Origin of the sequence: Streptomyces sp. NPDC032198, from assembly GCF_040636975.1 — a bacterium.
GTDB lineage: Bacteria > Actinomycetota > Actinomycetes > Streptomycetales > Streptomycetaceae > Streptomyces.
The window spans coordinates 322,084-378,397 of record NZ_JBEZVL010000010.1 but is presented as its reverse complement, the minus strand read 5'-3'; the positions used below and the strand labels follow the sequence as shown (position 1 = coordinate 378,397).

The following is a 56,314-nucleotide window of genomic DNA, read 5'->3' as shown; positions in this document are numbered from 1 at the left end:
GCGTCCGGGGCCATCGCGACGGACGTACTCATCGTGGGCGCGGGCCCCACCGGTCTGACCCTGGCCTGCGACCTCGCCCGGCGCGGTGTGCGCGCCCTGCTCGTCGAGCGGGCCGACGCCCTCTTCCCCGGCTCCCGCGGCAAGGGCCTCCAGCCCCGCACCCAGGAGGTCTTCGACGACCTCGGGATCATCGAGGCGGCCGAGGCGGCGGGCGGCACCTACCCGGTCGGCATGATCTGGCGCGACGGCGAGCGGCAGGGCGAGCACCGGATGACCGACGAGACGGAGCCGACGGAGGACGCCCCGTACGACCGGCCGCTCATGCTCCCCCAGTGGCGCACGCAGGAGATCCTCTACGCCCGCCTGCGCGAACTCGGCGGCGGTGAGATCGAGTTCGGCGCCGCGCTGACCGGCCTCACGCAGGACGGTGAGGGCGTCACCGCCCGGCTCTCGGACGGCCGGACCGTCCGCGCCGCGTACGCCGTGGCGGCCGACGGCGGGCGTTCGGCGGTGCGCGCGGCGCTCGGCATCGGCATGACGGGCGGGTGGGGCCTCCCCGGCTCGAGCGAAGCCGAGAGCTCGGGGATCGTCGACCCGAACCCGGTCCTGGTCGCCGACGTTCGCATCCCCACCCTGGACCGGGACAACTGGCACATGTTCGCGCCCACCGCCGAGGGTGCGGGCTTCCTGGCCATCTGCCCGCTGGCGGGCACGCCGGACTTCCAGCTCACGGCCCAGTTCACGGACGGGACCGCCCCCGACACCTCGCTCGAAGGCGTACGCGAGGTCGTCGCCGCCCGCACGCACCTCACCGCCGACGAGGTGACCGAGGTGCGCTGGGCCTCCGACTTCCGGCCGCGCGCGGCGATGGCGGACCGGTTCCGCGAGGGCCGCGTGTTCCTCGCCGGGGACGCGGCGCACGTGCACTCACCGGCGGGCGGGCAGGGCCTGAACACCAGCGTGCAGGACGCCTACAACCTGGGCTGGAAGCTGGGCGCGGTCCTGCGGGGCGGCGCGCCCGCGGAACTCCTCGACACGTACGAGGCGGAGCGCCTGCCCGTCGCCGCGCAGATGCTCGGCCTGTCCACCCGCATCCACCGGGGCGAGGAGCGGCGCGGGGCAGCCACCCGCCAACTGGGCCTGGGCTACCGGGACAGCTCCCTGGCGGTGGAGACCCGGGACGGCCTCCCGGAGGAGGCGCTGCGGGCGGGCGATCGCGCGCCGGACGGTCCGTGCGGCACGGGGCGGCTCTTCGACGCGTTCAGGGGCCCGCACTGGACGCTCCTCGCCGTCGGCACGGACGCGGAACTCCCGCTCCTGGACGCGGAGTTGGTGCACGTACATCACATCGACGGCTACGCGCCCTACGGCAAGGGGCTCTTCCTGGTGCGGCCCGACGGGTACGTCGGCTGGGCGGGGGAGGATGCGACGGGGCTGATGGAGTACACCAAGACAGTTGACCTCAATCAAACTTGAGGTTCTACCTTCTGGGCATGGACACTTTCACGTACAGCCACAGCGACGAAGACCTCATCACCCAGCCCATCGGCTACTGGGCATCGGCGGCGGGCGAAGCCGTCGTCCACCACATCCGCACCGGGCTTGCCCAGGCCGGTCTCACCCAGCCCCAGTGGTGGATCCTGAACCAGGTACTCGCCGAGGACGGCCGCGAGAAGGCGGCCGTGGTGGGCACCCTGCGCGGCTACCTGAACGTGGGTGACGGCTCCCTGCACCACGACATCCGCGCCCTGCGCGACTGCGGCCTGCTCACCGAGGACGCCGATGGCCGCCTCCGCATCACCGACGAGGGCCGCGCGCTCAGGGACGACACCGGCGTGCTCCAGCGGAAGCTTCGCGCGGAGATTCACGACGGCATCCCGGAGGAGGAGTACATCCGCACCCTCAAGGTGCTCCAGCGCATGATCCACAACGCCGGAGGGGCGGCCTGGCACCACTGAGGCACCTGCGCCGTTGAGGCGCCTTCGCAGTACTACGCCCGGCACCCGTACTCAGCCGCTGGCGAGCGAGAGCTTCGCCGCGAACCCGAGGAACAGCGCACCCGCCGCCGAAGTGGCTCCCGCCGAGAGCCGCTTGCGGCGGCGGAAGGCGGCCGACAGCTTGGTGCCGCTGAATATCAGGGCGGTGAGATAGAGGACGCTCGCCACCTGGGCGAGGGCACCCAGCACGAGGAAGGAGAGCGCGGGATAGGCGTATCCCGGGTCGACGAACTGCACGAAGAAGGCGATGAAGAAGAGGATCGCCTTCGGGTTGAGCAGGCTGATCACCAGGGCCCTGCGGAACGGCCGCTCCGCCGCGGCACCTTCCCGCGGCTCCGCGCCGGCCTCGGCCACCGGCTGCCGCCGCTCACGCCACAGCGCCAGGGCCGCCCGCAGCATCCCGATCGCGAGCCAGGTCAGGTACCCGGCACCGGCGTACTTCACGATTCCGAACAGCACGGCGTTGGCCTGCAGCAGGGAGGCCACACCGGCCGCCGACAGCGTCATCAGGACGGTGTCACCGCACCAGACACCCGCGGCTGCCGTATAGCCGGTGCGTACGCCGCGGCGCGCGGCGACGGAGAGCACGTACAGCGAGTTCGGCCCCGGCAGCAGAATGATCAGGGCGAGGCCCGCGAGATAGGTCGGAAGATCGGTGACACCCAGCATGGGCGGGAGTCTCGCACGCGCGTACGACATGAGGAATCAGGTGTCCGCACATCGGACACCTGGCCACGTCAGGAACGACGAAGCGCGTCAGAACACGTCCGTCGGCTCGTACGCCCCCCACACCTCCCGCAGCGCGTCGCACACCTCGCCCACCGTTGCCCGCGCCCGCAGCGCGTCCTTCATCGGGTGGAGAACGTTGGCCTCCCCCTTCGCCGCCTCCTGGAGCTCCGCGAGCGCCGCGTCCACCGCGGCCTGGTCCCGCTCCGCCCGCAGCTTCGCGAGGCGGGCCGCCTGCTGGGCCTCGATGGCGGGGTCGACGCGGAGGGGTTCGTAGGGCTCCTCCGCGTCCAGCTGGTAGCGGTTGACGCCGACCACGACGCGTTCGCCGGAGTCGGTCTCCTGGGCGATGCGGTAGGCGCTGCGCTCGATCTCGCCCTTCTGGAAGCCGTTCTCGATGGCGGCGACCGCGCCGCCCATGTCCTCGACGCGCTCCATGAGCCCGAGGATCGCGGCCTCGATGTCGTCCGTCATCTTCTCGACGACGTACGACCCGGCGAACGGGTCGACCGTGGCGGTCACGTCCGTCTCGTACGCGAGGACCTGCTGCGTGCGCAGGGCCAGGCGCGCGCTCTTGTCGGTCGGCAGCGCGATCGCCTCGTCGAAGGAGTTCGTGTGCAGCGACTGGGTGCCGCCGAGCACCGCGCCGAGGCCCTGGACCGCGACCCGGACGAGGTTCACCTCGGGCTGCTGGGCGGTCAGTTGGACCCCGGCCGTCTGCGTGTGGAAACGCAGCATCAGCGACTTGGGGTTCTTCGCGCCGAACTCCTCGCGCATCACGCGGGCCCAGATCCTGCGCGCGGCACGGAACTTGGCGACCTCCTCCAGGAGCGTCGTACGCGCCACGAAGAAGAAGGAAAGGCGGGGCGCGAAGTCGTCCACGTCCATGCCCGCGGCGACCGCCGTGCGGACGTACTCGATGCCGTCGGCCAGGGTGAAGGCGATCTCCTGCGCGGGCGTCGCACCCGCCTCGGCCATGTGATAGCCGGAGATGGAGATGGTGTTCCACCTGGGGATCTCGGCCCGGCAGTACTTGAAGATGTCGGCGATCAGCCGCAGCGACGGCTTGGGCGGGAAGATGTACGTGCCGCGCGCGATGTACTCCTTCAGCACGTCGTTCTGGATCGTGCCCGTCAGCTGTCCCGCGTCGACTCCCTGTTCCTCGCCGACCAGTTGGTACATCAGGAGCAGCAGCGCGGCCGGCGCGTTGATCGTCATCGACGTCGAGACCTTGTCCAGCGGGATGCCGCCGAACAGGATCCGCATGTCGTCGATCGAGTCGATCGCGACGCCCACCTTGCCGACCTCGCCGGAGGCGATCGGGGCGTCCGAGTCGTGGCCCATCTGCGTGGGCAGGTCGAAGGCGACCGAGAGGCCCGTCGTGCCGTTCGCGATCAGCTGCTTGTAGCGGGCGTTCGACTCGACGGCCGTACCGAAGCCCGCGTACTGGCGCATCGTCCAGGGGCGGCCGGTGTACATCGACGGGTAGACGCCGCGTGTGAAGGGGTACGCGCCGGGGGCGCCCAGCTTCGTCGCGGGATCCCAGCCGTCGAGCGACTCGGGGCCGTACACGGGCTCGAAGGGCAGTCCGGATTCCGACTCACGCGCCATCGCTCTGTGCCTCCTGCCAGAGATCCTTCGTTACTTCTCCGGTATAGCGGTGCTCCTCCAGCATGGGGCAACGTTCAGGGGTGGTCACTCGCGGGGAACACTTCCGGCGAGTCTGTCGAGCGGTCGAGGGATGACAGGGGGCATTGTGCGCACAGGTGCGATAGCCGTGGGTGCCGTGGTCGCGGTCGCCCTGGTGGGCGGATGCAAGGCCCAGGCCGATGGCTCGGACGGGAAGGCGCATCCGGTCCGGATCTCCCCGACGAAGACGGATTCGGGCGGCTCGGGCGGCTCGGGCGGCTCGGGGGATTCGCGCGGCCCGGATGATCCGTCCGGGGCGCCGGCGGGGACCTCGACCCCGAAGCCGGTCCCCACGCCGGCCCCCAAGACCCTGCTCGCCCCGGGACAGCGCGGCGACCAGGTGCGCGAGATGCAGGCCAGACTCCGGCAGATCGCCTGGTTCTTCGAGAACCCCTCGGGCACGTACGGCTCGTCCACGACCTCCGCGGTCAAGGGGTTCCAGGCCAAGCGCGGACTGCCCCGCACGGGCACGACGGACACGGTGACCTGGCAGAAGCTGGTCGGCATGACCCGCAAGCCCACGAAGTACGAGCTCTACTCCGGGGGCGGCATTCCGGCGTCGAAGCCCGACAAGCGCTGCCTGACCGGCCGGGTCATGTGCATCAGCAAGGAGAGCCGGACGCTGACCTGGATGATCGACGGCAGGACCGTCTCGACGATGGACGTGCGCTTCGGCTCGCAGTACACGCCCACCCGCGACGGCACGTTCACCGTCTACTGGAAGTCCCGGCACCACGTCTCGACGCTCTTCGACACCGCCATGCCGTACGCGATGTTCTTCAGCGGCGGCCAGGCCGTGCACTACTCGTCGGACTTCGCGGCGACCGGCTACAACGGCGCGTCGCACGGCTGTGTGAACGTGCGGGACGAGAAGAAGATCGCGAGCCTGTTCGCGCAGGTCAAGAAGGGCGACAAGGTCGTCGTCTACAAGTGACGCGGGAGATCGATCCACGGGAGATTAATCAGCGTGGGCGGGATCGGGGGAACGTATCCCGCCCACGCTGGTGGCACTGAGCCAAAGGTACGGGGGGAACCCCTGGCTCGTGCGCGGGCCGATGACCAGTCGGCTCACTTCTTACTGCGTCACTGCTTCAAAAAACGTCACACCCGCAGCGAGCGGGGTTTCTCAGCAGGTCAGGAGCAGGGCAGAAGCCTGGCGGGCGCAGGTCAGGAGCCGGGCAGTACGGGCTGGGCGCTGTACGAGGCGGAGACGGCGGGCGTGGGCGCCGGGTGCGGGTTCTGCGGGTGCGAGGGCGCCACGATCGGCGGGACGGGGCTGCTGCCGCCGTTGCCCCAGTGGTCGTTGCCGCCGCCGGATGATCCGTCGCCGTTGCCGTTGCCGTCGTCGCCGCCCTTGTCGCCGTCGTCGTCACCGCCGCCGTTGCCACCGTTGCCACCACCGCCGTTGTGCTCGCGGTCGCTGCCCGATCCGTCCAGGACGCGACCGCAGAACTCGGTCACCCGCTGGGGTCCCTTGGCGGCCTCCTCCAGGCGGCGCCTCTTCTCGCCCTGGAGTTCTCCGCTGCGGTAGTCGCGGCAGGCGGAGACCACCTTGCGGTACCAGTTCTTCGCCTCGTCCTTGCGCTGCGGATCGCCGGATCCGGGCTCGGTGGTGCCCGCGGTGCCCTTGGACGCGCCGTCGGAGCCACCGGTCCGCCGCGGCGGCGGCGCGCTGGTGCCGGGGTCGTGCGCAGGGTCCTCCGGGGTGGTGGTCACGTCGTCGGGCTCGACGTCCGGGGTGTTGCTCGCGCCGCCCGACGGGGACACGAGCGGCTCGGGCGAGGTGACGGACGACGCGGAGGCCGCGGGGCCCGGCTGCTCCCGGTCACCGAACGGCGAGGGCAGCACGCCCGTACCGGCCGCGACGGCGACCCCGCCGATCATGCACCCGGCGAGCACGGCGGCGAGTCCGTAGCGCAGAGGGCCGGCCCAGCGCACGGGGCGCGCGGGCTCGGCCGAGCGCCCGATACGTACGGTTTCGCCCGCTCCCACGCGCGTAGAAGCCGCTCGGGCCTTGGGGCCGCGGGCCTCCCGGAACGCCGCGAGCGCGGCTGCCTCACCAGGGAGTTCGGAGGAGATGTCGGCGGGTACGACGGAGCCGGCGCGGTCGTCCGCAGCCAGCGAGGCCAGGGCCTTGGCCAGCTGCGCGGCCCGTTCCCGTGCGTGATCGTCGGTGCCGTCGACGGGCTCACCGCTCAGCAAACGCTCCGCCGCTTCGCGGTCCAGCCACCTGTAGTCCTCGTCGGCCATCACATGTCCTTCTGCGCCCGCGAACGCGAATGCGTCACACCGGCGGATGTCACCGCGCGCCCGCGCCGCTCCCTCTGAGGCGGTACGGCGTCCAGTGCGCCCTCGTTCAGCGGGCCGTCCGCGCCGAGGAGTTCCGCGAGCCGTTTCAGGCCACGGTGCGCGGCGGTGCGGACCGCGCCGGGGCGCTTGCCGAGGGTCTGGGCCGCGCTCTTGGCGTCGAGGCCGACGACGACCCGGAGCACGACCGCTTCCGCCTGGTCCTGCGGGAGCTGGGCTATCAGGGCGAGGGCGTCGCCGGTGGCGAGGGACTCCATCGCCTCGTCGGCGGTGTCCGCGTCGCCGGGCTTTCCGGTGAGCTCGGTCTCGTCGCCGCCTATCGCGGGGCGGCGGCCGCGCATGCGTATGTGGTCCAGGGCGCGGTTGCGCGCTATGCGCGCGGCCCAGCCGCGGAACCGGTCGGCGTCGCCGCTGAACCGGTCGAGGTCACGGGCTATCTGCAGCCAGGCCTCGGACGCGACGTCCTCCGCGTCCGGGTCTCCGACCAGCGTGCGCACGTAGCCCAGCAGCCGCGGGTGCACGGCGCGGTACACAGTCCGGAACGCGGTCTCGTCCCCGTCCTGCGCCGCAAGCACCGCGGCGGTCAGTTCCGCGTCGTCCCCCAGCACAACTTCTCCCTATGCGCCTACACCGATTGCGGTCCTGACCCCGCAGCCTGGCGCGAAGCAGCACGCTACGGGCTTAAGTGGGCCCGCGTCCATGTTTGGTACAACGTGCAACTAGCGCGTGACAGAACGCGGTGTGACAGAAAACGCACCCACGGCGCTGAAGGGAGTACGGGCCGCGTGCGGTCCGTCCGCGTGACGGCCGGGGTCTCTCCTGTGGGGGGTGGCGACCCCGGCCGCTCACCTTGGCGGGGCCCGACACTTCCACTCCGCGGCCACGCCCACCCCGGGGCTCTGATCCCCGGCCCCTTGCCTTCGGCACCGTCGCGCAGTTCCCCGCGCCCCTGACGGGGCGCCCCCTCAGGCACGCCAATCGTCGTGGGGGCGAGTAGGCGGAGAAGGTTCAACCCTGGTGCGGGCGAGACGGAACGCCGCGACCGCGTGGCGCTGCGCATCCGCGTCGACCCGCTCGGCACGGATCGCCTGCGCGAGGATCGTGGCGAGGGGCTTCGCGGCCGCCCCCGGCCACCGCCCCCTCATCGCGAACCGCCCAACTGCCGGGCAAGCCGCCGAAGCCCCCGGTACGCGGCGGTCCGCACCGCCCCGGGCCGCTTCCCCAGCACCCGCGCAGCCGTGGACGCGTCCAGGCCGACGACGACCCGCAGCAGCACCGCCTCCGCCTGATCCCGCGGCAGCCCGGCGATCAGCGCGAGCGCCTCCCCCGTGGAGATCGACTCCAGCGCCTGCTCCGGCGTGCTGTGCGGCCCGGGCAGATCGAGCATGTCCTGTTCGAGGGCGGACGGACGCGGCCTGACCTTCTGGCGCCGCAGATGGTCGAGGGCCCGGTGGCGCGCGATGGTCGCCGTCCAGCCACGGAAGCCCGCGCCGTCACCGCGGAACCGCCCCAGATCGCGGGCGATCTCCAGCCAGGCCTCGGCCGCGATGTCCTCCGCGACCTCGCCGTCATGGCCGACCAGACCCCGCAGATAGCCGACGAGCCCCGGCTGCACCAGGCGGTACGCGACCGCGAAGGCCGTCTCGTCGCCCTCCTGCGCCCGCGCGACCGCGACGCCGAGCTCCTCGTCCCGCGCCCGTACGCGACGGGGTTCCCCTCCTCGACCCACGCTTTCCCATCCGAACCGACGCGACACAGCTCACCGTGTCCGTGCCCCCACGCTGAGCTGCGCCAGGGCCCGCGGAAATGTCACAGGTACGGATCACAGGTACGGATCACGGGTATGGACGGGAGTCAGACCTCGAACAGCGAGCCCCCGCCGACATCCATGCCGAGCGCCTCCAGGTCGAGGACGAGGGACGGGTCAGGAGCGTGCGCGGTGACCGGCTTGTCGTAGTCGGACATCCGCATCTCCATCTGCTCGTCGCCCCGCGTCTGCGCCATGCCGACCATGTACGGCTTGTCGCCCGTCGCCACATAGGCCGTCATGTCGTGCCCGCCGTCCGTCCCGGCGAGCGGGGTGACCTTCTCCCCGTGCCACCGCATCTCCGGCAGGGCGCGGGCGCCTTTCATGTCGGTGTCGGCGCCGTTGCCCAGCCGGCCGAACACCTTGTCGAGGTCGCACATCTTCGCCGGGGACGCGGCGACCGAAGTCCCGGCCCCCTTCGGCATCTTCATGTACTTGCCGCGCGCGAGCGCCGTCCGTTCCCTCGCCCTGGCCGCGATCTGCGGGCCCCGCGCCACGGCGGCATCGCGGATCGCGTCCAGCGACGCGTCCGAGAACCGGACGTAGACCGAGCCGCCGCCGACCATGACCAACTCGCCCTGCTGCATGGGCCCCGAGTCGAACGTGCCCGTGCAGTTGCTCCTGCGGTCCATGTGCACCGAGACCTCCTGGTGCCCCTTGGGTGAGTTCATCTCGACCCCGATGCGCACGGATTCGGCGTTCTTGAGCAGCTCCACGGCCTCCCGCCCGAGCCGCTCGCCGCGCACCTCGTCGGCCGGGGCCGGCGATTCCGTCGGCGTCCGCTCGACCAGCCCCTCGAACACCCTCCCCTTGCCCTCCGCACCGCAGGACACGAGCGCCCCCAGCACGAGACAGCAGGCGACTCCCCGCCCCCACCGGCGTCTCTCCTTCACCACTGAACCCATCGCCCCCACAGTCCCCACCCGCACTTTTCGTTCACAGCTGTCAGTTGACCCAGCGCAATCTTCTGTCCACGCGTCACACCCCGCGAGTGCGGGATACGTCACGTCACATTTCGCCCACCCCCGTACAACCGTTTGAGCCGTCGGACAGTCGTAAGCACTCGCTTTGGTCAACCGGTTCAACCAGCAATTCCGCTAAGGGGTGGGGCATTTGAGCCCGCGCAAACCGCGCGAAGCAGCGCGAAGCACGCACGCGTACAGGCCACTGAGTCTCAAGCGCAGGGCGTGGCTGACGATCGGGGCCGTCGTACTGGGGGGCGCGGGGGCCGTCACGTACGCGATGGCCGATCCCTCGGACGGGAAGCAGGCCGGCGACGTCTCGCGCGACAAGCGCCCGGTGAGCGTGCACGACATCGCGCTCAAGGCCGACGGCGCCAAGGAGAGGGAGCTGCCGCGCACGTCGACCGAGCAGTTCTCGCTGCTCGGTGTCTCGTGGACCGGCGTGACGAAGGAGCTCGAAGGCACGGCCCAGGTCCGCACCCGCTCCATCGAGAGCGACAAGTGGACCGGCTGGCAGAACCTGGACCTGGAGCTGCATCTGCCCGAGAAGGCCGAGGCGGGCATGCGGGCCGCTTCCGAGCCGCTGTGGGTCGGCCCCTCGGACGGCGTGGAGGTCCGCGTGCTCGCGGCGGACGGCAGCACGAGCGCCGCCCTGCCGAAGGGCCTCGAGGTCAACCTCGTGGACCCGGGTGTGACGTCCAAGGAGGCGAACAACCCGGCGCTCGACGGCTCGGCGATGGCCCCGGCGGCCTTCGCGGCCGACGCAGCCGATGCGGCTGACACGGTGGGCGCGGCTGACGCGGTGGGCGCGGCTGACGCGGCTGACGCCACCGAGACGCCCTCGCCCTCGGAGGCCCCCGCCTCGCCGGAGCCGACGTCGCCCGAGCCCACCGCATCGGACCCCGCATCGGACCCCAGCGCCTCGGACCCCGGCACCGAGCCGCCCACGTCCCCCGCCCCCACGGGCTCGCCGTCCCCCGACCCGGAGCCTTCGGTCCCGACGGCTCCGCCGTCGACCGTCACCAAGCCGCCCGTGATCAGCAGGGCCGCCTGGGGCGCCGACGAGTCCCTCGTCAAGGACCCGCCGGAGTACATAGAGAAGGTCAAGGCGGTCTTCGTCCACCACACGGTCGGCACGAACGACTACAGCTGCGCCCAGTCGGCGTCCCTGGTCCGCGGCATCATGACGTACCACGTGAAGACCGAGGGCTGGAACGACCTCGGCTACAACTTCCTCGTGGACAAGTGCGGCCAGGTCTTCGAGGGCCGCGGCGGCGGCACCGATCTGCCGGTGCGCGGCGCGCACACGTACGGCTTCAACGGCGAGTCCGCGGGCATCGCGGTCCTCGGTGACTTCGAGGGCGACCCCGCCACGAACAAGCCCGCGGGCAAGCCGACCCGCGCCGCGCTGGAGTCGGTCTCCCGCGTCGCGGCCTGGAAGCTGGGCCAGTACGAGGGCGACCCGTCGGGCAAGGTCACGCTGACGGCAGCCGACGACACCGGCGTGTGGAAGAAGGGCGACACGCCCTCGCTCAACACGATCTCGGGCCACCGCGACGGCTTCGCGACCGCCTGCCCCGGCAAGAACCTGTACTCCAAGCTCGGCGAGATCCGCCGCTACGCGACCAGCGCCGGCCGCAACTCGGCCATCCCGACCTCGGACTTCAACCGCGACGGGATCACGGACCTGGTGGCGGGCACGCCCAAGGCGTCGGGCGGCGTCGGCAGCCTGACGATCGTCCCCGGCGGCCTCGACGGCCCGGTGGCCGGTTCCAAGAAGACCCTCACCCAGTCGAGCCCCGGCGTCCCCGGCGCCTCCGAGGCGGGCGACAACTGGGCCGCGGCCACGGCGTGGGGTGACATCAACGGCGACGGCTACGCGGACCTGGCGATCGGCGCACCCGGCGAGGACGACGCCACGAACAAGGACCGTGGCGCGGTCACGATCCTCTACGGGCCCGCCTTCGACTCCGGCACGGACATGCAGCTGGCGGACGACTTCCACTACCCGGGCGCCAAGTTCGGCTCGGCCGTGGCGGTCGGCGACTTCAACGCCGACGGCAAGGCGGACGTCTTCTCGGCGTCCACCGGCACCGGCGGCACGTGGGCGGCACGCTTCAAGGCGGGCACCGAGGTGGGCGGCACCCTGACGTCGGGCGACACGGCCATCTCGTACGCCGACGCCGCGTCCGGCGACTTCAACCGCGACGGCTACGCGGACGTGGCCCTCAACTACCGCGACCAGGCCGGAATCGGCAAGGTCCAGTGGTTCAAGGGCACCGAGTCGGGCCTGAGCCGGGTGGGTTCCCTCTCGGTCAAGGGCGGCCGCTCGGTCGCCGTCGGCGACGTGAACGGCAACGGCTACGACGACCTGGTCATCGGCCAGCCGTACACGGCGGAGTCGGGCGCCTTCGCGGGCGGCCAGGTGACGGTCGTCCCCGGCACGTCAACAGGCTTCACGACCACAGGCCTCAAGACGGTCCACCAGGACACGTCCGGGGTCCCTGGCGCCGCCGAATCGGGCGACGCGATGGGCTGGTCGGTCTCGGCGGGCGACTTCAACCAGGACGGTTACGCGGACGTCCTGGCGGGCGCCCCGAACGAGGACATCACGCGGGACGGTGCGGCCAAGAAGGACGCGGGCACGTCGCTCCTCCTGAAGGGCACGTCGTCGGGCCTGACCGGCACGGGCGCGCAGGCCTTCTCCCAGGACACGGAAGGCATCACGGGCTCCACGGAGTCCGCGGACCGCCTGGGTTCGTCGGTGCTCCTGGCGGACCTGTCGGGCTACGGCCGCGCGGACCTCGCCATCGGCGTGGACGGCGAGGACGAGGGCAACGGCACGATCCTCCAGCTGGACAGCGGCGCGTCGGGCGTCTCGACGACGAGCGGCGTGTACTACGGCCGTACGCAGCTGGGCACTCCGGCGGCGGCCCACTTGGGCGAGACGCTGACGCCGTAACACTCGGCGCTAGGCGCTAGGCAGAGGGAAGGGCGGGGCGGCCGTGGCCGTCCCGCCCTTCCCTCTGCCACCACCCGGCGGGAGCTGCAGGAAAGTCCCGGTCCCGCGCGCGATCCGCCCAGTTGGGCGCGGAGGCCGGCGGGAAATTCTCGCAACAGCCAGACCCCAGAGACGATGCGCCGCCCCCTCCTACACCCGCCCCCGCTCCCTCCGCGAAACGACCGCCCGCAGCACCCGGCGTCCCTCGGTGGACACATCCAGTGCCTGCCGCAGTCCGCCCGCGCCCGTGCTCCGGTCGGCGAGGAGCTCCAGGATCCGGATCTGCCTCCGCAGTTCGGCCGCGACCAGCGGTGAGATGTCCTCCGTGCGTCCCGCGCGCCGTGCCCGCAGGGACGCCGAGCGGGGGCCGCCGTCCGGCGCGGTGTCCAGCAGCCGGTGGATCTGCAGCGCGGCGACCGAGCAGGCGTCGGCCCACTCCCGCAGTTCGGCGGTGGAACGCGCGGAGGGCGCGGCGCCGAGCATGCGGTACACGAGGACGACGGCCTCGTTTCCGGGCGACCTCCCGGCGGACTTCTGGGAGAACACCCCGGTGAACGTCCCGGAGGACTCCTCCAGGACGTCCGAGCCGCCCAGCTCCACCCGCGCCTCGGCGAGGGCCGTGTCCCAGGCCCCGTCCTCCGCGAGACTCCGCCAGAGCGGCCGCAGCACCTCGTCGCCGCCGCCGAGGAGCGGCACGCACCGGTCCAGGCAGGCGAGCCCACTCGCCGCCAGACCCCTCTCGTCTGCCTCAGCGATCAACTCGACCAGACTCGGGCCGCTCATGATGTACGCCTCCCGTTGCGGACTCTGCATGACCTCTACTGCGCCCGGACCCGCAGGAACGTCACATCAAGCCACGCCCGGCATCACATCAGGCCATCGGAGGGCGTGGCCGTCGCGGGCCCGGCGGTCCTTCCGCTCGCCGCGGCGTCGAGCTGCGGCACCTCACTGCGGTACCACTCCGAGACGGTCCAGGAAGCGGAAGAAGAGTTCCTCCGCCGACGGTTCGGCGGCGGCGTTCAGCACGTCGAGCAGCGGCGCGGGCGCCACCGTCCTGCCCGACTCCGCCGCCCACGTCACCGCACGGTCCGCCGCGTCGCGCGGTTCGAGGAAGTAGTCCTCCAGGGCGAGGCCGTCGTCGCCGAGGTATCCGGCCATCGCCTCGCGGGCCAGGCACGTCGTCCATACGCCGCTCTCCGGCGCCGCCGCCTCGATGACCACGCAGTCGCTGTCCATGACGTAGCCGAAGAGTGCGGGTGAACCCGTCTCCAGGGCCAGGGTGTTCATGTTGCCGACGTCACGCGCGCCGTCACCGCCCGGCACCTCCCACACCTGCCAGCCGTCGTCCCGCTGGACGAGGAGGCTGAGCTCGTCCCGCACCGCCGCCACCGCCGCGAGTTCCACGAGTGGCCGCTCACTCCTGCCCACGACGTAGTAACCCCAGTAGCCCATGCTCGCGTCCCCCCGTGTGTTCGACTCTGCTCAACTGCGCTCGACGACTTCGATCGGCTTTGGGCGAATACACCACAGACGTAAGCAAGTTCGCCACCAAAAAGCCGAAAACGGATCTCAAGCGCTTTCTCCGTCGAGGCCGGGCATCGGCGCACCCGCCCTGGCCTTCGCGTCCTGCATCCGCGTGAGGCGGCGTACGAAGAGGATCGCGAGGACGGCGGCCACGATGTCGAGCGCGTCGGAGAACATCAGCTTGGAGACGGCCGCCTCGACCTCGTCGACCTCCTCGGCGTCCCAGTACGCCGTCGTCGCCCAGCGGCCGACGAAGAGGGTCGCGAGCCACAGCGTCCACCAGGCGTTGACCAGCGGGTGCGACGGGCGGCCGGCCGGGCCGGACAGGGTCATCGTCCGGTCGAGGGCCACCGAACGGGGGCCGCTCGCATCCCAGATGTCGATCGCGATCCGCCGCGGGAACCACAGGTTCACGACCGGCACGAACCAACTGCCCACGGTCCAGCCGCGTGTCTTGGTCTGGAGATACGGCTCGAACACCTCGGCGTTGACGCGGACCCGGTGGAACCAGCAGAGAAAGACGACGCACGTCGCCACCAGGGCGGCCGTCTGCAGCCAGCCGGAGACGCCGTACAGCGTGTCCGCCCGCTCGGCCTCGCGCACGAGATCCGAGCCGTACCACCCCACTGTGTCGCGCGAGATGCGCAGATCCTCCATCGCGCCCTGGATGACCGTGCCCGCCCACAGCGAGTACAGGTCGGCGGCGATGACGACGCCCAGCAGAGCGACGGCGGCCCGGCCGAGTCCCATGGGCGAGCGGAGGTAGGCGGAGCGTCCGCCGGGCCGGCTCGCCTGGGCGGCCACCGTGACGCACATGTCACAGAGGCCTTCCGACGTCGTCGCCGTATTGGACTGACATTCCGTGCACAGCATGACCGAGCAACCCCCCACGGGTTCGTCCAGGAGCATCCAGGAGTGTCAAGGACGTCCAAGAGCGTCCAGGACAGGACGACTGAGGCCGCCCACGTCCCTCCCCAGGGCGTCGGCGGCTCCCGGAACCTACCCCGTCCGGTCGGCCAACTTCACGAATTCCCGCCAGGACAGGCCCGGTTCGCGTGCATCCCACAGCTTCTGGACCGTCGCCCGCAGCGGCATCCGGATGCCCTGCGCCACCTGCTCCTGCGTCTGCGAGTTCGCCAGGTCGCACCAGACCGCGAAGGAGCCGCCGAGGATCTGGTCGTCGTACTTGGCGTCCACCGGCTTCGTCCCGCGGATCACCAGCGGGGTCCACTGCTCGTAGATCCGCTGCCCGGTCGGATAGCGGAAGGTGTTGGGCTGGCCGAGCACGTAGTAGAGGTACTCGTCGTTGTAGTTGATGACCTTCCGGCCCGCCTTCAGGTACTCGGCGGGCTCCCTCGCCCCGATCTCCTTGCCTGTCCAGTACGCGACGTCAAGATCTTCGTCGGCCTTCTCCACGCCGCCGCTGAAGAACCCGTCGTTCCAGGCCCTGAGCCCGCGCTCGAAGGGGCGCATGGTCTCGGCCCGGTCATTCAGCCAGCCGGTCGCCAGGTCCTGGACGCGGGCGTCGGACCCGTACTTCTCGCGGGCCGCCGACGCCAGTTGCGGATAGCTGGCCTCGGGGTCGGCGACCGTGAGGGCGCGGTACTCGTCGGCGCCGAGATGCCAGTAGCGCCCGGGGAAGAGGTCCGCGTACTCCTCGAGGAGGTCGTCGACGATCTCCGCGGCCTGCGGCTTGGAGATGTCGACCGCGCCGCGCGCCGCGACGCCGCGGGTGTCGCGGAGCTGGAGGGAGGGGTGCGCGGCGATGACCGTGCCGAGGTGGCCCGGCGAGTCGATCTCGGGCACGACCGTGATGTGGCGGCTTGCCGCGAGCTTCAGGATGCGGCGGACCTGGGCCTTGGTGAGGTGGTCGCGCGAGACGATCTCGGGGTGCGAGTCCGACTCGATGCGGAAGGCCTGGTCGTCGGAGAAGTGCAGGCCGAGCTCGTTGTACTTGAGGTCGCCGAGCTCGCGTACGCGGTCCTCGATCCACTTCGCGTCGAAGTGCTTGCGTGCGATGTCGATCATGAATCCGCGCTGCGGCTTGGCGGGCTCGTCCCGTACGACGCCTTCGGGCGCGGTCCGGTCGCCGCGCACCTCCTGCTTCAGGGTGCGGGTCCCGTAGAAGACACCGGCCTCCTCGGGGGCGGTGATCTTCACCCGCTGCCCCTTCACGGAGAGGGTGTACGACTCGTCCCTGCCGCCGGAGGCGTCGGCGCCCTCCGGGTCGAGCGCGAGCTCCACGTCGCCCTTGCGGGGGTCGGCGTCACCGGCGTACGCGAGCTTCAGCTCACCGGCGAGCAGCTTGCCCTCGTCCGCGAGGTCCTCGTCACCGGTGACGACACGCCCGCCGTCCGCCGGCTTCCAGCCCGGTCCGCGCGCAGCGCTGTGCTCGCGGACGGCGGGGATGGTGGCCGGGGCCTTGGAGAGGGGGTACGACTTCGTGGGCGAGGGGGCCGGGGAGACCGCGGACTTGTTGTCGGAGGGGGGATGCGCGGGCCCGCCGTCACTCCCGCCGCCGGGCCAGACGGCCACGGCGAGGGCGACGGCACCGGCGACGAGGGCCGCGGAGGCGAGGGCGAAACGCCGCTGGATCATCGGCTGCCGCCCGGGCACGGGAAGCCCGCCGGGCGGCCAGACGGTCCGGTGGGACCTGTGAAACCTGTGGGACCCGTGGGGCCGGTGGGAAACGTCCGCCGCGAGGCGGCGGCGCAGGAATCCCCCCACCGGGCAGCGGGGGCGAGACGAGCGGCGCAGGCAGCAGTCATGCGGCGAGGGTAAGACGTGCCCCACAGCGGTACCGTCCACCACGCGAAGCGAAACTCTCCCATCCGGGTGAAATTCACGCATCCGTCAGACAGTCCCCACCAAGCCTCGCTAGCGTTACGACAAATCCCCCACGTCTCCCCCTTTCGATGCCCCCTGCCCAGGAGCCCCCGCTGTCCCCGCACCGTTCACCGAGCCCTCAGGCGCAGCCGAGCCGCGTCCCGGAGCAACTGAACAACGCAGAGCCCGGCGCCGCCGAAGCCGCGCTGCTCGCCTGCTGCGGCAGCCATCTCTGGGCCCGCCGACTCGTCGCCCACCGGCCGTATCCCGACCTGGACGCCCTGCTCGCCGCGTCCGACGAAGCGGCGTACGACCTGCCGCCCGCGGACCTCGTCGAGGCCCTGGCCTGCGAACCTCTGCGTCCGGTGCTCCCCCGGCAGGGCACCTACACCGCCGCGCACACCGCCCTGCAGGCCGCGCACGCCGCGTACGAGAGCCGGTTCGGTCACGTCTTCGTGATCTGCCTGGACGACGTCCCGCCGACCCAGGCGCTCGACCATCTGCTCGCCGGAATCCGCACGCGCCTCGGCAACGACCAGGAGGAGGAGCGGGTCATCGCGGCCGAGGAAATGCGGAAGCTGGCCCGCGGGCGACTCACCCGGCTCGTGCACGACCTGAATAGCCCGTACGTGCCTGTTTGATTGCCTGTTTGATCACACCTGGCTACCCCGCGCGAGCGAACCGACAACTCGTCGATACGATGACGAGCGGCCGGTGGACCGTACCCGGCCGGGCCCGTCCGACCACCCAAGCCGGCTGGCCCCAATCCCCGCTCCCGGAGGGTTCTGCCGTGCCGGCTGGAACGCTGTACCGCGGCCGGGAAGGAATGTGGTCCTGGGTGGCTCACCGAGTCACCGGCGTCCTCATCTTCTTCTTCCTGTTCGTGCATGTGCTGGACACCGCTCTCGTCCGCGTCTCCCCGGAGGCGTACGACGATGTCGTCAGCACCTACAAGACCCCCCTCGTCGCACTCCTTGAGTACGGCCTGGTCGCCGCCATCCTCTTCCACGCGCTGAACGGCCTGCGTGTCATCGCCGTCGACTTCTGGTCGAAGGGCCCGCGCTTCCAGAAGCAGATGCTCTGGACCGTCGTCGGCATCTGGGTCGTCCTGATGGTGGGGGCGCTCTACCCGGTCCTCGGCCACGCCGTCCGCGAAGTCTTCGGGAGCTGACGCCTGATGTCCGACACCACGCTCGAGAAGTCCGGAGTGTCCGGAGTGGGTCCCGTCGAAGGCGCCTCGCTCTACGACGTCGACAACCCGGCTCCCCTCATCGAGGCGCCGCGCAAGCGCACCTCCAAGACCCCGCGCTCGACCCGCGGCAACTTCGAGATGGCCGCATGGCTCTTCATGCGCCTGTCCGGCGTCGTCCTGGTCGTCCTGGTCCTCGGCCACCTGCTGATCCAGCTGGTGCTCGACGGCGGCGTGAGCAAGATCGGCTTCGCGTTCGTCGCGGGCCGCTGGGCCTCGCCGTTCTGGCAGGTCTGGGATCTGCTGATGCTGTGGCTCGCGATGCTGCACGGGGCCAACGGCCTGCGCACGGTCATCAACGACTACGCGGAGCGCGCCAACACGCGCCTGTGGCTCAAGGGCCTGCTGTACACCGCCACGGTGTTCACCATCCTTCTGGGCACGCTGGTGATCTTCACCTTCGACCCGAACATCCGCTAAAGCCGAGGCGAACCCAGTGAAGATTCACAAGTACGACACTGTCATCGTCGGCGCCGGTGGCGCGGGCATGCGCGCGGCCATCGAGTCGACGAAGCGCAGCCGCACCGCGGTCCTGACGAAGCTCTACCCGACCCGCTCCCACACCGGTGCGGCGCAGGGCGGCATGGCCGCCGCGCTCGCCAACGTGGAAGAGGACAACTGGGAGTGGCACACCTTCGACACGATCAAGGGCGGCGACTACCTGGTCGACCAGGACGCCGCCGAGATCCTGGCGAAGGAAGCCATCGACGCGGTCCTCGACCTGGAGAAGATGGGCCTGCCCTTCGGCCGTACGCCCAAGGGTGAGATCGACCAGCGCCGTTTCGGCGGTCACTCCCGCAACCACGGCGAGGCTCCTGTCCGCCGTGCCTGCTACTCGGGCGACCGCACCGGCCACATGATCCTCCAGACGCTCTACCAGAACTGCATCAAGGAGGGCGTGGAGTTCTTCAACGAGTTCTACGTCCTGGACCAGCTCCTCGTAGAGGTCGACGGCGTCAAGAAGAGCGCGGGCGTGGTCGCCTACGAGCTCGCGACCGGCGAGATCCACCTCTTCCAGGCGAAGTCCGTGGTCTACGCGTCGGGCGGCACCGGCAAGTTCTTCAAGGTGACGTCGAACGCGCACACCCTGACGGGTGACGGCCAGGCGGCCTGCTACCGCCGCGGTCTGCCGCTGGAGGACATGGAGTTCTTCCAGTTCCACCCGACCGGCATCTGGCGCATGGGCATCCTTCTTACGGAAGGCGCCCGTGGTGAGGGCGGCATCCTCCGTAACAAGGACGGCGAGCGCTTCATGGAGAAGTACGCGCCGGTGATGAAGGACCTCGCGTCCCGCGATGTCGTGTCCCGCTCCATCTACACGGAGATCCGTGAGGGCCGCGGCTGCGGCCCCGAGGGCGACCACGTCTACCTGGACCTGACGCACCTCCCGCCGGAGCAGCTCGACGCCAAGCTCCCGGACATCACGGAGTTCGCGCGCACGTACCTCGGCATCGAGCCCTACACGGACCCGATCCCGATCCAGCCGACCGCGCACTACGCCATGGGCGGCATCCCGACGAACGTCGAGGGTGAGGTCCTCGCGGACAACACCACGGTCGTTCCGGGCCTGTACGCGGCGGGCGAGGTGGCCTGCGTGTCGGTCCACGGCGCCAACCGCCTGGGCACGAACTCGCTCCTGGACATCAACGTCTTCGGCAAGCGCGCGGGCATCGCCGCCGCCGAGTACGCGGCGAAGAACGACTTCGTCGAGCTCCCGGAGAACGCCGAGGAGCTGGTCGTCTCCCAGGTCGAGCGGCTGCGCGACGCCACGGGCAACGAGCGGGTCGCCGAGCTTCGCAAGGAGCTGCAGGAGACCATGGACGCCAACGTCATGGTGTTCCGCACGGAGCAGACGATCAAGACGGCGGTGGAGAAGATCGCGGAGCTCCGCGAGCGCTACCTCAACGTCTCGATCCAGGACAAGGGCCGGCGCTTCAACACCGACCTCCTGGAGGCCATCGAGCTGGGCAACCTGCTCGACCTGGCCGAGGTCATGGCGCAGTCGGCCCTGGCCCGCAAGGAGTCGCGCGGCGGTCACTACCGCGAGGACTTCCCGAACCGCGACGACGTCAACTTCATGCGCCACACCATGGCGTACCGCGAGGTAGGCGACGACGGCGCCGAGTCGATCCGACTCGACTACAAGCCGGTCGTGCAGACCCGCTACCAGCCGATGGAGCGTAAGTACTGATGGCAACCCCGACCCTCGACAAGGAAGACGCCAAGCCCGAGGCCGGCTTCGCCGACTCCCCGTACATCACGGTCACCTTCCGCATCCGCCGCTTCAACCCCGAGGTCTCGGCGGACGCGACGTGGGAAGACTTCGAGATCGAGATCGACCCGAAGGAGCGTGTCCTCGACGCCCTTCACAAGATCAAGTGGGACATGGACGGGTCGCTGACCTTCCGTCGCTCCTGCGCCCATGGCATCTGCGGCTCGGATGCCATGCGCATCAACGGCCGCAACCGCCTTGCCTGCAAGACCCTGATCAAGGACATCAACCCGTCCAAGCCGATCACGGTCGAGGCGATCAAGGGTCTGACGGTCCTGAAGGACCTGGTCGTCGACATGGACCCGTTCTTCCAGGCCTACCGCGACGTCATGCCGTTCCTGGTCACGACCGGCAACGAGCCGACGCGCGAGCGCCTGCAGTCGCCGGAGGACCGCGAGCGGTTCGACGACACCACGAAGTGCATCCTGTGCGCGGCGTGCACGTCGTCGTGCCCGGTGTTCTGGAACGACGGCCAGTACTTCGGCCCGGCGGCGATCGTCAACGCGCACCGCTTCATCTTCGACTCGCGTGACGAGGCGGGCGAGCAGCGCCTGGAGATCCTGAACGACAAGGACGGCGTGTGGCGCTGCCGCACGACGTTCAACTGCACGGACGCCTGCCCGCGAGGCATCGAGGTCACAAAGGCGATCCAGGAAGTAAAGCGGGCGCTGATCACTCGGCGCTTCTGAGTTCTTCTTCGTCCGTACGTTGACATGGGCCCCGCTCCTTCGAGGAGCGGGGCCCATGTGCGTCCCCATGACCCCCACAGATAGCGTGTGTTCGCTTGTGTTACGCCCTCACCACCCCACGGGAGAGTCCAGAGTGAACCGCCGCCCCATCCGGCTCCTGACCGCCACGCTCACCGCGTCCGCGGCCTTGTTGTTGACCTCGTGCGGATCGGGGGGCGACGACGGCGGCTCCTCGGACAAGATCGAGGGGGCGGGCGCCGGGGGCGACAAGGCTTCGGCGAGCGCTTCCGCGAAGCCGGATGGGGTGAAGCGGCCGGAGATCAAGCTTCCGGCCGAGTTCCAGGCGAACTTCGCGAACTGGACGAACAGCGACCCGAAGGTCCAGGAGATCCTGGACGACGGCAAGGAGGAGCTGCGGGCGAAGTACGCGGCGATCATCGAGTCGAACCCGGAGTCGGAGGCGGTGGCGTTCTACGACTCGGGCTCCTCCCTCACCACGGCCCGCAAGTGGATCAAGAGCTTCGCCGACACCGACGACAGCCTGATCGGTGAGATCAAGGCCTACAACCCCAAGATCAACGTCAGCGGCAAGGACGCAGCCGTGTTCTTCTACTGCGTTGACGAGCGCGAGTCGTCCACGAAGAACCGCAAGACCAAGAAGGTCACCGCCACCCCCGACACTCCTGACTCCGTGCTGCAGTACCGGGCCAGGCTCACCAAGTCCAAGCAGGGTGTGTGGCAGACGGCCTCGCTCGAGACCGTCCCGGGCGGGTGCAAGTAGTGCGGACCACCTCTAAGGCGGGCGTCTTTCTGCTCGCCACAGCCCTCACTCTCGGCTTCTCGTCCACGGCGGCGTACGCCATCGGGGACAAGAACAACCAGAGTCCGCCGGGTCCTTCGGGCGGCGCGAACGGCAACACGCTGAACGCCGGGGTCGGCACCACGAACATCAAGGTCAACCAGGTCAGCGGCGGCAAGGGTGGTTCCTCCGCCAAGGGACTCGCTCCGGTGGACCCGAACTGGAAGCCCCCTGCCTGCTGGTACGAGCCCGTGGCGACCTCCGAAGAGGTGAAGGCCGCGACGGACCAGCTCAAGAAGACGCCCAACGAAAACCTGGTCAAGGTGACACCCACGCTCAGCTGGGGCCAGGAGCTGATGGTGAACACCTTCGAGAAGGACAAGTCGCCGAGCGACGGCATCAAGAGCTACAAGAACTTCAACCTCGGCAAGGACGGCAAGTTCTGGCGCGGTGTCGTCAACCCGGCCATGAAGGACGATCCAGGGGGGTACGACTGCGAAGAGATCCTCTTCTGGCAGGATGCCGGCACCCTCCCGAAGATCGACAACGCCCCGACGCCCGAGGTCCTCGCCTCGTACGCGTACGACAAGGTCAAGGTCCCCGACACCAAGGTCGAGCTGAAGCCCGAGGCCAGGTCGACGGTGAACATGCCGACTTGGGTATGGCTGGACAAGGGCAAGTTCGAGCCGGTCAAGGTCCGCGCCGAGCTGCCCGGCACGGGCCTATGGGCGGAGACCACCGCCAAGCCGGTCGCCCTCCACCTGGACCCCGGTACGAAGGACGCGCGGACCTTTCCCGCATCCGGCGACTGCAAGATCAACGACGACGGCAGCATCGGCACTCCGTACACGAAGGGTTCCTCCAAGCAGGACCCGCCGTGCGGCATCTCCTACCTCCGCTCCACCGGCGGCAAGCCGTTCCAGCTGAAGGCGTCCATCACCTGGGAGATCACCTGGGAGGGCTCCGACAACACCGGCGGCGACCTCCCGAACGGAACCTTCGACGGGACGCAGGACGTCAACGTCCAAGAGATCCAGTCCATCAACCGATAGACGAAGCACGAGCCTGGCGGGGGTTGCGGTATGGCGGGGAATCGTCCGGCGGATTGGCATGTCCTTGACTTGGACAAGGACCCGACGCCGGGTGATCCAGACCGGGTTCGGAACCTCGCCAAGAATCTGCACGACTTCGCCGACGATGTCTCGAAGGTCCTGCGCGACATCAAGGGGATGGCGGGCGAGGACGCGATCCTGACCTGGGCGGGCAAGACGGCAGAATCGTTCACGTCGGAGTTCGAGGACGCGCCGGGGAAGCTGAAGAAGCTCAAGAAGAGGCCGTTCGCTCACCTATACACACGACCCCGCGGGCCGGCTCACCTCCCGTACGGATGTACTCGGTCAGACCATCACTTACGAACACGACGCGCTCGGTCGGCTTATCCGTAAGAACGCCGATGGTGCGGTCACCGCCTTTGCGCATGACTCCTCGGGTCGCCTGACGCACGCGTCGGGCCAGAACTGTTCGTTGGTCCTGGAGCGGGACCAGTTCGGTCGAATACTCTCCGAGAGTGCCAACGGCCAACTCCTCACCAGTACGTACGACGTAATGGGCCGACGCACCAGCCGTACGACCCCAACCGGGGCAACCAGCACCTGGACCTACGACGAGGCGGGGCAGCTCGAACGACTCACCGCCTCCGGACGCGTCATCGACTTCGATCGCGATCTGTCGGGCAGGGAAGTGGCACGACGCAACGGCGCGCACTTCTCCCTGGCTCAGGACTTCGACGAATTGGGGCGCCTTACCAGCCAGTCGGTAACCGGCAACGGGGGGCGCCGCATTCAGCATCGCGCCTACGCCTACCGTGATGACGGCAACCTGGTAAGCGTGGACGACCAGATGTCCGGGACTCGTCGTTTCGATCTGGACATGGCAGCCCGAGTCACAGCTGTCCACGCAGCCGACTGGACCGAGTCCTACGCCTACGACTTGGCCGGCAACCAAACTCAGGCGGAGTGGCCCCGCAGCCACGCCGGTCACGAGGCAACCGGAGCGCGCGACTATTCCGGCACCGGCATCACCCGGGCAGGGCGGATCCGCTACGAGCACGACGCGCTCGGTCGTCTCGTGCTTCGCCAGAAGACCCGCCTGTCCCGCAAACCGGATACCTGGCGCTACTCCTGGGATGCTGAGGATCGCCTCATATCTGTCACCACTCCAGATGGCACCCACTGGCGCTACCTCTACGACCCCCTCGGCCGTCGTATCGGAAAGCAACGCCTTGCCCCCGATGGGAGTGCGGTCGTTGAGGAGACTCTCTTCACTTGGGACGGCACCAATCTGTGCGAACAGACGACCTCGGCAGCAGAGTTGCGTAATCCAGTGACCCTGGCCTGGGAGCATGAAGGTCTGAACCCCGTCGCCCAGACGGAGCGGATGATCTCGGTCGACACCCCACAGGACGAGATCGACTCCCGATTCTTCTTGATCGTCACCGACGCCATCGGGACTCCCACCGAACTCATCGACGAAGACGGTGGAATCGCCTGGCGCAGCCGCGCCACCCTCTGGGGTTCGACAGCGTGGGCAACCGACAGCGTCGCTTACACTCCCCTGCGCTTCCCCGGCCAGTATTTCGACCCCGAGACTGGCCTGCACTACAACTTCTTTCGCCACTACGACCCCGAAACTGCTCGGTACGTCAGCCCGGACCCTCTCGGACTCGCCCCCGCCCCCAATCCGGTCGCCTATGTTCGCAACCCCTGTCTCTGGAGCGATCCGCTCGGGCTTACGCCCTGCCGGGTCTTCGCCGTGGACAGCGCCGGAACCGCTCAATCACTACCGGTCGCTCACTTCGACGAGCACACGTTCCCCGGTGTGAACGACAATCTGTCGGAGGCGTTGGCCAGGGGCGAGAGCCCAATCGTCGAACGCCAAACCGGCCGCCGGAACATTCGCCGGAACCGGCGTCATGCCCAACGCGGTCTGGACCGACCCGGCGATCAGATGACGTGGGAGGAATTCCCATTCGCTTCGTCACGCCAAGGTGGCCATGGCGCTGTGACAACTCTGATCGAAAGGGCCGAGAACAACAGGCAGGGAGGGTTCTTGAGCAGCTTCTACGCTGAGCATGGTATTCAGAACGGCGATTCGTTCTACGTTGCCCCTGAAGGGTGGTTCAGGCGCTAGCCTGTAAAATTCACGTCGCCCACCTGCTGCACCTTTCACCCCTTCGAGGAATTCATGACTGCAGTGACTGAGTTGTTGGACGGAATCCAAGAGCAACTGTCGATGCTGAGGAGGCCTGTGGCGTCCGACCTTGTGCGTCCAGGGCTTCCTGAGACCGAGTTGAACCAGACGCTCGGCGACCGTGCACCGAGTGAAGTCAAGGAATGGTTCTCTTGGTGCGACGGCACACGCCGCCGCACAGGACAAACTGTGGACGCCGCCGCCTTCATTCCTGGTTACATCTTCCCCTCGGTCGCAGAGGCCGGGCGTGTTCGGCGGCTTGGAAATCCCGACCTGGACATGATGGGAGAATGGTTCCCCATCCTCCTGTCCGCCTCATCCGACCTTTATGCAGCGGTCTGGAAGGACAAAACTTTCGTCGGTGTTGCAGGGGTCCTCGTGGGCGCCGATACAGAAATCGAATTCCTTTCGGTCCTGGAGATGCTCCAGGTGCAACTGTCGGCGTACACGAGCGGCGCCTACTTCGTGGATTACGAGGGGGAATTCGAAGTCGATGACACTCTTCTCGACGGCGTGTTCAGGCAGATCACGGGGCGAGAACCGCTGGACTGATGTCGCCGCCGTCGGTCGGAGATCGGACTGACGGGCATGGTCCGGACGGTCGAAGAAACGCACACACGCAGCGCGGCTCATGCGCGCCTGCGCTCGGTTTCAGGGAATCGACTTACCCTGACGGAATGTCAGACAACCAGTCGGTCGGCCTGTCGGTTGACCAGCCCGTGCGTCAATCCGCTGACCGGTCGACCGAGCTGCTCGGCTTCGACAACGTCCTGTTTCCCGTCGGCGACCTCGGCGAAGCCGTCGACTTCTATGAGCGGTCCGGGTTCCCCGTCGCGCACCGGATCGATGAGATCGGGCTCGCGATTCTGAAGGTGGGGAAAGAGACCCCCGGGATTCTGCTGCGGGTGGAGGAGGGGGTCGAGCATCGGCCGTCCGCCTGGTCCACGCCCCGGGTGTGGCTCGAGGTGGGCGACGCGCGGGCCGCCGGGCGGGCGCTGGAGGATGCCGGGATCAAGGCGCTCGCGCCGCCCTTCTCCGTCGCCACCGGGTACACCGTGGAGTTCGCCGACCCGTGGGGGAACGTCGTGGGGTTCACCGACTATCGCAAGCGGCCGGAGCTGGCGCGGAGTTAGCCGGTACGGGGGCCGTAGGGGCGCGTGTCACTGCCAATGCGCCCCGCCGCCCTCCTCCGCCACCACCATGATCCGCCGCAGCATGTCCGAGAACTGAGCGCGCTCCTCGCCTGAGAGCACCCCGAGGAGGCGGTACTCCTCGTGGCCCAGGACGTCCATCGCGCCCAGCCAGATCGACCTGCCGGACGCGGTCAGCTCCACGTCCACCCGGCGGCGGTCCGCCTTCGACGGGGTACGGCGGATCAGGTCGCGCTTCTCCAGCCCGTCCAGGCGGCCCGTCACGGAGGCGGGGGCCAGGTCCAGGTCGGCGGCCAGCTCGGAGGGGGTCGCGCGACCGCCCCGGCCCGCGAGTTTGTGGAGGGTGTCGAACTCGTGTCGCTCCAGGGCGAAGTCGACCAGGGATTGTTCGCGGACCCGGCGCAGATGGACCGTCAGCTTCTTCAAGCGCGTGACCGCGCCCTCGATGTCGGGATCGAGGCCGGGGAGCACCGGTAGCCAGCGCTCCACATGGCCGTCCGTCCAGTCGCGCGACACTCTGCTCTCCCTCCCCTCCCCGTCTCCCGCGCCCGCGTTCTCCTTCTCGCGCCTCTTCGCCATGCACGCAGCCTACTTCCGCGTGCTTCGGTCCCTTATATTTCGTTGACGAATAGTTCGGTACCGAAATACAGTCCCCTCCATGCTGTCGCATCCCCTGCTGCGCAACCGCTCCTTCCGGCTGTTCTTCGTCGGCCGCTCCCTGTCCCTCATCGGCGATGCCGTCATCCCCGCCGCCCTCGCTCTCGCCGTCGTCCGGGCGACCGGATCCGCCTCCGCGCTGGCGCTCGTACTGGGTTGCGCGATGGGGACGAGGCTGCTGTTGCTGCCGCTCGGCGGTGTCGTGGGCGACCGCTTCAACGCTCGCACCGTGGCCCTCACCGCTGACCTGGTGCGCTGCGTGACCCAGCTGTTCGTCGGGCTACAACTGCTCGGCGGTGATCCCCAGTTGTGGCACATCGCCCTCGCCGAAGCAGTCGGCGGCGCCGCGTCCGCCTTCGCCATGCCGACCATGTCGCCGCTCATCGCGGGGATCGTCGCCGCGAAGGACCGGCACGCGGCCAACGCCGTCCTGGGCGTGGTCCGCAGCAGCGCCCCCCTCGTCGGCCCCGCGCTCGCCGGGCTGCTGATCCTGACCGCGGGACCCGGCTGGGCGTTCGTCCTCGACGGCGCTTCCTTCGCCGTCAGCGCATGCCTCCTCACGGCGGTCCGGATCCACCGCACGGCCGCCGAGGAACCCTCCGCACGCCGCTCCCTCCGCACGGACCTCGTCGAGGGCTGGCACGAGGTGCGGAGCCGGGACTGGTACTGGACCAGCCTCGTCGCGCACTCCGCGTGGAACGGCGCCGCCGCCGTCCTCATGACGCTCGGACCCGTCATCGCCGTCGAGGAGTTGGGCGGCGAAGGCACCTGGATCGCAATCCTCCAGACGGGCGCCGTCGGCCTGCTCGCCGGCTCCCTGCTCGCCGGGCGCGCCCGGCCGAAGCGGCCGGTCCTGGCGGCCAACCTCGGTCTCGCGACGTACGCCCTGCCCCTCGCCCTGCTCGCGGTCGAGGCCCCTACGCCGGCCGTGATCGCGGCGTACGGCCTCGCGCAGGCGGGGCTCGGCTTCCTCAGCCCCATCTGGGAGACCTCGGTGCAAGCGGCGATACCGTCCGGCGTACTGGCCCGCGTCACCTCGTACGACTGGCTCCTTTCGCTGGCCGCGATGCCTCTCGCGTACATTCTCGGGCCGCTCGCGGCGGATGCGTGGGGCACGGCGACCCCGCTGTGGATCGCGGCGGCCTTGGTGGGAATCGCCTGCGCGGGGACGGCGGCGGTGCCGGGAGTGCGCAACTTCGGGGTGCGTGACTTCGGAGTGGGCGACTCCGAGGTGCGTGACTTCGGAGTGGGCGACGGCGGGGTGAGCGACTTCGGAGTGGGCGACGGCGGGCGTCAGCCCACCCTCGGCGATACGGGCCCTCAGTCCACCCTCGGCGATACCCCCGGCGACACCGGCCTCTCGAAGAACGTCTCCAGGGACACCGTCGCCTGAGTCCCGCTCACCCCGTCGATCGCGTACAGCCGCCGCAGCACGTCCTGGAGTTGCTCCGTCGTCCCCGTGCGGACCTTCACCAGGACGCTCGCCGCGCCCGCGATGACGTGCGCCTCCTGGATCTCGGGGATCGCGGCGAAGTCGTCCGCCTTGTCCCCCATCCACGCCGTCGAGTCGACCATGACGAAGGCCAGCACGCCCTGGCCCACGGCCGCCGGGTCCACGTCGACCGTCGTGCGGCGGATCACTCCGCGCTCGCGCAGTTTGCGTACGCGCTCATGGGTCGCACCCGCCGATAGTCCCACCGACTTGCCCAGGCTCGCGTAGGGCTGGGCGGCGTCCTCTTGCAGCAGTGCGAGCAGTTCTCGGTCGGTGTCGTCCATCAGCCGTGGCCCCGCCATCCGTCGTCAACCCTTGCAAACTCCTGGAACTCTTGACGCACACCATATCTCGTACTGCAATATCGTCGTACTACCGAATGTCATTCATTCATTACAGAAGACAGGGGTCGTCATGTCCTCCCAGAAAGTCCCGACGTCGTACGAGATTCTGGACGACCGCTTCCGCACGGGGCGATGCGCCAACGGCGACGCCAAACTCGAAGTGCTGTACGACGACTGCCGGTGGGCCGAAGGGCCGCTCTACCTCCCCGCCTGGCGGCAGCTCATCTGGAGCGACATACCCAACGACCGGCTGCTGCGCTGGGACGAGGCGACCGGCACCGTCGGCGTCTTCCGTACGCCCGCCGGATACGTGAACGGCAACACCCTGGACCGCGAGGGGCGGTTGATCAGCTGCGAGCAGGGCAACCGGCGCGTGACCCGCACCGAGCACGACGGCCGCGTCACCGTCCTCGCCGACCGCTTCGAGGGCAAGCGGTTCAACAGCCCGAACGACGCCGTGGTCCGCTCCGACGGGTCGATCTGGTTCTCCGACCCCGACTTCGGGATCACGAGCGACTACGAGGGGTTCCGCGCGCCCGCCGAGATCGGTGCCTGCAACGTCTACCGGGTCGACCCCGTGACCGGTGACGTACGGATCGTCGCCGACGGGTTCGAGGGGCCGAACGGGCTCGTCTTCTCGCCCGACGAGCGGCAGTTGTACGTGTCCGACTCGCGCGCCGCCCAGATCCGCGCCTTCGATGTGCGCGACGACGGCACCCTCTCGGACGGCACCGTCTTCGCCGAGTCGAAGGACTCCGGCTTCGACAACATCCGCTTCGACGACGAAGGGCGCCTCTGGGCTGCCGCCCTCAACGACGGGGTGCACTGCTACGACCCCGACGGCACCCTCATCGGACGGATCGCGGTCCCCGAGGCCGTCGCCAACATCGCCTTCGGTGGACCGAAGAACAACCGGCTCTTCATCGCTGCGACGACCTCGCTCTACTCGCTGGTGATGTCCGTTACGGGGCTGCCGAGGGTCCGGGCCGTCCGCCCCGGACCCACCGGCTAGTTCACCGCGTCCATCTCGCCGAGCGCCAGCTCCACGTCGTACACCAGCGGTTCGTCCGCGACCACGATGTGCCGTGCGCGGGCCGCGTAGCCGGGGGCCGTGACGGCCAGCAGATACGCGCCCGCCGACGGTGCCGCGACGATGTACGAGCCGTCCGCAAGTGAGGTCACGCGGTCCAGCTGACCGCCCCCCTTGGAGAGGAGGGTCAGGGTCGCGCCGTCCACCGGTTCGCCGTCCGCGGTGCGGATGAAACCGTGCACTACGGAGGCGACGCCCTCGCCGTCGGACTGCCCCACGCGCGCGTGGGGCAGGGGTGCCGTCTCCTCCGGTGCTTCCCGCGGCTCCACCGCCAGATGCGGAAGACGCTTCTCCAGGCCCGCGGGGAGCCACCAGTTGGAGCGGCCGAGCAGGTGCATGGCGGCCGGGACGAGGGCCGTGCGCAGGATGAACGCGTCCAGGGCGACCGCCGCGGCCAGGCCGATGCCCGCCATCGCGCCCTCCATGTCGCCGCTTAGGACGAACGCGGAGAAGACGCAGATCATGATCAGGGCCGCGCAGTTGATGACCCTGCTCGTCTCGGCGAGGCCGACACGCACCGCCCGCGCGTTGTCCTTCGTGTGCACCCATTCCTCGTGCATGCGGCTCACCAGGAACACCTGGTAGTCCATCGAGAGCCCGAAGAGCAGCGACAGCATGATGACGGGCAGGAAGGCGGTGATCGGGCCCTCCTTGCCGATGCCGAGGAGCTCCGTGCCCCAGCCCCACTGGAAGACCGCCACCAGTACGCCGAAGGAGGCGGCCGCCGCGATCAGGTTCATCAGGGCCGCCGTCAGCGGTACGACCAGCGAGCGGAACGCGATCAGCAGCAAGAGGAAGCCGAGCGCGATGATCGCTCCTACGAAGTAGGGCAGTCGATCACCGGTGACCGCGGCGAAGTCCTTGAAGACGGCGGTCACTCCCCCTACGTGGGCGTCGACTCCGGCTTCCGGAATCACGTCTCCCCGTAGACGGTCGATGAGCTGGTCCGTCTCCTCGGACTGGGGGGACGTGGTCGGGACCACGTTGATGACCGAGATGCCCTCCGCGGCGGGCGGGGCCGCCGCCACCCTCGCCACGCCCTCCGTCTCGCGGATGGCCGACACCAGGGCTCCTGTGTCGGTCTCTTCGGCCACTACTTGGAGTGGCCCGTTGAATCCCGGACCGAATCCCTCGGCCAGCATGTCGTACGCCTGCCGGGTCGTCGTCGACTCCTGGTGGTTGCCCTGGTCGGTCGCGCCGAGCCGCAAGGAGAGCAGCGGCAGCGCCAGGAAGGCCATCACCACGAAGGCGAGCGCCGCGATCGAGCGCGGACGCTTCTGGACGTACGAGGACCAGCGCGCCGCGAGTCCGCTCGCCTCGGCGGGCTCCGGTCCGGTCGCGGCGAGTCGGCGCCGCTGCCTGCGGCTGAGCACCCGGGGGCCGAGCAGTCCGAGCAGCGAGGGCAGCAGCGTGATGGCCGCGAGGACGCTCAGGATCACCGTCAGGGAGGCCGCGATGACCACGCCGTCCAGGAAGCGCATGTTCATCACCAGCATCCCGGCGAGCGCGATGCACACCGTGCCGCCCGCGAAGAGCACCGCGCGGCCCGAGGTGTTCATGGCCTGCACCGCGGACTCCTCGGGCTTCATGCCGCGCAGGATGCCGCGCCGGTGCCGGGTGACGATGAAGAGCGCGTAGTCGATGCCGACGCCCAGGCCGATCAGCGAGCCGAGCAGCGGTGCCACTTCGGGGATGTCCGTGACGTGGCTCAGCAGCATCGTCGAGAGCATGCCGAGGCCCACTCCGAAGACGGCGATGACGATCGGGAGCACCATCGCGAAGAGCGAGCCGAAGGCCAGGAAGAGCACGACGGCCGCTGCCGCGATGCCGACCGTCTCGGCGATGCCGGTGGGCGGCTCCTGGATGCGGGTGATCGCCTGGCCGCCCAGCTCGACCTGGAGGCCGGAGCGTTCGGCGTGCTGAGCCGTGTCCACGACGTCCTGGACGAGGTCCTTGGGGACGGAGTTGGCCTCCTCGGCGAAGCTCACCTGGGCGTAGGCGATGCGCCCGTCCTCGCTGATCTGCGCGGCGCCCGCCGCCTTGGACGCGTACGGGCTCGCGACCTCGCCGACGCCCTTCATGCCGGCGATCTCCTTGAGCGCGGGCTCTATACGGGAACGTACGTCCGCGTCACGGGCCGAAGCGCCTTGGTCGACGCGCCAGACGACCGTGTCGGTGTCTCCGGAGCTCTCCGGGAAGGCCTTCGTCATCAGGTCGTACGCGCGCTTGGAATCCGTGTCCGGCAGGGAGAACACATTCGAATAGTCGGTTCCCGCCGAGGTCCCCGCGGCCCCCAGTCCGAACAGGGCTCCCACCCACAGCACAAGGACCACCAGACGGTGCCGATAGCACCATCGCGCCAATGCCGCCACGATCCACTCCTCCTCCGCGTCGTCGGTTCCCCCGGGCCCGTGCCTTCAGGAGCCTCAGCATCGGCGGCACCGCGCCGCAGCGGCGCGACGCGGCCATGATTCTCAAGTAACTCCAAGGCACGGACCGGGTCTTCGTACAACGCCCTTGCCGATACTGGGGACATGAGCCACGCCGAAGGCCAGCAGGGAACAGATGTCGGAGTGCGAACCGGTCCGGGCGGGCAGGGCAGTCCCGCCGGGCCGGCCGGGGCGGGTGCCGGGGCCACCGTGCTCGTCGTCGAGGACGAGCCGAGCATCGCCGACGTGCTCGCCATCGCCCTGCGCTACCACCGCTTCGACGTCATGGTGGCGGGCACCGTGCGCGAGGCCCTCGCGCTCGCCGGGCGCACCCGGCCCGACGTGGCGCTCCTCGACGTGATGCTGCCGGACGGCGACGGCCGCGCCCTGGCCAGGGAACTGCGCGCCCGGTGCCCCGGAGCGGCCCTGCTCTTCCTGACCGCGCGGGACGCGCCCGCGGAGGTCGTGGGCGCGCTCGGCTTCGGCGACGACTACATCACCAAGCCGTTCAACATCGACGAGGTCATCGCCCGCATCGGCGCGGTCCTGCGCCGCACCAGGGCGGGCGACGTGCTCCCCCAGCGCCCGCCGCTGCGCTACGGCGACCTGGAGCTGGACGAGACGACGTACGTGGTGCGCCGCGCGGGCCGCACGGCGCAGCTCACGCCCACCGAGTACGCCCTGCTGCGCTTCCTGGTCCGCAACGGCGGCCGTGTGGTGCCCAAGGAGCAGCTCCTGCGCCACGTCTGGCAGTACGAGCACTCCGCCGAGTCGACCGTCGTGGAGACCTACATCAGCTATCTGCGGCGCAAGCTGGCCGTGCTCGGCCCGCCGGTGATCACGACCCGGCGGGGTGTCGGATACGGCCTCGCATGAGGCGTGCGCGCCCGCACCGCGGCATGAGCTCGCTGCGCGCCAAGCTCACCTGGGTCAACGTGGCCCTGCTGGCCCTCGGCGTGATCGTGGCGACCGGTGTGAGCGTCATGGGCATGCGCCACTACCTGCTGGACAACGTGGACTCCGAGCTGACGCAGTCGCGCAGCTCGCTCCTTGCCACCGGCATCACCATGAAGGACATCGAGCGGCTCAGTGAGCTGGGCATCGCCCTCGACAAGCTCTCGCCCGGCGGCAAGGAGCACGCGAGTGCGCTGCCGCGCGGGGACACGGTGTTCGTGGCCGTGGACAAGGGCGGCAAGCCTGTCGCCATCGGCTCCCTCGTCCCGACCCCGCGCCAGCGCGCCCTGGCCGCCGCCGTCGACGACCCCGGGGCGGTCGCCGACAGCGCGGAGCCGCGGGACGTCACCCTGGACGGTGACGCCCACCGCATGGTGGGTGCTGAGCTCGCCGACGGCACGACGATCCTGATGGCCGCGGACACGGAGGACGTGGAGTCGGGCATCAAGAAGGCGCTCAGGCTCGACGCCGCCTTCGGAGTGGTCCTGCTGGGGCTGCTCGCCGTCCTGACGATGATCGCCGCGCACCACCGGCTCCGGCCCCTTGAGGACATGGTCGAGACCGCCTCGGCCATCGCCGAGGGCGACCTCACCCGGCGCGTGCCGTCGAGCCGCGCCCCGGCCACGGAGACCGAGCAGCTGCGCCTCGCCCTCAACTCCATGCTCCACCAGGTCGAATCGGCCTTCGAGACCCGCGAACGCAGCTCGGCACAGTTGCGCCGCTTCGTCGCCGATGCCTCGCACGAGCTGCGTACGCCTTTGTCGGCGATCCGCGGCTACCTCCAGCTGTACGACAAGGGGATGCTGCGCGATCCGGCGGAACGCACGCGCGCGTGGAGCCGCGTCCTCGCCGAGACCGACCGGATGGGCCACCTCGTCGACGAGCTGCTCACCCTGGCCCGCCTGGACCAGCAGCCGGAACTGCGCTTCAGGAACGTCGATTTGAGCCGCCTCGTACGGGACGCGGCCGACGATCTGCGGGTACAGGAGCCGGAGCGCCCGCTCACGGTCCGCGCCGACGGGTCGGTCCTTGTCCACGCGGACGAGTCGGGCATGCGCCAGGTGCTCGGCAATCTCCTGGCCAACGTGCGCGTCCACACACCCGCCGACGCACCGGTCACGCTGGGCGTGGAGCGGCAGGACGGGCTGGTGCGGCTGCGCGTGGCCGACCGGGGCCCCGGCCTCTCGGAGGCGGACGCCGCGCGCGTGTTCGACCGGTTCTTCCGCGCGGGCGGCGGCGCGGGCAGCGGCCTCGGGATGGCGATCGTGCAGGGGGTGGTGGCGGCACACGACGGACAGGTGGAGGTGGAGACTGCGCCGGGGTCGGGTCTCACGGTGACGGTCACGTTGCCTGCGCGAACGGGCGGATGAGGCTCCTTGCCTCCTGCGCGCGGCTCCAGGGCCCCCTCAGGCCCGCACCAGCGCCCACACCGTCTTCCCGTGCCGTCCCCGCTGCCAGACGCCCCAGGCCTCCGCCAGCGCGTCCAGCAGCCGCAGGCCTCGGCCGCCCTCCTCCAACGGGCCCAATTCCCTTAGCTCCGGGCTGGTCGGGCTTTCGTCGGACACCTCTATGAAGCAGTCGCCGTCGGCGAGCACCGTCACCGCCACCTCGAACTCCCGGTCCTGGACGAGGCCGTGGCAGACCGCGTTCGTCACGAGCTCCGACACGAGGAGCACGGCGTCGTGCAGCGCGGCGCTCTCCTCCTTGTGCCCCCACGCGGCGAGATGATCATGCACACGGAGCCGGGCGAGCGAGACGGATGCCGGATGCGGTGGCAGCCGGAAAGCCTGACGGCGCAACAACGTCCCCCCTATGGCACACCAAAGCACCAAGAACCGCGCACGATTCCAACACTTAATGCTGCGCAGAGGTAGCGGCCGGTGTCACTCCGTCATCTTGCGGCCCGGCAGTATCCGGCCAGATTCGTACCACATCGAACCAACATGCGATTACGCCTGGCGGGAGGCCAGTTCGACGACCGTGACGTCGGACGGCGCCCCGACCCGCACGGGCGGCCCCCAGGCACCCGCGCCCCGCGTCACGTACAGCTGCGTGTCGCCGTACCGCTCCAGCCCGGCGAGCGTCGGGTTGGCCAGGTCGGCGATGAAATTGCCTGGCCAGAGCTGTCCGCCATGGGTGTGCCCGGAGAGCTGGAGGTCGACGCCGTGCTTGACGGCGTCGTGGATGACCACCGGCTGGTGGGCCAGGAGCACGGAGGCCCGCGAGCGGTCCCGGTCGCCCAGCGCCTTGGCGAAGTCGGGCCCGTGCCCCTCGCTCTCACCGGCCACGTCGTCCACGCCCGCGAGGTCGAAGCCGGGCAGTTCGGTGCGGGCGTTCTCCAGGGGCCGCAGGCCGAGTTCGCGTACGTGATCGACCCACTGCTCGGCTCCCGAGAAGTACTCGTGGTTGCCGGTCACGAAGTACGTCCCGTGCCGCGCCCGAAGCTGCGCGAGCGGCGCGGCGGCGGGCCCGAGGTCCTCGACGCTGCCGTCTACCAGGTCGCCGACGACCGCGATGAGGTCGGGCTGTGTGCCGTTGATCGTGTCGACCACGCGCTGAGTGAAGCCGCGTCCGAGAATCGGCCCCAGGTGGACGTCGCTGACCACGGCGATCCGGAAGCCGTGCGCCCCGCGCGGCAGCTTGGCCAGCGGCACGGTGACGCGCTTCACGCGGGGGCCGCGCAGCACGCCGTACGTTCCGTAGCCGACCGTTCCGACGGCGACGGCCGCGGCGGTCCCGCCGACGATGCGCGAGACGAAGAGACGGCGCGAGGGGGCGACCGGTGTTTTCCGCGCGCCCTCGGGAGCGGGAGGCTCCGGCCGGGCGGGGATCTCCGTAGGAGTGCCGTTGTCCACGGAGAGGCCCGGGGACAGGGCCGGAGAGAGGGCCGGTGCGGAATCGGCCTCCTCCGTAGCGGCGCGTTTCGTACGACGCCGCAAGAAGAAGGGCCGTACGAGCTCACCGGCAAGAAGCGCGAGCACCAGATAGATCGACAGCGCCATCCACATGAAGCCGGGCCAGGCCAGCACCTTCTGCAGCCAGAAGGGCGCCCCGGCCCGCTCACTGGCGACCGCCGCGAACATCAGCAGCGGCCCCGCCACGAAGACGACGGCTCCCGCACGCCGGACGAATCCGGGGCGAGCGGTGGTGTCCCGCACGAGGCGCCGCCACGCGTACCACTGCAGCCCGGCGAGGGCCGCGAGCGCGGCGAGACCGGCCAGCACGAACAGGATGACCACGGTGGTGCGCCCCTCAGCAGTGCCCGAAGTGACCGATCAGCTATGACGTACGGCGCAGAGCACGCACTCCGCGCAACCCGATGGCCCCTACCACCGTCCCCAAGACAAAGGAGGCGACGGCGAGCGTCAGGTGGACCCAGAAGTACGCGGTCGGGTCGCCTGCGTCATCGAAGGCGAGCCCACTGCCGTCCTTCCACAGGTTCTTGACGAAAGTGATCCAGATGAACCAGCTCCACACACCGAAGGCGAGCAGGAACCAGGAGACCGGGCGGCTGAGCTTCATACGTTCAGTATCGCGAGCCTCCCTTCCGCAGCGCCGCCGGGGTGGGGAGTCCGGGACGCCGCGGACACGGCCCACCTCGGCGGCGACTTCCCCGGCGACGCCCTGTACGTTCTCGTCCGTGCCTGCCGTAAAAAAGACCGCCTTGTTGGTCACATCCGCCGCATTGCTCACCATGTCGACCACAGCTCCCGCGTGGGCGGACGGCAAGCCGGGGGGCGAGAACAAGCCCAAGCCCCCCGCGTCGATGTCGACCGTCGGCGGCGCCAAGCTCGGCAAGCCGGGCACCCAGGTGAGCCTGAAGGCAGGCGCTCCCGTCCTCCCCAAGGACCTCTCGGCGCGCTCCTGGATGGTGTCGGACGCCGAGACGGGCGAGATCCTCGCCTCGCACAACTCGCACTGGCGGCTGCCCCCGGCGAGCACCCTGAAGATGCTCTTCGCGGACACGGTCCTGCCGAAGTTCCCCAAGACGCAGAAGCACAAGGTCTCGCTCTCCGACCTGGCCGGCATCGGCGCGGGCAGCAGCATGGTCGGCGTCAAGGAGAACGAGACGTACACGGTCCACGACCTGTGGCTCGGTGTCTTCCTGCGGTCGGGCAACGACGCGGTGCACGTCCTGTCGGCGATGAACGACGGCGTCCCGGCGACCGTCAAGGACATGCAGGCGCACGCCGAGGAGCTCCAGGCCCTCGACACCCATGTGGTCAGTCCGGACGGCTACGACGAGAAGGGGCAGGTCTCCTCCGCGTACGACCTGACGCTGTTCGCCCGCTCCGGGCTGCAGAAGAAGGACTTCCGGGAGTACTGCTCGACGGCCACCGCCCAGTTCCCCGGCGAGACCAAGAAGATCAAGAAGGGCAAGGACAAGGGCAAGACGAAGCGCGAGTCCTTCGCGATCCAGAACACCAACCGCCTCCTTACGGGGGACGTCGGTCTGGACGCCTACAAGGGCATCGCGGGCGTCAAGAACGGCAGCACCACGAACGCGGGCAACACCTTCACCGGTGTCGCCGAGCGCGACGGCAAGGTGCTGCTCGTGACCGTCATGAACCCCGACTCCGGTGAGCAGCACGCGGTCTACAAGGAGACCGAGCGCCTCCTCGACTGGGGCTTCAAGGCCTCCGGCAAGGTCGAGCCGGTGGGCGAACTGGTCGCTCCGAAGGGTGCCGGTACGGGCAGCGGCAAGGGCGCGCCCGGCGCCGGCAAGGGCGGGTCGGGCTCGTCCAAGAACGTGGCGCACGCCTCCGGCAAGGAGTCGGGCAGCGGTGTCGGCATCGCAGTCGGGGTCGGAGCCGGCGTCCTCGCGCTCATCGCCGCCGGATGGTTCGTGATCAACCGCCGGATGCCGCTGCCGAAGAGCCGCCGCTGACGCCACCGGGTGCCGTCTGCGGCTGTGTCTGCGGCTGGGTCTGCTCCTGCGGCTCTTCTTGTTCCGCCGCTGTACGCCCCTGCTTCCGCGTCGCCGTCCAGGCGGCGCAGAACAGCAGGAGCTTCGCGGTGAAGTTGATCCACAGGAGCAGCGCGACGGGCACTCCGAAGGCGCCGTACATGCTCTTGGCGGCGACGCCCTTCATGTAGCCGCCGAGCAGCAGCTTGAGCAGCTCGAATCCGGCCGCGCCGATCAGCCCCGCGGTGATCAGGTGACGGCGCGGGGGCTGGACGCCCGGCAGCAGCGTCAGGACGTAGAGCAGCAGCAGGAAGTCCGCGAGGACGGCGATGGCGAACGCGATCGCCTGCAGCAGCACCCCGCCCCAGCCGTCCTTGGAGATCCCGATGAGGTCGGCGCTCCAGCCGACGGCGGTCGACGCGAGGGTGGAGGCGACGACGGACGCGAGGCCCGCGCCGCCGAGCCCGATGAGCACCCCGGCGTCCTTGACCTTGCGCAGGAGGGGGTTCTCCTCCTCGTCCTCCAGCTCCCAGACGACCCGCAGGCACTCCCTTATCGAGCCGACCCAGCCGATGCCGGTGAAGAGCAGCAGGGCGCCCGCGATGAGCCCGACGGTGCCCGCGTTGTCGACGAGGGCGTCCAGGTTCAGCTGGTCGGAGATGCCGGGGACCTGCTTGGAGATGGTGCCCTCGAGCTTGTCCTGCTGGCTCTTGGAGAGGGTCGCGGCGGCGACCGCGGCGGCGACAGTGATCAGCGGGAAGAGCGCCAGGAAGCTGATGAACGTCATCGCTGCCGCGAGGCGGGCCCAATGCACACTGTCGAGCCGCTCGTACGCGCTCCACGCGTGCGTGCGCATCAGACGCTCCACCAGGGGTCCGATGCCGGGGAGCTTTTTCAGCCAGTCCATGATGCCTCCCTGCCCGTTGTGCGGAAGACCAAGGTCCGAGTACCCCAGAAACGCAGAACAGTGGCGAGTGCCATACCGACCCCTGCCCCGGAGACGGTGTCCGCGCGCTGCGAGGTGAGGCCGAGGCCGTAGTGGGACACCGCGATGCAGAGCAACTGCACCAGGGCGCCCGCGATGTTGACGGCGAAGAAGATCCCGTACTGGCGGAGCCGCGACACTCCGGGCCCCTCGCGCCGCCGGTAGGTGCCGAGCGCGTTGCCCGCGTACGCGACCGTGCAGCCGGCGACGAAGGACAGCGCCTTGGCGGTCAGCGGGTCCAGACCGGCGGGGCCGCGCAGCCAGATGAAGAGGCCGAGGTCGACGGCGTACGCGCAGATCCCGGCGGCGGCGAAGCCGAGCAGTTCGGGGCCCATGGCCCGTAGCCGCTCTCTGAGGGCGCTCACCAGTCGGCGACCGCGAGGGCGTACATCGCGATCCACACGAGGCCGATGACGGCCAGCGCCCGGTCGCGCAGGACGACGTCCTCGGGCTCGCCCGCCGTGCCCCGGTCGGCGAAGACGGCGTACCGCAGGACGGCGAGGACGAAGGCGGCCATCGACAGCTGCCGCCAGGGCAGCAGGCCGTTGGCGGTGCCGCCGCTCTCCATGGCCCACAGGCAGTACGCGAGGACGGCGACCCCGGCGGCTAGCTGCCAGACGAAGCGGAGGTAGCCGGTGGTGTATTCGGTGAGCAACGCGCGCGTGGCGCCCAGTTTCTCGGCGCTCCCGGACATCTGCACGGCTTCGGAGTAGCGCTTGGCGGCGACCATGAAGAGCGCCCCGAAGCCGGTGGTGATGAGGAACCAGCGCGAGAGCGGGATGCCGAGGGCCACTCCCCCGATCATCGCCCGCATCAGGAAGCCCGTGGTGACGACGGCGAGGTCGACGACGAGGACGTGCTTGAGGCTGACGCAGTAGGCCAGTTGCATCACTACGTAGGCGGCGAGCAGGCCCGCGGTCAAGGGCGTGCAGAGCATGGCGGCGGCCACCGGAGCGAGCACGGCGAGCAGCCCGCCCGCCGCGTACGCGACCGCCACCGGCACCTGGCCCGCGGCGACCGGTCTGCGGCACTTGGTGGGGTGCGCGCGGTCGGCCTCGGCGTCACGCGCGTCATTGATGAGGTAGACGGCGGACGCCGCTGCCGTGAACAGTGCGAACACCAGGGCGAGTTGGACTAGCGAGCGGCGCGAGAAGAGCTCGCCCGCGGCCGCGGGGGCCGCGACGACCAGGACGTTCTTCACCCACTGGCGGGGGCGCGCGGTCTTCAGGAGGCCGAGCGGCAGGGCCAGGGAACCCGTGCCGGGCGGCCGGGGCGGCTGGGGGCGTTCGAGCAGCGCGGTGCGGTCAGCCATGGGCGCGGCCCCCGTTCATCCAGGCGGAGCCCACGCGCGCGGTGAGGGCGCCTAGGGCCGCTCCGGCCGCCACGTCGCTCGGGTAGTGGACGCCGACGACCATCCGCGAGACACACATCGCGGCGGCGAGCGGCGGCACGACGCGGGCCCCCACGGGGCTCAGCGCGCCGTACGCGACGGTGGCCGCGGCGGCCGAAGTGGCGTGCGAACTGGGGAAGGAGTGCCGCCCCGCGGTCCTGACGAGGGGCTCCACGCCCGCGTCGCCGCCGGGCCGCGGACGCCGTACGACCCGTTTGACGCCCATGCTGGCCAGGTGCGCCGCGGCGGTCAGTGCCGTGCCGCGCAGCCACGCGCCGCGCCGTTCGCGGTCGACCGCGGCGCCGGCGAGCCCCGCGACGATCCAGAGGGCGCCGTGCTCGCCGGTCCAGGACAGGGCCCGTGCGGCGGCGGCCACGCGCGCGTCGGAGCCGCAGTCGCGCAGGGCCGACAGCAGCCGGTGGTCCATGTCGTGCATGTGGCCTCCCTCTCCGGGGACTTCAAGGACCTGACCTCCCGACTCTTCTAGGCGACCTCTCAATATTTACGGCAATATACGACGACACTCCATCAATCACCCATTTCGGTGAGAGCTTGGATGAATATGGGCAAACTACCCTTGCTCGGACGATACGGTCACGCCTATGCCTGCCGACTCCGCTCCGCCCGCCGACTCCGCGACCGCGACGACGCCCGAGGCCGCGTCCATGGCGACACCCGAGGCCACGTCCATGGCGACGTCCGAAGCCGTGTCCGTGTCCGGCTGGGGGCGCACCGCCCCCTCCACCGCCCGGCTGATCCGCCCCCGTTCGCCCGAGGAGGCCGTGGCGGCCCTCCAGGCCTGCGGGGAGCGTGGCGGCATCGCGAGAGGCCTTGGACGGGCCTACGGGGACGCCGCGCAGAACGCGGGCGGCGCCGTCTTCGACATGACCGGCATGAACCGCGTGCACGCCATCGACGCCGACGCGGGCACCGTCCTGTGCGACGCCGGGGTCTCCCTGCACCACCTGATGGAGGTCCTGCTGCCGCTCGGCTGGTTCGTGCCGGTCACGCCGGGGACCCGCTATGTGACCGTGGGCGGCGCGATCGGCGCGGACATCCACGGCAAGAACCACCACGGATCGGGGTCGTTCTCACGCCATGTGATGGCCGTCGAACTGCTCACCGCGGACGGCACGGTGCAGGCGGTCGAACGCGGCACCCCCTTGTTCGACGCGACGGCCGGCGGCATGGGCCTGACCGGCATGATCCTCGCCGCGACGCTGCAACTGCAGCCGGTGGAGACCTCGTTGATGACGGTGGACACGGAGCGCGCCACCGACCTGGACGACCTGATGGCCCGCCTCACCGCCACCGACCACCGCTACCGCTACTCGGTGGCCTGGATCGACCTCCTCGCGCGCGGCGCGTCCATGGGGCGCTCGGTGCTCACGCGCGGCGACCACGCCCCCCTGGACGTCCTCCCGGCACGCGCGCGTAGAGCCCCGCTGGCGTTCCGCCCCGGCCAACTGCCCCCGGCCCCGCGCTTCCTGCCCGAGGGGCTGCTCGGCCGCAAGTCGGTGGGTCTCTTCAATGAGCTCTGGTACCGCAAGGCACCCCGCGCCCGGGTGGGCGAGCTCCAGAAGATGTCGACGTTCTTCCACCCCCTGGACGGCGTCCCGCACTGGAACCGCGTGTACGGCCGCGGCGGTTTCGTGCAGTACCAATTCGTCGTCGGGTACGACAAGGAAGAGGCCCTGCGGCGCATCGTGCGACGCATCTCGGAGCGCGGCTGCCCGTCGTTCCTCGCCGTACTGAAGCGCTTCGGAGAGGGCGATCCGGGCTGGCTCTCCTTCCCGATGGCCGGCTGGACCCTCGCCCTGGACATCCCCGCCAACCTGCCCGGCCTCGGCGCCTTCCTCGACGAGCTCGACGAGGAGGTCGCCTCCTCCGACGGCCGCGTCTACCTGGCCAAGGACTCCCGCCTGCGGCCCGAGATGCTCGCCGCGATGTACCCGCGCCTCGACGACTTCCGCGCACTGCGGGCCGACCTCGACCCGCGCGGCGTGTTCCGCTCGGACCTCTCGCGCCGCCTCGCCCTCTAGCACCTCCAGGAGTTGGTCCCATGAAGGACGCCTTCGGCACCCCCCAGTCCCTGCTCGTACTCGGCGGCACCTCCGAGATCGGCCTCGCCACAGCCCGCCGTCTGGTCGCGCGCCGCACCCGCACCGTGTGGCTCGCCGGGCGGCCGTCCCCGGGCCTGGAGGAGGCCGCTGCGGGCCTGCGCGACATGGGTGCGGACGTCCGCACCGTCGCCTTCGACGCGCTCGACTCCGAGTCCCACGAGGCCACGCTCGGCAAGATCTTCGCCGAGGGCGACATCGACATGGTCCTGCTGGCCTTCGGCATCCTCGGCGACCAGGCACGCGACGAGGACGAGCCGCTGTCGGCGGTGCGCGTCGCGCAGACGAACTACACCGGCGCGGTCTCGGCCGGCCTGGTGTGCGCGCGGTCGCTGCAGGCCCAGGGGCACGGCTCCCTGGTCGTGCTCTCCTCGGTCGCGGGCGAGCGTGCCCGCCGCTCGAACTTCATTTACGGGTCGAGCAAGGCGGGCCTCGACGCCTTCGCCCAGGGCCTGGGCGACGCGCTGCACGGCACGGGGGTGCACGTGATGGTCGTCCGCCCCGGCTTCGTGCGCTCCAAGATGACGGAGGGCCTGGAGGAGGCCCCGATGGCGACCACTCCGGAGGCGGTCGCGACGGCCATCGAGACAGGTCTGCGGCGGCGCTCGGAGACGGTGTGGGTGCCCGGCGCGCTACGGGTGGTCATGTCAGCGCTGCGTCACGTGCCGCGCACGGTGTTCCGGCGGCTTCCGGTGTGAGGCGCCCGGCGGGCGCCGCCGCTCGACGGGCGGCTCCCTTCCGGGATCAGCGAGCGGGCAGCCTTCCGTGCGTCACCGGGGCCGCGGCCTGCGGCGGCACCACAGGACCGCCGCCTCCGAAGACGAACTCGCGCAGCTTGCGCCACACCCCGTCGGCGCCCTGCTCGTAGAGGGCGAAGCCGGTGCAGGGCCACTCGGCCTCGTACTCGGAAAGCTCCGCGTACGCCCGGTCCATGGCCTCTTCGGAAATGCTGTGCGCCACCGTGACGTGCGGGTGGTACGGGAACTGCAGCTCGCGCGCCATGGGCCCGGACGCGTCCCGCACCCGCTCCTGCAGCCAGCCACAGGCCGCGCCGCCCGCCACCACCTGCACGAAGACGACGGGCGAGAGCGGCCGGAACGTGCCCGTCCCGAAGAGCCGCATCGGGAAGGGGCGCCCGGCCGCCGCCACGGCCCCCAGGTGCGCCTCGACGGCGGGCAGCGCCGTGGCGTCCACCTCGGTCGGCGGCAGCAGCGTGACGTGGGTGGGGATGCCGTGTGCCGCGGGGTCCCCGAAGCCCGCGCGCCGCTCCTGGAGCAGGCTGCCATGAGGCTCCGGGACCGCGATCGACACACCGATCGTTACGGTCCCCACGTCGTACTCCTGTCGGTCGGATGGCGGGCAGAGGGCGCTGTTGTGCCTGGCGTGGTGCAGGGGGCTTGTGTGGCTCAGTGCTTGGCGGGCAGCAGGCCCACCTTGTCGTACGCCTGGGCGAGGGTCTCCGCGGCGACGGCGCGCGCCTTCTCCGCACCCTTGGCCAGGATCGAGTCGAGCGTCTCCGGGTCGTCCAGGTAGGCCTGGGTGCGGTCCCGGAAGGGAGTCACGAAGTCGACCATGACCTCGGCGAGGTCAGTCTTCAGCGCACCGTAGCCCTTGCCGGCGTACTTCTGCTCCAGTTCCGGGATACCGGTGCCGGTGAGCGTGGAGTAGATGGTGAGGAGGTTGCTGACGCCCGGCTTGTCCACGGTGTCGTAGCGCACGACCGTGTCGGTGTCGGTGACCGCGCTCTTGACCTTCTTGGCGGTGGCCTTGGGCTCGTCCAGGAGGTTGATCAGGCCCTTCGGGGTGGACGCCGACTTGCTCATCTTGATCGACGGGTCCTGAAGGTCGAAGATCTTCGCCGTCTCCTTGAGGATGTACGCCGCCGGGACGGTGAACGTCTCGCCGAAGCGGCCGTTGAAACGCTCCGCGAGGTCGCGGGTCAGCTCGATGTGCTGGCGCTGGTCCTCGCCGACCGGAACCTGCTGGGCCTGGTAGAGCAGGATGTCCGCGACCTGCAGGACCGGGTACGTGAAGAGGCCCACGGAGGCGCGGTCCGCACCCTGCTTGGCCGCCTTGTCCTTGAACTGCGTCATGCGCGACGCCTCGCCGAAGCCCGTGAGGCAGTTCATGATCCAGCCGAGCTGGGCGTGCTCGGGGACGTGGCTCTGGACGAAGAGCGTGCAGCGCTCCGGGTCGAGTCCGGCAGCGAGGAGCTGGGCGGCGGCGAGCCGGGTGTTGGCACGGAGCTCGGCCGGGTCCTGCGGGATCGTGATCGCGTGCAGGTCCACCACCATGTAGAACGCGTCGTGGGACTCCTGCAGCGCCACCCACTGGCGGACCGCGCCAAGGTAGTTGCCGAGGTGGAACGAGCCTGCGGTGGGCTGGATTCCGGAGAGCACGCGAGGACGATCAATGGCCATGAGGCTCATTCTCTCAGGTGTCTCTCATTGCTCGGAAACAGATGTGTGACGGGTGTGCCGCGATCTTGTCCTGCGTCGCCTCGATCCGGTCGTAGCGAATTTCTCGGGAAGTCCTCGGGAAGTCCTCGCGGACGCGGAACCGATCTCGTCCGGCCGGTGTATCAACAGTGTGAGGACACAGGGGGAGGTCCTGGAGGGGAGCCGCGTCGTCGACGAGGGTGCGGTGATCGCGCGTGTGCGCGCCGGGGAGGCGGAGGCGTACGCGGAGTTGGTGCGCGCCTTCACCGGGCTCGCGCTCAGGGCGGCCGTGGCTCTCGGGGCGGGAGCGGACGCGGAAGACGTGGTGCAGCAGGCCTTTTTCAAGGCGTACTGCTCCTTGGGGCGGTTCAGGGACGGCTCGGCGTTCAAGCCGTGGCTGTTGTCGATCGTCGCCAATGAGACGAGGAACACAGTGCGTTCGGCGGTCCGGCAGCGGTCGCTCGTCGGACGCGAGGCGGCGCTCGCGGAGGCGGAGCCGCTGATACCGGAATCGGCGGACCCGGCGGTGGCGGCGCTGCGGGACGAGCGCCGGACGGCCCTGCTCGCCGCGCTCGACCGGCTGAGCGAGGAGCACCGCCTGGTCGTCACGTACCGCTATCTCCTGGAGATGGACGAGACGGAGACGGCCGAGGCGCTGGGCTGGCCGCGGGGCACGGTCAAGTCCCGGCTGAACCGCGCGCTGCGGAAGCTGGAACGGATCCTGCCGCAAGGGACGGAAGGAGGTGACGGGCGTGAGTGAGCGGGGCGAAGGTCAGGACGGTTCGGGTGGTCAGGGCAGTCCTGGCGGTTCGGGCGGTCCTGATGGGGCCGGCGGTGAGCAGAAGCAGATTGGGCGCGGCGGTGCGGGCGGTGCCCGTCGGCTTCCCGATGATGTTCGGCTTCCCGATGAGCTGAGGGCGCTCGGGCGGTCCCTCGATCCGCCGGGGGTCACCGGTCCGACGATGGCCGAGCGGGTCATCGCGCAGATCATCGCGGAGGCGGCGCCGGCCCCGGTGGCTCAGGCGCCGGGGCTCGCTTCCCGGCTGCGGTCGTGGCTGCGGGCGCGGTGGCGGATCCTGACGGCGGCGCTGTGCGGGCTCCTGACGGCGGCGGTGCTCACACCGCCGGTGCGGGCCGCGGTATTCGAATGGTTCGACCTCGGTGGGGTCGAGGTGCGGTACGACCCGTCGGCGACCCCGCCGACCGGTGCAGGTGTGCCGGGGTGCGGCAGCGGGGTGAGCCTTGCCGAAGCCGGGCGGCGGGCCGGGTTCGCCCCCGTGGTGCCGGACGCGCTCGGCACACCGGACGACGTGGCGGTGACGCGGGAGCCGGGCGCGCGCGTCCTGGTCACACTGTGCTGGCGCGACGAGGGCCGGACGGTACGGCTCGACGAGTTCGGGGCACGCCTGGACCAGAGCTTCACCAAGACGGTGACGGAGCGTCCCGACTGGGTTCAGGTCGGCCGGGAGACGGGGCTGTGGTTCCCGCGCCCGCATCGGCTCACGTTCTGGATGCTGCGGGACGACGGCGGCCGATGGACGCGCACCGAACGTACGGCGGGCCCGACGCTCCTGTGGACGCACGGGCCGGAGCTCACGCTGCGTCTTGAGGGCGTGGCGTCGAAGGAGCGGGCGCTGAAGATCGGGAACTCGGTTTCGGCCGGTCCGGATGAATCGGGAACCTGAACGGCTCGGGCGGTGTACCAGAAGTGACGCGGTGCGGACGGATCGTGCCGGAGAGCGGCTGGGGGATCGGACATGCGGGTGCGGACGGCACGGGGGATGTGCGGATCGGTGGCGGGGGTCGCGGCAGCGCTGGCACTGGTGGTGATGGGAGCACCGCAGGCGGTGGCGGGCGGGCCGACGAGCGTCCTCGTGGTCTCCCCCGAGAGCGGGCAGAGCACGGCGCTCTATGTGAGCGACAAGGAGTACGGCGAGCTGGAGCGCGGTCTCGGCCGCGCGGGCGACCTGGCGGGGGGACGGCGCCAACAGCCACCGGGGCTGAACATGAGCGACGAGAGCCGTCAGATCAATGTGACGTGGATGCTCCACGATGTGCGGCCGTGGCGGGTGGACCGGGCCTATCCGGTGGCGTCCGTCTCCAAGGGCAGCGAGGACGGCAAGGGCGGCGAGGGCGCCGCTGTGGTGTGGATCCACACCACGACGGATGTCGAGTCCATGACCGGCTCCTGGCACAAGGCGAAGGACCCGGCTCGTCTGACGGCACTGTTCAAGAAGCTCGGGGTGATGGGAGCACCGTCGGACAAGGGGAATCAGGCGATACCGCCAAGGGCGGACTTGGTGCCGTCACCGACGTCCGCCTCGCAGGCCGGGGACGGCCAGGCCGCGAGTGGGCGGGCCGATGGCATACGGGGAGACGGCGGAACGGACTGGTGGTGGGTGATACCGGGCGTCGCGGCGGGGGCGGCGGGAGCGCTGCTGCTGCGGGGGCCGCTCACCGAGCGCCGTCCCCTCCTTGCCTCGCTGCGTGGGCGGCGGCCTCATGAGGAGGGCCCGCGGCAGGAGTTGAGGGACCTGTGAGGGGTGCGGCGCCCCCCCGGCCTGTAAGGCGGTCGGCCGGGGGGCGGCTGTCCGGCCCGGCGGGTCAGTGGCCCGGCAGGCCCGGGGCCGGGTGGACGGCCATCAGGTCGGCGACCTCGGACCGGATCTTCGTCAGGGCGTCCTCGTCACCGGCACGGGCCGCGGCGACGCCCCGGTCGATCCAGTCGGCGACGGTCGGCATGTGCTGCGTCCCGAGACCGCGGGAGGTGAGCGAGGGGGTTCCGATGCGGACGCCGGAGGGGTCGAACGGCTTCCTCGGGTCGTACGGCACGGTGTTGTAGTTGACGACGATCCCGGCCCGGTCGAGGGCCTTGGCGGCGACCTTGCCCGGGACGTCCTTGGGGGTGAGGTCCATCAGGATCAGGTGGTTGTCGGTGCCGCCGGAGACCAGGTCGAAGCCGCGGGCGAGCAGCGCTTCGGCGAGGGCCTGGGCGTTGGCGACGACCGCGTGGGCGTAGTCACGGAAGGAGGGTTGCGACGCCTCGTGCAGGGCCACGGCGATGGCCGCGGTGGTCTGGTTGTGCGGGCCGCCCTGCAGGCCGGGGAAGACCGCCTTGTCGATGGCCTTGGCGTGCTCCTCGCGGCACATCAGCATCGCGCCGCGCGGGCCGCGCAGGGTCTTGTGGGTGGTCGTGGAGATCACGTCGGCGTGCGGCACCGGTGAGGGGTGGGCGCCGCCCGCGATCAGTCCGGCGATGTGCGCGATGTCGGCGACGAGGACGGCTCCCGTCTCGTGGGCGATCTCGGCGAAGGCGGCGAAGTCGATGGTGCGAGGGAGGGCGGTACCACCGCAGAAGATCAGCTTCGGGCGTTCCTTGAGGGCGAGGTCGCGCACCTCGTCGAAGTCGATGCGGCCCGTGTCGTGGCGGACGCCGTACTGGACGCCGCGGAACCACTTGCCCGTGGCGGAGACGCCCCAGCCGTGGGTGAGGTGGCCGCCCATGGGGAGGGCCATGCCCATCACGGTGTCGCCGGGCTCGGCGAAGGCGAGGTAGACGGCGAGGTTGGCCGGGGAGCCGGAGTAGGGCTGGACGTTGGCGTGCTCGACGCCGAAGAGGGACTTGGCGCGGGCGACGGCGAGGCGCTCGACGGGGTCGATGTTCTGCTGGCCCTCGTAGTAGCGGCGGCCGGGGTAGCCCTCGCTGTACTTGTTCTGCAGGACCGTGCCGGAGGCTTCGAGGACGGCGGTGGAGACGTAGTTCTCGCTGGGGATCAGGCGCAGGGTGTCGGCCTGGAGCTGCTCCTCGGCGCCGACGAGCGCGGCCAGCTCGGGGTCCTGCGCGGCGAGCGAGGGATGGCTGAGGGCGTTCGGAAGGTCCTTGGAAACCGAGGAGTCCGGGGAGTTCGGCGAAGGCGAAGACGAAGGGGAGTGAGTCATGGCGTCCTCCGGGGCGAGCGGTATGTGTCCGGTCGTGGTCCCGGGGTGCCCAGGCGGGCGGCACCTCGAAGGTTCTGCCTCGCACGGCTTCCTCGGGGTCCGTTCCCCGTGCGCCAGTCGCCGTGCTGTAGAGACCAGCCTATCGGGCACGCCGGGTCGGCAGGTTTCTTCGTCCACGATCCGAGCGACGATAGAACTTGGGCGCCACACCCGCCCCATGCCGCAGGACGAACGGAGACCCCGTGTCGACAACCGAAGAGTTCATCACCTCGGCCGAAGCGCACAGTGCGCACAACTACCACCCGCTGCCCATCGTGGTCGCGTCGGCGGAGGGCGCCTGGATGACGGACGTCGAGGGGCGCCGCTACCTCGACATGCTGGCCGGGTACTCCGCACTGAATTTCGGGCACGGCAACCGCCGCCTGATCGACGCGGCCAAGGCACAGCTGGAGCGGGTGACGCTCACCTCGCGGGCCTTCCACCACGACCGGTTCGCCGACTTCTGTACGCGGCTCGCGGAGCTGTGCGGCAAGGAGATGGTGCTGCCGATGAACACCGGGGCGGAGGCGGTGGAGACGGCCGTGAAGACCGCCAGGAAGTGGGGGTACCAGGTCAAGGGCGTGCCCGACGGGCGGGCGAAGATCGTCGTCGCCCGCGACAACTTCCACGGGCGGACCACGACCATCGTCAGCTTCTCGACGGATCAGGAGGCGCGGGCGGACTTCGGTCCGTACACGCCGGGTTTCGAGATCGTGCCGTACGGCGATCTGACGGCGTTGCGGGCCGCCGTCACGGAGAACACCGTGGCCGTGCTCCTCGAACCGATCCAGGGAGAGGCCGGGGTGCTGGTGCCGCCGGCCGGATATCTCGCGGGAGTCCGGGAGTTGACGCGGGAGCGGAACGTCCTCTTCATGGCGGACGAGATCCAGTCGGGGCTCGGCAGGACGGGGAAGACGTTCGCGTGCGAGCACGAGGGCGTGGTGCCGGACGTGTACATCCTGGGCAAGGCGCTCGGCGGGGGCGTCGTGCCGGTGTCCGCGGTAGTGGCGGACGCGGATGTGCTGGGGGTGTTCAAGCCGGGTGAGCACGGGTCGACGTTCGGCGGCAATCCGCTGGCGTGTGCGGTGGCGCTGGAGGTCGTCGCGATGCTGAGCTCGGGCGAGTTCCAGCAGCGGGCCACCGAGCTGGGCGAGCATCTGCACGCCGAGCTGGGGCTCCTTGCCGGTACGGGGGCGGTGACCCAGGTCCGGGGCCGTGGGCTGTGGGCGGGGGTGGACATCGAGCCGTCGCACGGCACGGGCCGCGAGATCTCCGAGAAGCTGATGGACCGGGGGGTACTGGTCAAGGACACCCACGGGTCGACGATCCGGATCGCTCCGCCGCTGGTGATCACCAAGGAGGACCTGGACTGGGGTTTGGATCAACTGCGGGGTGTGCTGGCCTAGTTCATGCGGGGTGCTCCACTGGGGCGGTCCAGCTGGGGCGGTCCAGCTGGGGCGGTCCAGCTGGGGTGGTCCAGCTGGGGCGGTCCAGCTGAGGTGGTTCAGCTGAGGTGGTCCAGCAGCCTGGTTCAAGGGTGGTGGTAGCGGCAGCGGTCCGGCTCTGTCGTCGGTGGGCGACGGTCGGCTTACGCCGGGTCCGTCATGTTCGGGGCAGGGGTGTCGTGGCCGCGGGTGTATGCGGTCGCGTAGCCGTCCTCGCCTAGGGCGGTGCGGGAGCGTTGTGCGGCGCGGTCGACGTCGAGGCGTTCGGCGGGCGGCAGGGGGCTGTCGACCGCCTCGCGCAGGGCGGCTGCGGTGCCGAGGAGTTCGGCGGCGCGGGTGTGGTCGTGTGCGAGGGAGTGGGCTCCGGCCAGGCCTTCGAGGGCGAGGGCGACCGCGCGTTCGTCGCCCGTGCTGTGGGCCACGGCGAGGCCCTCCCGGTGGAGTTCCTCCGCCCGGGCCGCATCACCGCGCTGTTCGGCGACGTAGCCGAGCTGGGCCAGGATCAGGGCGGTGCCGGACCGGACGCCGAGGCGGCGGTTCCAGGTGAGCCAGGGCAGGAGGTGCCGCTCCGCGGTGTCGAGTTCACCGAGGCGGCGGGCGCCGATGGCGAGGCCCGTCTCGGCGAACTGCTGCGCGGGCCCGTGCGAGTGCTGCGCGGCGAGGCGTGCGGCGCGCTCGTGGAAGTCGGTGGCCGCGGCGTCGTCACCGGTGAGCAGGGCGATGCGGCCCAGGCGGGCGAGGCGGAAGGACACGTCGGTCCACAGCTGGAGCTCCTCCGCGTCGCGCATTCCGTCGCGGTGGAGCTTGGCGGCGCCGTCGTAGTCGGCGGCGATCTCGGCGAGCACGCCCAGCTGCTCGGAGGCCTGCAACTGGCCCCAGCGGTCTCCGAGTACGGCGAACAGTTCGGCGCTGGCATCGGCGTCGCGCCGCAGGGTCGCGAGATCGCCCCGGTAGAGGGCCCGGGTGGCGCGGGTGCTGAGGGCGGCGGCCACGCCCCAGCGGTCGTCCGCCGCGCGGAACTCCTCCAGGAGCTCGTCGACCTGGGTCTCCTCGCCCTCCGTACGGTTGAATCCGCTGCGGGCGAAGGCCAGGAGCCAGCGGGAACGGAGGTCGGCGCCCTCGGCGGGGCCGTCGGTGCCGATGCCGGTGTACGGGGCGTCGTCGCCGGTGAGCAGGGCGAGGGCTGCGCGGGCCGTGCGGGCGGAGGCGTGGGCGGGCGCCGTGCCGGTGCCGTCGGCCGGGGTGAGGTTCCGGGCCTGGGTCAGGCTCAGGGCCTGGGTCAGGGAGCGTCCGGCTTCGCTCAGGCGTCCGCGCAGGAACCAGTACCAGGTGAGGGCGTTCGTCAGGCGCAGCGCGAGGGCGGCGTCGCCGTCGGCCACGGCCCACTCCAGCGCGGCGCGCAGGTTGACGGTCTCGGTGTCGAGGCGGTGCAGCACCTGTTGTTGGGCGGGGCCGCGGAGTTGGGGTGCGGCGTGTTCGGCGAGGTCGGCGTAGTGGTGGGCGTGGCGGCGCCGTACGTCCTTCGTCTCCCCCACCTCGTCGAGCCGTTCGAGGCTGTAGGCGGCGACGGATTCGAGCATGCGGTAGCGGATGCCGTGGGCGGGGTCGGTGCCGGGTGCGGTGGTGAGGAGGGAGCGGTCGACGAGGCGGGTGATGAGGTCGAGTACGTCTACCCCGTCCGCCCCGGAGGGGGCAGACGTACCGCGTGATGCGTTGCCTGTCGTGGAGCCGGGTGGGCCATCGACGCCGTACACCGCTTCGGCCGCGTCCAGGGTGAAACCGCCGCGGAACACGGCGAGTTGACGTAGAGCGCCCTGTTCCTCCGTGGTCGACAGCTGCCAGCTCCAGTCGATCATGGCGCGCAGGGTGCGTTGGCGGGCAGGGGCGTCCCTGCGCACCTGGTTGAGCAGCCGGAACCGGTCGTGCAGCCGCTCGGCGAGGGCGTGCACGCCGAGGGCGCGTACGCGGGTGGCGGCCAGTTCGATGGCGAGCGGGATGCCGTCGAGGCGGCGGCAGATGAGGGCGACGGCGGGGGTGTTCTCCGCGTCCAGCACGAAGCCGGGCGAGGTGGCGGCGGCCCGATCGGCGAACAAGGCCAGGGCTTCGCGCTCCCCGAGCGGCGCGACGGCTTCGAGCGTCTCGCCGGAGAGGGCGAGGGGCTCCTGACTGGTGGCGAGCACACGCAACCCGGGCGCCTGCCGCAGGAGTTCGGCCAGCAGCACGGCCACGGGCTCCAGCACGTGCTCACAGTTGTCCAACACCAGGAGGATGCGCCGCGGGGCGAGAGCCCTGGCGAGGAACCGCACGAAGGCGGGCACGTCGGAGGGCGCGTTGGAGCTGCCGGGAGCGCGCGGAGTACTGGGGGCGGAGTCAGGAGCGTGGGGAGTCGGTGTCTCGACTGGAAAGGGTGGGGGCTCGACTGGGGAGGGTGGGGGCTTGGCTGGGAAGGGTGGGGGCTCGACTGGGAAGGGTGGGGGCTCGACTGGGAAGGGTGGGGGCTCGGTGTTGGGGGGTGAAGGGGTGTCTCTGATGCCCAGGGTTGCGGCCAGTGTTTCGGCGGCGTCGTTCTTCGTGCCGGCCAGTTCCACCAGCCAGACGCCGTCCTCGAAGTCGTCCGCGAGCCCGGCCGCCGCCTCAAGCGCCAGCCGGGTCTTGCCCACGCCGCCCGGCCCCACCAGGGTGACGAGGCGTGTCGTTCCGACCAGCTCCCGCACCCGGGCCACCGCATCATCCCGGCCCACGAGCGCGGTGACCGGAGCCGGCAGGTTCGTGCGGGGGCGCGGGGGTGCCGGCCGTGGCTCCGGGGCCGGGGTCGGACTCGGGGCAGACGCCCTGGGCGAGGTCAGTTCCGGGGACTGGCGGAGCATTGCCTCGTGGAGGGCGGCGAGTTCCGCACCGGGGTCGATGCCCAGGTCGTCGGCCAGGCGCTCGCGCAGGTCACGGTAGGCGTCCAACGCCTCCGTCGGGCGCCCCGCCAGGTACAGCGCCCTCATGTACGCGCCCCGCAGCCTCTCCCGCAACGGCTGCTCCGCCACCAGGTCCGCCAACTCGTCCGCCAGGGCAGCGCGTTCGCCCGGGGCGGCGTACTCCAGGCGCAGTTCCGCCCGCGCTTCCTGCGCCGTGAGCCGCTGCTCCTCCAGGCGGGCCACCGCCACCCGCACGAACTCCTCGTCCCGGAAATCCGCGTACGCCGGTCCACGCCACAGCGTCAGCGCCTCCGAGAGAAGCGCGGCCCTCTCCCGTACTCCCGGGGTACCGTGCGCGTCGTACGCCCGTGAAGTCAGCGCCACGAAGCGCGCCGCGTCCGTCAGCTCCTCCGGCGTCACTCCCTCCGGGGCCCGCAGCAGATATCCGGCGGGGCCGTACGCCACGAGCTCGCGCGCCCCCGGTTCCGCCTTCTCCAGGGCCCTGCGCAGCTGGGAGATCTTGGTCTGGAGGCTGTTGGCGGGGTTACCCGGCAGCCGCTCGCCCCACAGTCCGTCGATCAGGGCGTCCGCGGGGACCGGCCGGCCCTGGTGGATCAGGAGATTCGCGAGCAGGGCACGGACCTTCGGCTCCGGAACCGGGACGACCGCCCCGTCCGCCGTGCGCACCGTCAACGGGCCCAGCACCTCGAATCGCATGCCGCAACGTTAATGCGGGCCTGCGCAGGGCCCATCGGCGGCCGCCGTGCGTCAGCCGTCAGTGGCTCGTGCGCGGCCCCGGGCACGGTGTTCCACGTGACCAGGACAGGCCGCACACAGCCGGTCGATCAGCCCCCGGTCACACACAACAAGCCGAAGCCACGCCCGAAGGGACTCCCGTCATGTCCACCACGTACTCCCCCGCCACCACCTCCCGCGAAATCCGCCTCGCCGCCCGCCCTGTTGGAGAACCCGCCCCCACCGACTTCGAGTTGGTCACCACGCCCGTCCCTGAGCCCGCCGAGGGGCAGATCCTGGTGCGCAACACCTGGATGTCCGTGGACCCGTACATGCGGGGCCGGATGGACGACGCCCCCTCCTACATCCCGCCCTTCGCGATCGGCGCCGCCCTCGAAGGCAGCGCGGTCGGCGAGGTCGTCGCGTCCCGTGCCGAGAACGTGCCGGTGGGCGCGACCGTCTCGCACTTCCTCGGGTGGCGCGAGTACGCCGTCCTGGATGCCGCCACCGCCACCGTCATCGACACCTCGCTCGCCCCGGCACCCGCCTATCTCGGGCCCCTGGGCACCACGGGCCTGACCGCGTACGCGGCGCTCACCCGTACCGCCCCCGTCCGCGAGGGCGACGTCGTGTTCGTCTCCGCGGCGGCGGGCGCGGTCGGCAGCGTCGCGGGGCAACTGGCCCGTGAGCTCGGCGCGTCCCGGGTGATCGGCTCGGCGGGCGGACCGGCGAAGACCAAGAAGCTGCTCGACACGTTCGGCTACGACGCGGCCATCGACTACCGCCAGGGCGGCATCCCCGAACAGCTCGCCCAGGCCGCCCCCGAGGGCATCGACGTCTACCTGGACTCGGTCGGCGGCGACCATCTGGAGGCCGCCATCGGCGCCATCCGCACCGGCGGCCGTATCGCCCTCGTGGGCGCCATCAGCGGCTACAACACAACCGCACCCGCGCCAGGCCCGAACAACCTGTTCCGTGCCGCGACCCACGAGGCGACCCTGCGCGGCATGCTCGTCAGCAGCCACTTCGACCTGTTCCCGGAGTGGATCGGAAAGGCCGCGGGCCTGCTCGCCGACGGCAGTCTGCGCACCGAGCAGACCGTCGTCGAGGGCATCGAGCAGGCGCCCGAAGCCTTCCTCGGCGTGCTGCGCGGCGCCAACACCGGCAAGATGCTCGTCCGTCTCGGGGCCAACTGAGCTGCCACGTAAGCGGGGTGGGGCGGTCAGCTCAGGTCGTCTCAGGTCAGCTCAGGTCAGATCAGGTCAGATCAGGTCCGCTTCAGCGCTTGATGCCGACCCCGCCGAACATGGCCACGTCCTCGACACTCGCTTCCGGCTCCGCCGCCCCCGCGTGCCAGCGGTTGCACGAGACCACCCCGGGGGCGAGGAGGTCCAGGCCCTCGAAGAAGCCGACGACCTGCTCGGGGGTGCGCTGCGTCAGCCGGGGCGTGCCGTTCTCGTTCCAGAACGCCACCGCCTCGTCCACGTCGGGCATCTCCGGGCTGGTGATCGTGTGCGAGAGGACCAGATGGCTGCCGGCCGGCAGCGCGTCGATCAGGCGGCGCACGATGCCGTACGCCTCGGAGTCGTCCTCGATGAAGATGACGACTCCGAGCAGGATCAGCGCGACCGGCTGGTCGAAGTCCAGGGTCTTGGTGGCGTGTTCGAGGATTGTGTCGACGTTGCGCAGATCCTCGTCGAGGTAGTCGGTCCTGCCCTCGGGGGTGCTGGTGAGCAGGGCGCGTGCGTGGGTGAGGACCAGCGGGTCGTTGTCCACATAGACGACGCGGGACTCGGGGGCGATGCGCTGGGCGACCTCGTGGGTGTTGTCGGCGGTCGGCAGCCCGGTGCCGATGTCGAGGAACTGCCGGATGCCGCACTCGGTCACGAGGTGGCTCACGGCACGCCCGAGGAACTGCCGGTCGGCCAGCGCGTAGGCGCCGATGCCGGGGTGCAGCGTGCGGATCTGGTCCCCGGCCGCCTGGTCGACGGGGTAGTTGTCCTTGCCGCCGAGCCAGTAGTTCCAGATCCGGGCCGTGTGAGGCTGCGTGGTGTTGATCCTGCTGTCGGCCATGTGCGGTCGCCTCCGAGCGCCTCCGGGTCCACCATCGATCAACCGGCAGCGTACTCGCCCGACTTGGGGCCACCGAGGCGGCCCGGGCCGGGGATCAGAGAATCACGTGCGGCACGAACCTCGC

At 70.4% G+C, this 56,314-nt stretch carries 51 protein-coding genes, 1 pseudogene and 1 riboswitch (2 of these 53 running past the window's edge); of the genes and pseudogenes, 26 read left to right on the top strand and 26 right to left on the bottom strand.

What is annotated here, in order from left to right; translation table 11 throughout:
* Both AB0E78_RS27560 and AB0E78_RS27555 read left to right on the top strand, forming a co-directional pair.
* Positions 1-1,476, top strand: partial view of an FAD-dependent oxidoreductase gene (locus AB0E78_RS27560; protein WP_361837602.1) — the 3' portion only. 39 nt of this gene lie to the left of the window's left edge; only the last 1,476 of its 1,515 coding nucleotides appear in the window; its start codon lies off the left edge, out of view; it ends in the stop codon at positions 1,474-1,476.
* Between the two features lie 17 nt (positions 1,477-1,493).
* A complete protein-coding gene (locus tag AB0E78_RS27555) occupies positions 1,494-1,958 on the top strand; it encodes a MarR family winged helix-turn-helix transcriptional regulator (protein WP_361837599.1) in 465 nt (154 codons plus the stop codon).
* Positions 1,959-2,009: 51 nt separating this feature from the next.
* Here the strand turns inward: AB0E78_RS27555 and leuE are convergent, their stop codons facing one another.
* Positions 2,010-2,666: a leucine efflux protein LeuE gene (gene leuE / locus AB0E78_RS27550; protein WP_361837597.1), complete on the bottom strand. Its 657-nt coding sequence runs from the start codon at positions 2,664-2,666 to the stop codon at positions 2,010-2,012.
* An 87-nt stretch (positions 2,667-2,753) separates the two neighbouring features.
* The gene (locus AB0E78_RS27545; RefSeq protein ID WP_361837594.1) at positions 2,754-4,334 is read right to left on the bottom strand and encodes a methylmalonyl-CoA mutase family protein; all 1,581 of its coding nucleotides are present in this window, start codon (positions 4,332-4,334) and stop codon (positions 2,754-2,756) included.
* Between the two features lie 166 nt (positions 4,335-4,500).
* On the opposite strand from AB0E78_RS27545, the gene AB0E78_RS27540 reads away from it, so the two are divergent.
* Positions 4,501-5,346 carry a L,D-transpeptidase family protein gene (locus AB0E78_RS27540; protein WP_361837592.1) on the top strand — a complete coding sequence of 282 codons (846 nt, stop codon included), beginning with the start codon at positions 4,501-4,503 and terminating at the stop codon, positions 5,344-5,346.
* A gap of 233 nt (positions 5,347-5,579) precedes the next feature.
* On the opposite strand, the gene AB0E78_RS27535 is transcribed toward AB0E78_RS27540, so the two are convergent.
* The 4 genes from AB0E78_RS27535 to AB0E78_RS27520 all read right to left on the bottom strand — a co-directional run bounded on the left by AB0E78_RS27535 (position 5,580) and on the right by AB0E78_RS27520 (position 9,431).
* Positions 5,580-6,662, bottom strand: coding sequence for a hypothetical protein (locus tag AB0E78_RS27535; protein WP_361837589.1), 1,083 nt, complete (start codon positions 6,660-6,662; stop codon positions 5,580-5,582).
* Positions 6,662-7,327 (bottom strand): RNA polymerase sigma factor, encoded by a 666-nt coding sequence (locus tag AB0E78_RS27530; protein ID WP_361837586.1) that lies wholly within the window; start codon positions 7,325-7,327, stop codon positions 6,662-6,664. The genes AB0E78_RS27535 and AB0E78_RS27530 overlap by 1 nt, the downstream gene beginning before the upstream one ends.
* 533 nt (positions 7,328-7,860) lie before the next feature.
* Positions 7,861-8,448: an RNA polymerase sigma factor gene (locus tag AB0E78_RS27525; protein ID WP_361837583.1), complete on the bottom strand. Its 588-nt coding sequence runs from the start codon at positions 8,446-8,448 to the stop codon at positions 7,861-7,863.
* Between the two features lie 125 nt (positions 8,449-8,573).
* Complete coding sequence (locus tag AB0E78_RS27520; RefSeq protein ID WP_361837581.1) at positions 8,574-9,431, bottom strand: hypothetical protein; 858 nt, start codon at positions 9,429-9,431, stop codon at positions 8,574-8,576.
* A gap of 337 nt (positions 9,432-9,768) precedes the next feature.
* On the opposite strand from AB0E78_RS27520, the gene AB0E78_RS27515 reads away from it, so the two are divergent.
* Positions 9,769-12,450, top strand: a complete 2,682-nt coding sequence (locus tag AB0E78_RS27515; protein ID WP_361837784.1) for an FG-GAP-like repeat-containing protein — start codon at positions 9,769-9,771, stop codon at positions 12,448-12,450.
* Between the two features lie 189 nt (positions 12,451-12,639).
* On the opposite strand, the gene AB0E78_RS27510 is transcribed toward AB0E78_RS27515, so the two are convergent.
* The 4 genes from AB0E78_RS27510 to AB0E78_RS27495 all read right to left on the bottom strand — a co-directional run bounded on the left by AB0E78_RS27510 (position 12,640) and on the right by AB0E78_RS27495 (position 16,611).
* Positions 12,640-13,272 carry a hypothetical protein gene (locus tag AB0E78_RS27510; RefSeq protein WP_361837579.1) on the bottom strand — a complete coding sequence of 211 codons (633 nt, stop codon included), beginning with the start codon at positions 13,270-13,272 and terminating at the stop codon, positions 12,640-12,642.
* Between the two features lie 162 nt (positions 13,273-13,434).
* Positions 13,435-13,941 carry a hypothetical protein gene (locus AB0E78_RS27505; protein ID WP_361837577.1) on the bottom strand — a complete coding sequence of 169 codons (507 nt, stop codon included), beginning with the start codon at positions 13,939-13,941 and terminating at the stop codon, positions 13,435-13,437.
* Positions 13,942-14,058: 117 nt separating this feature from the next.
* Complete coding sequence (locus AB0E78_RS27500; RefSeq protein WP_361837575.1) at positions 14,059-14,829, bottom strand: DUF4328 domain-containing protein; 771 nt, start codon at positions 14,827-14,829, stop codon at positions 14,059-14,061.
* 183 nt (positions 14,830-15,012) lie between these two features.
* Positions 15,013-16,611 (bottom strand): glycoside hydrolase family 20 protein, encoded by a 1,599-nt coding sequence (locus AB0E78_RS27495; RefSeq protein ID WP_361837572.1) that lies wholly within the window; start codon positions 16,609-16,611, stop codon positions 15,013-15,015.
* A 317-nt stretch (positions 16,612-16,928) separates the two neighbouring features.
* On the opposite strand from AB0E78_RS27495, the gene AB0E78_RS27490 reads away from it, so the two are divergent.
* From AB0E78_RS27490 to AB0E78_RS27445, 10 genes and pseudogenes are all read left to right on the top strand, one after another.
* The gene (locus tag AB0E78_RS27490; protein ID WP_361837569.1) at positions 16,929-17,480 is read left to right on the top strand and encodes a 2-oxo-4-hydroxy-4-carboxy-5-ureidoimidazoline decarboxylase; all 552 of its coding nucleotides are present in this window, start codon (positions 16,929-16,931) and stop codon (positions 17,478-17,480) included.
* A gap of 149 nt (positions 17,481-17,629) precedes the next feature.
* On the top strand, positions 17,630-18,010 hold the full coding sequence (gene sdhC, locus AB0E78_RS27485) for a succinate dehydrogenase, cytochrome b556 subunit (RefSeq protein WP_283779093.1): 381 nt from the start codon (positions 17,630-17,632) through the stop codon (positions 18,008-18,010).
* A gap of 6 nt (positions 18,011-18,016) precedes the next feature.
* Entirely contained in the window at positions 18,017-18,508 is a 492-nt protein-coding gene (locus AB0E78_RS27480; protein ID WP_361837565.1) for a succinate dehydrogenase hydrophobic membrane anchor subunit, read from the top strand.
* 16 nt (positions 18,509-18,524) lie between these two features.
* Positions 18,525-20,279 carry a succinate dehydrogenase flavoprotein subunit gene (sdhA, locus tag AB0E78_RS27475; protein WP_361837564.1) on the top strand — a complete coding sequence of 585 codons (1,755 nt, stop codon included), beginning with the start codon at positions 18,525-18,527 and terminating at the stop codon, positions 20,277-20,279.
* The gene (locus AB0E78_RS27470; protein ID WP_361837562.1) at positions 20,279-21,049 is read left to right on the top strand and encodes a succinate dehydrogenase iron-sulfur subunit; all 771 of its coding nucleotides are present in this window, start codon (positions 20,279-20,281) and stop codon (positions 21,047-21,049) included. Before sdhA ends, AB0E78_RS27470 begins: the two co-directional genes overlap by 1 nt.
* 133 nt (positions 21,050-21,182) lie before the next feature.
* Entirely contained in the window at positions 21,183-21,830 is a 648-nt protein-coding gene (locus AB0E78_RS27465; RefSeq protein ID WP_361837560.1) for a hypothetical protein, read from the top strand.
* Positions 21,830-22,900, top strand: a complete 1,071-nt coding sequence (locus AB0E78_RS27460; protein ID WP_361837557.1) for a hypothetical protein — start codon at positions 21,830-21,832, stop codon at positions 22,898-22,900. Before AB0E78_RS27465 ends, AB0E78_RS27460 begins: the two co-directional genes overlap by 1 nt.
* A 280-nt stretch (positions 22,901-23,180) precedes the next feature.
* Positions 23,181-25,037: pseudogene (locus AB0E78_RS27455) on the top strand (RHS repeat-associated core domain-containing protein); the annotation flags it as partial.
* Positions 25,038-25,091: 54 nt separating this feature from the next.
* The gene (locus AB0E78_RS27450; RefSeq protein ID WP_361837554.1) at positions 25,092-25,649 is read left to right on the top strand and encodes a hypothetical protein; all 558 of its coding nucleotides are present in this window, start codon (positions 25,092-25,094) and stop codon (positions 25,647-25,649) included.
* Between the two features lie 125 nt (positions 25,650-25,774).
* Positions 25,775-26,230, top strand: a complete 456-nt coding sequence (locus AB0E78_RS27445) for a VOC family protein (protein ID WP_361837552.1) — start codon at positions 25,775-25,777, stop codon at positions 26,228-26,230.
* Between the two features lie 27 nt (positions 26,231-26,257).
* Here AB0E78_RS27445 and AB0E78_RS27440 read toward each other — a convergent pair whose 3' ends face one another.
* Complete coding sequence (locus AB0E78_RS27440; protein WP_361837549.1) at positions 26,258-26,827, bottom strand: MarR family transcriptional regulator; 570 nt, start codon at positions 26,825-26,827, stop codon at positions 26,258-26,260.
* A 79-nt stretch (positions 26,828-26,906) separates the two neighbouring features.
* Here AB0E78_RS27440 and AB0E78_RS27435 point away from each other — a divergent pair, with 79 nt between their 5' ends.
* Positions 26,907-28,298 (top strand): MFS transporter, encoded by a 1,392-nt coding sequence (locus AB0E78_RS27435; RefSeq protein ID WP_361837547.1) that lies wholly within the window; start codon positions 26,907-26,909, stop codon positions 28,296-28,298.
* Here AB0E78_RS27435 and AB0E78_RS27430 read toward each other — a convergent pair.
* Positions 28,226-28,681 carry an Lrp/AsnC family transcriptional regulator gene (locus AB0E78_RS27430; protein ID WP_361837545.1) on the bottom strand — a complete coding sequence of 152 codons (456 nt, stop codon included), beginning with the start codon at positions 28,679-28,681 and terminating at the stop codon, positions 28,226-28,228. The genes AB0E78_RS27435 and AB0E78_RS27430 overlap by 73 nt on opposite strands.
* A 130-nt stretch (positions 28,682-28,811) precedes the next feature.
* On the opposite strand from AB0E78_RS27430, the gene AB0E78_RS27425 reads away from it, so the two are divergent.
* Positions 28,812-29,753 (top strand): SMP-30/gluconolactonase/LRE family protein, encoded by a 942-nt coding sequence (locus AB0E78_RS27425; protein WP_361837542.1) that lies wholly within the window; start codon positions 28,812-28,814, stop codon positions 29,751-29,753.
* Here the strand turns inward: AB0E78_RS27425 and AB0E78_RS27420 are convergent.
* Complete coding sequence (locus AB0E78_RS27420) at positions 29,750-32,194, bottom strand: MMPL family transporter (protein WP_361837781.1); 2,445 nt, start codon at positions 32,192-32,194, stop codon at positions 29,750-29,752. The two genes, AB0E78_RS27425 and AB0E78_RS27420, sit on opposite strands and share 4 nt — an antisense overlap.
* 276 nt (positions 32,195-32,470) lie before the next feature.
* Between AB0E78_RS27420 and AB0E78_RS27415 the strand changes: the two genes are divergently transcribed.
* On the top strand, positions 32,471-33,136 hold the full coding sequence (locus AB0E78_RS27415) for a response regulator transcription factor (RefSeq protein ID WP_361837778.1): 666 nt from the start codon (positions 32,471-32,473) through the stop codon (positions 33,134-33,136).
* Positions 33,133-34,584 (top strand): HAMP domain-containing sensor histidine kinase, encoded by a 1,452-nt coding sequence (locus AB0E78_RS27410; RefSeq protein WP_361837540.1) that lies wholly within the window; start codon positions 33,133-33,135, stop codon positions 34,582-34,584. Before AB0E78_RS27415 ends, AB0E78_RS27410 begins: the two co-directional genes overlap by 4 nt.
* 36 nt (positions 34,585-34,620) lie before the next feature.
* Here AB0E78_RS27410 and AB0E78_RS27405 read toward each other — a convergent pair whose 3' ends face one another.
* The 3 genes from AB0E78_RS27405 to AB0E78_RS27395 form a co-directional block, all read right to left on the bottom strand.
* Complete coding sequence (locus AB0E78_RS27405) at positions 34,621-35,016, bottom strand: ATP-binding protein (RefSeq protein WP_361837537.1); 396 nt, start codon at positions 35,014-35,016, stop codon at positions 34,621-34,623.
* A 147-nt stretch (positions 35,017-35,163) separates the two neighbouring features.
* A complete protein-coding gene (locus tag AB0E78_RS27400) occupies positions 35,164-36,453 on the bottom strand; it encodes a metallophosphoesterase (RefSeq protein WP_361837534.1) in 1,290 nt (429 codons plus the stop codon).
* Positions 36,454-36,493: 40 nt separating this feature from the next.
* A complete protein-coding gene (locus AB0E78_RS27395) occupies positions 36,494-36,736 on the bottom strand; it encodes an SCO4848 family membrane protein (protein ID WP_160506782.1) in 243 nt (80 codons plus the stop codon).
* Between the two features lie 172 nt (positions 36,737-36,908).
* On the opposite strand from AB0E78_RS27395, the gene AB0E78_RS27390 reads away from it, so the two are divergent.
* A complete protein-coding gene (locus AB0E78_RS27390; RefSeq protein WP_361837532.1) occupies positions 36,909-38,102 on the top strand; it encodes a D-alanyl-D-alanine carboxypeptidase in 1,194 nt (397 codons plus the stop codon).
* Here the strand turns inward: AB0E78_RS27390 and AB0E78_RS27385 are convergent.
* The 4 genes from AB0E78_RS27385 to AB0E78_RS27370 are packed head-to-tail and all read right to left on the bottom strand — an operon-like array spanning position 38,065 to position 40,931.
* Positions 38,065-39,027, bottom strand: a complete 963-nt coding sequence (locus tag AB0E78_RS27385) for a YihY/virulence factor BrkB family protein (RefSeq protein WP_361837530.1) — start codon at positions 39,025-39,027, stop codon at positions 38,065-38,067. The genes AB0E78_RS27390 and AB0E78_RS27385 overlap by 38 nt on opposite strands.
* Positions 39,015-39,440, bottom strand: a complete 426-nt coding sequence (locus AB0E78_RS27380) for a GtrA family protein (RefSeq protein ID WP_361837775.1) — start codon at positions 39,438-39,440, stop codon at positions 39,015-39,017. The genes AB0E78_RS27385 and AB0E78_RS27380 overlap by 13 nt, the downstream gene beginning before the upstream one ends.
* A 26-nt stretch (positions 39,441-39,466) precedes the next feature.
* Positions 39,467-40,417 (bottom strand): decaprenyl-phosphate phosphoribosyltransferase, encoded by a 951-nt coding sequence (locus tag AB0E78_RS27375; RefSeq protein WP_361837528.1) that lies wholly within the window; start codon positions 40,415-40,417, stop codon positions 39,467-39,469.
* Positions 40,410-40,931 carry a phosphatase PAP2 family protein gene (locus tag AB0E78_RS27370; protein ID WP_361837525.1) on the bottom strand — a complete coding sequence of 174 codons (522 nt, stop codon included), beginning with the start codon at positions 40,929-40,931 and terminating at the stop codon, positions 40,410-40,412. Before AB0E78_RS27370 ends, AB0E78_RS27375 begins: the two co-directional genes overlap by 8 nt.
* A gap of 229 nt (positions 40,932-41,160) precedes the next feature.
* Between AB0E78_RS27370 and AB0E78_RS27365 the strand changes: the two genes are divergently transcribed.
* Together AB0E78_RS27365 and AB0E78_RS27360 are read left to right on the top strand one after the other, a co-directional pair.
* Positions 41,161-42,537 (top strand): FAD-binding oxidoreductase, encoded by a 1,377-nt coding sequence (locus AB0E78_RS27365; protein ID WP_361837773.1) that lies wholly within the window; start codon positions 41,161-41,163, stop codon positions 42,535-42,537.
* A 20-nt stretch (positions 42,538-42,557) separates the two neighbouring features.
* Positions 42,558-43,313: a decaprenylphospho-beta-D-erythro-pentofuranosid-2-ulose 2-reductase gene (locus AB0E78_RS27360; RefSeq protein ID WP_361837522.1), complete on the top strand. Its 756-nt coding sequence runs from the start codon at positions 42,558-42,560 to the stop codon at positions 43,311-43,313.
* Between the two features lie 46 nt (positions 43,314-43,359).
* On the opposite strand, the gene AB0E78_RS27355 is transcribed toward AB0E78_RS27360, so the two are convergent.
* Both AB0E78_RS27355 and trpS read right to left on the bottom strand, forming a co-directional pair.
* A complete protein-coding gene (locus AB0E78_RS27355; protein ID WP_361837519.1) occupies positions 43,360-43,947 on the bottom strand; it encodes a 2'-5' RNA ligase family protein in 588 nt (195 codons plus the stop codon).
* A 74-nt stretch (positions 43,948-44,021) separates the two neighbouring features.
* The gene (gene trpS, locus AB0E78_RS27350) at positions 44,022-45,035 is read right to left on the bottom strand and encodes a tryptophan--tRNA ligase (RefSeq protein ID WP_361837516.1); all 1,014 of its coding nucleotides are present in this window, start codon (positions 45,033-45,035) and stop codon (positions 44,022-44,024) included.
* 169 nt (positions 45,036-45,204) lie between these two features.
* Between trpS and AB0E78_RS27345 the strand changes: the two genes are divergently transcribed.
* From AB0E78_RS27345 to AB0E78_RS27335, 3 genes are all read left to right on the top strand, one after another.
* Entirely contained in the window at positions 45,205-45,813 is a 609-nt protein-coding gene (locus tag AB0E78_RS27345) for a sigma-70 family RNA polymerase sigma factor (RefSeq protein ID WP_361837513.1), read from the top strand.
* Between the two features lie 88 nt (positions 45,814-45,901).
* Positions 45,902-46,738 carry a hypothetical protein gene (locus AB0E78_RS27340; RefSeq protein WP_361837770.1) on the top strand — a complete coding sequence of 279 codons (837 nt, stop codon included), beginning with the start codon at positions 45,902-45,904 and terminating at the stop codon, positions 46,736-46,738.
* A gap of 72 nt (positions 46,739-46,810) precedes the next feature.
* Positions 46,811-47,593 (top strand): hypothetical protein, encoded by a 783-nt coding sequence (locus AB0E78_RS27335; RefSeq protein WP_361837510.1) that lies wholly within the window; start codon positions 46,811-46,813, stop codon positions 47,591-47,593.
* Positions 47,594-47,657: 64 nt separating this feature from the next.
* On the opposite strand, the gene glyA is transcribed toward AB0E78_RS27335, so the two are convergent.
* Entirely contained in the window at positions 47,658-48,992 is a 1,335-nt protein-coding gene (gene glyA, locus AB0E78_RS27330) for a serine hydroxymethyltransferase (protein WP_361837507.1), read from the bottom strand.
* Positions 48,993-49,032: 40 nt separating this feature from the next.
* A riboswitch (ZMP/ZTP riboswitch) is annotated at positions 49,033-49,123 on the bottom strand.
* 111 nt (positions 49,124-49,234) lie between these two features.
* On the opposite strand from glyA, the gene rocD reads away from it, so the two are divergent.
* Positions 49,235-50,437 carry an ornithine--oxo-acid transaminase gene (rocD, locus tag AB0E78_RS27325; RefSeq protein WP_361837504.1) on the top strand — a complete coding sequence of 401 codons (1,203 nt, stop codon included), beginning with the start codon at positions 49,235-49,237 and terminating at the stop codon, positions 50,435-50,437.
* A gap of 182 nt (positions 50,438-50,619) precedes the next feature.
* Here the strand turns inward: rocD and AB0E78_RS27320 are convergent, their stop codons facing one another.
* The gene (locus AB0E78_RS27320; protein ID WP_361837501.1) at positions 50,620-54,099 is read right to left on the bottom strand and encodes a BTAD domain-containing putative transcriptional regulator; all 3,480 of its coding nucleotides are present in this window, start codon (positions 54,097-54,099) and stop codon (positions 50,620-50,622) included.
* A 182-nt stretch (positions 54,100-54,281) separates the two neighbouring features.
* Here AB0E78_RS27320 and AB0E78_RS27315 point away from each other — a divergent pair, with 182 nt between their 5' ends.
* Positions 54,282-55,313, top strand: a complete 1,032-nt coding sequence (locus AB0E78_RS27315; protein ID WP_361837498.1) for an NADP-dependent oxidoreductase — start codon at positions 54,282-54,284, stop codon at positions 55,311-55,313.
* Positions 55,314-55,395: 82 nt separating this feature from the next.
* On the opposite strand, the gene AB0E78_RS27310 is transcribed toward AB0E78_RS27315, so the two are convergent.
* Together AB0E78_RS27310 and AB0E78_RS27305 are read right to left on the bottom strand one after the other, a co-directional pair.
* Positions 55,396-56,190 (bottom strand): SAM-dependent methyltransferase, encoded by a 795-nt coding sequence (locus tag AB0E78_RS27310; RefSeq protein ID WP_361837496.1) that lies wholly within the window; start codon positions 56,188-56,190, stop codon positions 55,396-55,398.
* A 94-nt stretch (positions 56,191-56,284) separates the two neighbouring features.
* Positions 56,285-56,314: the 3' end of a glutathionylspermidine synthase family protein gene (locus AB0E78_RS27305; protein ID WP_361837493.1), read on the bottom strand. 1,233 nt of this gene lie beyond the right edge of the window; only the last 30 of its 1,263 coding nucleotides appear in the window; the start codon falls outside the window, past its right edge; it ends in the stop codon at positions 56,285-56,287.

Coding starts and splice junctions, on each gene's coding strand:
- AB0E78_RS27555 (WP_361837599.1), top strand. CDS start 1,494: ATGGACACTTTCACGTACAGCCACAGCGACGAAGACCTCATCACCCAG.
- leuE (WP_361837597.1), bottom strand. CDS start 2,666: ATGCTGGGTGTCACCGATCTTCCGACCTATCTCGCGGGCCTCGCCCTG.
- AB0E78_RS27545 (WP_361837594.1), bottom strand. CDS start 4,334: ATGGCGCGTGAGTCGGAATCCGGACTGCCCTTCGAGCCCGTGTACGGC.
- AB0E78_RS27535 (WP_361837589.1), bottom strand. CDS start 6,662: ATGGCCGACGAGGACTACAGGTGGCTGGACCGCGAAGCGGCGGAGCGT.
- AB0E78_RS27520 (WP_361837581.1), bottom strand. CDS start 9,431: ATGGGTTCAGTGGTGAAGGAGAGACGCCGGTGGGGGCGGGGAGTCGCC.
- AB0E78_RS27515 (WP_361837784.1), top strand. CDS start 9,769: ATGGCCGATCCCTCGGACGGGAAGCAGGCCGGCGACGTCTCGCGCGAC.
- AB0E78_RS27510 (WP_361837579.1), bottom strand. CDS start 13,272: ATGAGCGGCCCGAGTCTGGTCGAGTTGATCGCTGAGGCAGACGAGAGG.
- AB0E78_RS27505 (WP_361837577.1), bottom strand. CDS start 13,941: ATGGGCTACTGGGGTTACTACGTCGTGGGCAGGAGTGAGCGGCCACTC.
- AB0E78_RS27500 (WP_361837575.1), bottom strand. CDS start 14,829: ATGTGCGTCACGGTGGCCGCCCAGGCGAGCCGGCCCGGCGGACGCTCC.
- AB0E78_RS27495 (WP_361837572.1), bottom strand. CDS start 16,611: ATGATCCAGCGGCGTTTCGCCCTCGCCTCCGCGGCCCTCGTCGCCGGT.
- AB0E78_RS27490 (WP_361837569.1), top strand. CDS start 16,929: ATGCCCCCTGCCCAGGAGCCCCCGCTGTCCCCGCACCGTTCACCGAGC.
- AB0E78_RS27480 (WP_361837565.1), top strand. CDS start 18,017: ATGTCCGACACCACGCTCGAGAAGTCCGGAGTGTCCGGAGTGGGTCCC.
- AB0E78_RS27470 (WP_361837562.1), top strand. CDS start 20,279: ATGGCAACCCCGACCCTCGACAAGGAAGACGCCAAGCCCGAGGCCGGC.
- AB0E78_RS27450 (WP_361837554.1), top strand. CDS start 25,092: ATGACTGCAGTGACTGAGTTGTTGGACGGAATCCAAGAGCAACTGTCG.
- AB0E78_RS27445 (WP_361837552.1), top strand. CDS start 25,775: ATGTCAGACAACCAGTCGGTCGGCCTGTCGGTTGACCAGCCCGTGCGT.
- AB0E78_RS27440 (WP_361837549.1), bottom strand. CDS start 26,827: ATGGCGAAGAGGCGCGAGAAGGAGAACGCGGGCGCGGGAGACGGGGAG.
- AB0E78_RS27435 (WP_361837547.1), top strand. CDS start 26,907: ATGCTGTCGCATCCCCTGCTGCGCAACCGCTCCTTCCGGCTGTTCTTC.
- AB0E78_RS27430 (WP_361837545.1), bottom strand. CDS start 28,681: ATGGACGACACCGACCGAGAACTGCTCGCACTGCTGCAAGAGGACGCC.
- AB0E78_RS27425 (WP_361837542.1), top strand. CDS start 28,812: ATGTCCTCCCAGAAAGTCCCGACGTCGTACGAGATTCTGGACGACCGC.
- AB0E78_RS27410 (WP_361837540.1), top strand. CDS start 33,133: ATGAGGCGTGCGCGCCCGCACCGCGGCATGAGCTCGCTGCGCGCCAAG.
- AB0E78_RS27395 (WP_160506782.1), bottom strand. CDS start 36,736: ATGAAGCTCAGCCGCCCGGTCTCCTGGTTCCTGCTCGCCTTCGGTGTG.
- AB0E78_RS27390 (WP_361837532.1), top strand. CDS start 36,909: ATGTCGACCACAGCTCCCGCGTGGGCGGACGGCAAGCCGGGGGGCGAG.
- AB0E78_RS27385 (WP_361837530.1), bottom strand. CDS start 39,027: ATGGACTGGCTGAAAAAGCTCCCCGGCATCGGACCCCTGGTGGAGCGT.
- AB0E78_RS27380 (WP_361837775.1), bottom strand. CDS start 39,440: ATGGGCCCCGAACTGCTCGGCTTCGCCGCCGCCGGGATCTGCGCGTAC.
- AB0E78_RS27375 (WP_361837528.1), bottom strand. CDS start 40,417: ATGGCTGACCGCACCGCGCTGCTCGAACGCCCCCAGCCGCCCCGGCCG.
- AB0E78_RS27370 (WP_361837525.1), bottom strand. CDS start 40,931: ATGCACGACATGGACCACCGGCTGCTGTCGGCCCTGCGCGACTGCGGC.
- AB0E78_RS27365 (WP_361837773.1), top strand. CDS start 41,161: ATGGCGACACCCGAGGCCACGTCCATGGCGACGTCCGAAGCCGTGTCC.
- AB0E78_RS27360 (WP_361837522.1), top strand. CDS start 42,558: ATGAAGGACGCCTTCGGCACCCCCCAGTCCCTGCTCGTACTCGGCGGC.
- trpS (WP_361837516.1), bottom strand. CDS start 45,035: ATGGCCATTGATCGTCCTCGCGTGCTCTCCGGAATCCAGCCCACCGCA.
- AB0E78_RS27335 (WP_361837510.1), top strand. CDS start 46,811: ATGCGGGTGCGGACGGCACGGGGGATGTGCGGATCGGTGGCGGGGGTC.
- glyA (WP_361837507.1), bottom strand. CDS start 48,992: ATGACTCACTCCCCTTCGTCTTCGCCTTCGCCGAACTCCCCGGACTCC.
- AB0E78_RS27320 (WP_361837501.1), bottom strand. CDS start 54,099: ATGCGATTCGAGGTGCTGGGCCCGTTGACGGTGCGCACGGCGGACGGG.
- AB0E78_RS27315 (WP_361837498.1), top strand. CDS start 54,282: ATGTCCACCACGTACTCCCCCGCCACCACCTCCCGCGAAATCCGCCTC.
- AB0E78_RS27310 (WP_361837496.1), bottom strand. CDS start 56,190: ATGGCCGACAGCAGGATCAACACCACGCAGCCTCACACGGCCCGGATC.